49 protein-coding genes and 2 other RNA genes (1 of these 51 running past the window's edge) are annotated in these 57,671 nt (G+C 65.3%); 24 read left to right on the top strand and 27 right to left on the bottom strand.

Translation table 11 applies throughout. The features are described from left to right. The 3 genes from RQH86_RS21880 to RQH86_RS21870 form a co-directional block, all read right to left on the bottom strand. Window positions 1-709, bottom strand: the 5' portion of a protein-coding gene (locus tag RQH86_RS21880; protein WP_055849889.1) for a pseudouridine synthase. The gene continues 14 nt to the left of window position 1, outside the view; only the first 709 of its 723 coding nucleotides appear in the window; the start codon lies at window positions 707-709; its stop codon lies off the left edge, out of view. A 79-nt stretch (window positions 710-788) separates the two neighbouring features. Further along, entirely contained in the window at window positions 789-3,194 is a 2,406-nt protein-coding gene (locus RQH86_RS21875; protein ID WP_115562476.1) for an EAL domain-containing protein, read from the bottom strand. Window positions 3,195-3,458: 264 nt separating this feature from the next. Beyond that, window positions 3,459-5,378, bottom strand: coding sequence for a DEAD/DEAH box helicase (locus tag RQH86_RS21870; RefSeq protein WP_311240141.1), 1,920 nt, complete (start codon window positions 5,376-5,378; stop codon window positions 3,459-3,461). A 177-nt stretch (window positions 5,379-5,555) separates the two neighbouring features. Here RQH86_RS21870 and RQH86_RS21865 point away from each other — a divergent pair, with 177 nt between their 5' ends. The 4 genes from RQH86_RS21865 to RQH86_RS21850 all read left to right on the top strand — a co-directional run bounded on the left by RQH86_RS21865 (window position 5,556) and on the right by RQH86_RS21850 (window position 7,426). Further along, window positions 5,556-6,050 carry a sigma-70 family RNA polymerase sigma factor gene (locus tag RQH86_RS21865; RefSeq protein WP_311240142.1) on the top strand — a complete coding sequence of 165 codons (495 nt, stop codon included), beginning with the start codon at window positions 5,556-5,558 and terminating at the stop codon, window positions 6,048-6,050. 23 nt (window positions 6,051-6,073) lie between these two features. Then, the gene (locus tag RQH86_RS21860) at window positions 6,074-6,721 is read left to right on the top strand and encodes a hypothetical protein (protein WP_311240143.1); all 648 of its coding nucleotides are present in this window, start codon (window positions 6,074-6,076) and stop codon (window positions 6,719-6,721) included. Between the two features lie 151 nt (window positions 6,722-6,872). After that, the gene (locus tag RQH86_RS21855; RefSeq protein WP_311240144.1) at window positions 6,873-7,109 is read left to right on the top strand and encodes an RNA-binding S4 domain-containing protein; all 237 of its coding nucleotides are present in this window, start codon (window positions 6,873-6,875) and stop codon (window positions 7,107-7,109) included. Further along, entirely contained in the window at window positions 7,106-7,426 is a 321-nt protein-coding gene (locus tag RQH86_RS21850) for a hypothetical protein (RefSeq protein ID WP_311240145.1), read from the top strand. The genes RQH86_RS21855 and RQH86_RS21850 overlap by 4 nt, the downstream gene beginning before the upstream one ends. 209 nt (window positions 7,427-7,635) lie before the next feature. Here RQH86_RS21850 and RQH86_RS21845 read toward each other — a convergent pair whose 3' ends face one another. The 4 genes from RQH86_RS21845 to RQH86_RS21830 form a co-directional block, all read right to left on the bottom strand. After that, entirely contained in the window at window positions 7,636-8,037 is a 402-nt protein-coding gene (locus tag RQH86_RS21845) for an MAPEG family protein (protein ID WP_055849874.1), read from the bottom strand. A 25-nt stretch (window positions 8,038-8,062) separates the two neighbouring features. Further along, the gene (locus tag RQH86_RS21840; RefSeq protein ID WP_311240146.1) at window positions 8,063-8,602 is read right to left on the bottom strand and encodes a DUF4019 domain-containing protein; all 540 of its coding nucleotides are present in this window, start codon (window positions 8,600-8,602) and stop codon (window positions 8,063-8,065) included. A gap of 275 nt (window positions 8,603-8,877) precedes the next feature. Further along, complete coding sequence (locus RQH86_RS21835) at window positions 8,878-9,132, bottom strand: hypothetical protein (RefSeq protein ID WP_115513412.1); 255 nt, start codon at window positions 9,130-9,132, stop codon at window positions 8,878-8,880. A gap of 79 nt (window positions 9,133-9,211) precedes the next feature. Beyond that, complete coding sequence (locus RQH86_RS21830; protein WP_311240147.1) at window positions 9,212-10,396, bottom strand: hypothetical protein; 1,185 nt, start codon at window positions 10,394-10,396, stop codon at window positions 9,212-9,214. Between the two features lie 145 nt (window positions 10,397-10,541). Between RQH86_RS21830 and RQH86_RS21825 the strand changes: the two genes are divergently transcribed. The 4 genes from RQH86_RS21825 to RQH86_RS21810 are packed head-to-tail and all read left to right on the top strand — an operon-like array spanning window position 10,542 to window position 15,271. Next, complete coding sequence (locus tag RQH86_RS21825) at window positions 10,542-12,005, top strand: AlkA N-terminal domain-containing protein (RefSeq protein ID WP_311240148.1); 1,464 nt, start codon at window positions 10,542-10,544, stop codon at window positions 12,003-12,005. Beyond that, window positions 12,002-12,547, top strand: a complete 546-nt coding sequence (locus RQH86_RS21820) for a methylated-DNA--[protein]-cysteine S-methyltransferase (RefSeq protein ID WP_055849864.1) — start codon at window positions 12,002-12,004, stop codon at window positions 12,545-12,547. Before RQH86_RS21825 ends, RQH86_RS21820 begins: the two co-directional genes overlap by 4 nt. Window positions 12,548-12,583: 36 nt before the next feature. Further along, complete coding sequence (locus tag RQH86_RS21815; protein WP_311240149.1) at window positions 12,584-13,888, top strand: ectonucleotide pyrophosphatase/phosphodiesterase; 1,305 nt, start codon at window positions 12,584-12,586, stop codon at window positions 13,886-13,888. 45 nt (window positions 13,889-13,933) lie between these two features. After that, window positions 13,934-15,271 (top strand): chloride channel protein, encoded by a 1,338-nt coding sequence (locus RQH86_RS21810; protein WP_311240150.1) that lies wholly within the window; start codon window positions 13,934-13,936, stop codon window positions 15,269-15,271. A 266-nt stretch (window positions 15,272-15,537) separates the two neighbouring features. Here RQH86_RS21810 and RQH86_RS21805 read toward each other — a convergent pair whose 3' ends face one another. Then, the gene (locus RQH86_RS21805) at window positions 15,538-15,720 is read right to left on the bottom strand and encodes a 30S ribosomal protein THX (protein WP_055849858.1); all 183 of its coding nucleotides are present in this window, start codon (window positions 15,718-15,720) and stop codon (window positions 15,538-15,540) included. A gap of 276 nt (window positions 15,721-15,996) precedes the next feature. Then, the gene (locus tag RQH86_RS21800) at window positions 15,997-16,413 is read right to left on the bottom strand and encodes a MerC domain-containing protein (RefSeq protein WP_055849856.1); all 417 of its coding nucleotides are present in this window, start codon (window positions 16,411-16,413) and stop codon (window positions 15,997-15,999) included. Window positions 16,414-16,572: 159 nt separating this feature from the next. Here RQH86_RS21800 and RQH86_RS21795 point away from each other — a divergent pair, with 159 nt between their 5' ends. The 3 genes from RQH86_RS21795 (at window position 16,573) to RQH86_RS21785 (ending at window position 20,743) form a co-directional block, all read left to right on the top strand. Next, complete coding sequence (locus RQH86_RS21795) at window positions 16,573-18,639, top strand: TonB-dependent receptor (protein ID WP_055849854.1); 2,067 nt, start codon at window positions 16,573-16,575, stop codon at window positions 18,637-18,639. Between the two features lie 455 nt (window positions 18,640-19,094). After that, window positions 19,095-19,517 carry a MarR family transcriptional regulator gene (locus tag RQH86_RS21790; RefSeq protein ID WP_311240151.1) on the top strand — a complete coding sequence of 141 codons (423 nt, stop codon included), beginning with the start codon at window positions 19,095-19,097 and terminating at the stop codon, window positions 19,515-19,517. Next, entirely contained in the window at window positions 19,514-20,743 is a 1,230-nt protein-coding gene (locus RQH86_RS21785; protein WP_311240152.1) for an MFS transporter, read from the top strand. Before RQH86_RS21790 ends, RQH86_RS21785 begins: the two co-directional genes overlap by 4 nt. Window positions 20,744-20,847: 104 nt before the next feature. Here the strand turns inward: RQH86_RS21785 and RQH86_RS21780 are convergent. Beyond that, window positions 20,848-20,922, bottom strand: a non-coding RNA gene (locus RQH86_RS21780) — sX9 sRNA. Between the two features lie 289 nt (window positions 20,923-21,211). On the opposite strand from RQH86_RS21780, the gene RQH86_RS21775 reads away from it, so the two are divergent. The 5 genes from RQH86_RS21775 (at window position 21,212) to RQH86_RS21755 (ending at window position 29,365) form a co-directional block, all read left to right on the top strand. Beyond that, window positions 21,212-23,590, top strand: coding sequence for a TonB-dependent receptor (locus RQH86_RS21775; RefSeq protein ID WP_311260638.1), 2,379 nt, complete (start codon window positions 21,212-21,214; stop codon window positions 23,588-23,590). A gap of 889 nt (window positions 23,591-24,479) precedes the next feature. Beyond that, a complete protein-coding gene (locus RQH86_RS21770; protein ID WP_311240409.1) occupies window positions 24,480-26,249 on the top strand; it encodes a S8 family serine peptidase in 1,770 nt (589 codons plus the stop codon). Window position 26,250: 1 nt separating this feature from the next. Continuing rightward, window positions 26,251-26,859, top strand: a complete 609-nt coding sequence (locus RQH86_RS21765) for a hypothetical protein (protein ID WP_311240408.1) — start codon at window positions 26,251-26,253, stop codon at window positions 26,857-26,859. A gap of 153 nt (window positions 26,860-27,012) precedes the next feature. Continuing rightward, window positions 27,013-28,779, top strand: a complete 1,767-nt coding sequence (locus RQH86_RS21760) for a S8 family serine peptidase (RefSeq protein ID WP_311240411.1) — start codon at window positions 27,013-27,015, stop codon at window positions 28,777-28,779. A gap of 1 nt (window position 28,780) precedes the next feature. Then, a complete protein-coding gene (locus RQH86_RS21755) occupies window positions 28,781-29,365 on the top strand; it encodes a hypothetical protein (RefSeq protein ID WP_311240407.1) in 585 nt (194 codons plus the stop codon). 69 nt (window positions 29,366-29,434) lie between these two features. Here the strand turns inward: RQH86_RS21755 and RQH86_RS21750 are convergent, their stop codons facing one another. Both RQH86_RS21750 and RQH86_RS21745 read right to left on the bottom strand, forming a co-directional pair. Continuing rightward, entirely contained in the window at window positions 29,435-30,466 is a 1,032-nt protein-coding gene (locus tag RQH86_RS21750) for an aldo/keto reductase (protein ID WP_311240406.1), read from the bottom strand. A 156-nt stretch (window positions 30,467-30,622) separates the two neighbouring features. Then, window positions 30,623-31,831: an MFS transporter gene (locus RQH86_RS21745; RefSeq protein ID WP_311240405.1), complete on the bottom strand. Its 1,209-nt coding sequence runs from the start codon at window positions 31,829-31,831 to the stop codon at window positions 30,623-30,625. Between the two features lie 98 nt (window positions 31,832-31,929). Between RQH86_RS21745 and RQH86_RS21740 the strand changes: the two genes are divergently transcribed. Further along, window positions 31,930-32,850, top strand: coding sequence for a LysR family transcriptional regulator (locus RQH86_RS21740; RefSeq protein ID WP_311240404.1), 921 nt, complete (start codon window positions 31,930-31,932; stop codon window positions 32,848-32,850). 245 nt (window positions 32,851-33,095) lie between these two features. Here the strand turns inward: RQH86_RS21740 and RQH86_RS21735 are convergent, their stop codons facing one another. After that, window positions 33,096-33,299 (bottom strand): hypothetical protein, encoded by a 204-nt coding sequence (locus RQH86_RS21735; protein WP_115554202.1) that lies wholly within the window; start codon window positions 33,297-33,299, stop codon window positions 33,096-33,098. A 210-nt stretch (window positions 33,300-33,509) separates the two neighbouring features. Between RQH86_RS21735 and RQH86_RS21730 the strand changes: the two genes are divergently transcribed. Beyond that, complete coding sequence (locus RQH86_RS21730) at window positions 33,510-34,421, top strand: AraC family transcriptional regulator (RefSeq protein WP_311240403.1); 912 nt, start codon at window positions 33,510-33,512, stop codon at window positions 34,419-34,421. A 144-nt stretch (window positions 34,422-34,565) separates the two neighbouring features. Here the strand turns inward: RQH86_RS21730 and RQH86_RS21725 are convergent, their stop codons facing one another. After that, window positions 34,566-35,072, bottom strand: a complete 507-nt coding sequence (locus tag RQH86_RS21725; protein WP_161961654.1) for a cupin domain-containing protein — start codon at window positions 35,070-35,072, stop codon at window positions 34,566-34,568. Window positions 35,073-35,412: 340 nt separating this feature from the next. Between RQH86_RS21725 and RQH86_RS21720 the strand changes: the two genes are divergently transcribed. Next, window positions 35,413-36,309: a LysR family transcriptional regulator gene (locus tag RQH86_RS21720; RefSeq protein ID WP_311240402.1), complete on the top strand. Its 897-nt coding sequence runs from the start codon at window positions 35,413-35,415 to the stop codon at window positions 36,307-36,309. Between the two features lie 111 nt (window positions 36,310-36,420). Here the strand turns inward: RQH86_RS21720 and RQH86_RS21715 are convergent, their stop codons facing one another. From RQH86_RS21715 to RQH86_RS21700, 4 genes are all read right to left on the bottom strand, one after another. After that, window positions 36,421-37,404 (bottom strand): aldo/keto reductase, encoded by a 984-nt coding sequence (locus RQH86_RS21715; RefSeq protein ID WP_311240401.1) that lies wholly within the window; start codon window positions 37,402-37,404, stop codon window positions 36,421-36,423. A gap of 261 nt (window positions 37,405-37,665) precedes the next feature. Then, entirely contained in the window at window positions 37,666-39,153 is a 1,488-nt protein-coding gene (locus tag RQH86_RS21710) for an efflux transporter outer membrane subunit (protein ID WP_311240400.1), read from the bottom strand. A 1-nt stretch (window position 39,154) separates the two neighbouring features. After that, a complete protein-coding gene (locus RQH86_RS21705) occupies window positions 39,155-42,301 on the bottom strand; it encodes an efflux RND transporter permease subunit (protein WP_311240399.1) in 3,147 nt (1,048 codons plus the stop codon). Window positions 42,302-42,316: 15 nt separating this feature from the next. Beyond that, window positions 42,317-43,516 (bottom strand): efflux RND transporter periplasmic adaptor subunit, encoded by a 1,200-nt coding sequence (locus RQH86_RS21700; RefSeq protein ID WP_311240398.1) that lies wholly within the window; start codon window positions 43,514-43,516, stop codon window positions 42,317-42,319. A 126-nt stretch (window positions 43,517-43,642) separates the two neighbouring features. On the opposite strand from RQH86_RS21700, the gene RQH86_RS21695 reads away from it, so the two are divergent. Continuing rightward, window positions 43,643-44,263 carry a TetR/AcrR family transcriptional regulator gene (locus tag RQH86_RS21695; RefSeq protein ID WP_055849822.1) on the top strand — a complete coding sequence of 207 codons (621 nt, stop codon included), beginning with the start codon at window positions 43,643-43,645 and terminating at the stop codon, window positions 44,261-44,263. 490 nt (window positions 44,264-44,753) lie between these two features. Here RQH86_RS21695 and RQH86_RS21690 read toward each other — a convergent pair whose 3' ends face one another. From RQH86_RS21690 to creD, 7 genes are all read right to left on the bottom strand, one after another. Beyond that, window positions 44,754-45,272 carry a transcriptional repressor gene (locus RQH86_RS21690; RefSeq protein ID WP_055849820.1) on the bottom strand — a complete coding sequence of 173 codons (519 nt, stop codon included), beginning with the start codon at window positions 45,270-45,272 and terminating at the stop codon, window positions 44,754-44,756. 13 nt (window positions 45,273-45,285) lie between these two features. Then, window positions 45,286-46,689 carry a glutamate--tRNA ligase gene (gene gltX / locus RQH86_RS21685; RefSeq protein ID WP_311240397.1) on the bottom strand — a complete coding sequence of 468 codons (1,404 nt, stop codon included), beginning with the start codon at window positions 46,687-46,689 and terminating at the stop codon, window positions 45,286-45,288. Between the two features lie 242 nt (window positions 46,690-46,931). Continuing rightward, on the bottom strand, window positions 46,932-48,023 hold the full coding sequence (locus RQH86_RS21680; protein ID WP_311240410.1) for a DUF3616 domain-containing protein: 1,092 nt from the start codon (window positions 48,021-48,023) through the stop codon (window positions 46,932-46,934). Window positions 48,024-48,179: 156 nt separating this feature from the next. Further along, window positions 48,180-49,076 (bottom strand): carbon-nitrogen hydrolase family protein, encoded by an 897-nt coding sequence (locus RQH86_RS21675; protein ID WP_115528498.1) that lies wholly within the window; start codon window positions 49,074-49,076, stop codon window positions 48,180-48,182. A 70-nt stretch (window positions 49,077-49,146) separates the two neighbouring features. Next, the gene (locus tag RQH86_RS21670) at window positions 49,147-49,749 is read right to left on the bottom strand and encodes a GNAT family N-acetyltransferase (protein WP_115528499.1); all 603 of its coding nucleotides are present in this window, start codon (window positions 49,747-49,749) and stop codon (window positions 49,147-49,149) included. A gap of 51 nt (window positions 49,750-49,800) precedes the next feature. Then, entirely contained in the window at window positions 49,801-50,223 is a 423-nt protein-coding gene (locus RQH86_RS21665) for a hypothetical protein (RefSeq protein WP_311240667.1), read from the bottom strand. Window positions 50,224-50,230: 7 nt separating this feature from the next. Then, the gene (gene creD, locus RQH86_RS21660; RefSeq protein ID WP_311240666.1) at window positions 50,231-51,550 is read right to left on the bottom strand and encodes a cell envelope integrity protein CreD; all 1,320 of its coding nucleotides are present in this window, start codon (window positions 51,548-51,550) and stop codon (window positions 50,231-50,233) included. Between the two features lie 436 nt (window positions 51,551-51,986). Between creD and RQH86_RS21655 the strand changes: the two genes are divergently transcribed. Further along, on the top strand, window positions 51,987-52,799 hold the full coding sequence (locus tag RQH86_RS21655; RefSeq protein WP_115528502.1) for a C1 family peptidase: 813 nt from the start codon (window positions 51,987-51,989) through the stop codon (window positions 52,797-52,799). 205 nt (window positions 52,800-53,004) lie between these two features. Next, a non-coding RNA gene (locus RQH86_RS21650) (sX9 sRNA) lies at window positions 53,005-53,075 on the top strand. Window positions 53,076-53,079: 4 nt separating this feature from the next. Here RQH86_RS21650 and creC read toward each other — a convergent pair. Together creC and creB are read right to left on the bottom strand one after the other, a co-directional pair. Then, window positions 53,080-54,528, bottom strand: coding sequence for a two-component system sensor histidine kinase CreC (creC, locus tag RQH86_RS21645; protein WP_311240665.1), 1,449 nt, complete (start codon window positions 54,526-54,528; stop codon window positions 53,080-53,082). 49 nt (window positions 54,529-54,577) lie between these two features. Continuing rightward, entirely contained in the window at window positions 54,578-55,282 is a 705-nt protein-coding gene (gene creB / locus RQH86_RS21640) for a two-component system response regulator CreB (RefSeq protein ID WP_311240668.1), read from the bottom strand. Between the two features lie 204 nt (window positions 55,283-55,486). Between creB and rlmJ the strand changes: the two genes are divergently transcribed. Continuing rightward, window positions 55,487-56,395: a 23S rRNA (adenine(2030)-N(6))-methyltransferase RlmJ gene (gene rlmJ, locus RQH86_RS21635; RefSeq protein WP_311240664.1), complete on the top strand. Its 909-nt coding sequence runs from the start codon at window positions 55,487-55,489 to the stop codon at window positions 56,393-56,395. Window positions 56,396-56,790: 395 nt separating this feature from the next. After that, the gene (locus RQH86_RS21630) at window positions 56,791-57,333 is read left to right on the top strand and encodes a GNAT family N-acetyltransferase (protein ID WP_055849802.1); all 543 of its coding nucleotides are present in this window, start codon (window positions 56,791-56,793) and stop codon (window positions 57,331-57,333) included. Window positions 57,334-57,671: the final 338 nt, after the last annotated feature.

Genomic DNA, 57,671 nt, shown 5'->3' with positions numbered 1-57,671 from the left:
GCTGCGGCAGCAGGCCGCGCAGTTCCGCATCGCTCAGGTTGCGCCATTGCCCAGGCTTGAGCGCGGCAAGCTTGATGTTGTCGATGCGCACCCGCCGCAGTTGGGTGACCCGGTAGCCGAATTCGGACGCCATCAGGCGGATCTGCCGGTTCAACCCCTGCTCCAGCACGATGCGGAAGCCGAACTTGGCGATACGCGCGGTGCGGCACGGCAACGTGGTTTCGTTATGGATGCGCACACCGCGTGCCATACCACGCAAGAATTCGTCGGTGACCGCCTTGTTGACCGCCACCAGATACTCTTTTTGGTGGCGGTTTTCCGCACGCAGGATCTCGTTGACGATGTTGCCGTTGCTGGTCATCAAAATCAGCCCTTCGGACTCCTTGTCCAACCGGCCGATCGGGAAGATGCGCTGCTCGTGGCCGACGAATTCGACGATATTGCCCTTGACCGAACTCTCGGTGGTGCAGGTGATGCCCACCGGCTTGTTGAGCGCGATATAGACGTGCTTGCGGCCGCCGGGCTTTTTGGCCTCGCGCGCGCGCAGCGGTTGGCCATCCACCAGCACGGTGTCTTCGTCGCCCACCACCGCGCCGGTGCCGGCCACCACACCGTTGACGGTGACGCGGCGTTCGCCAATCAAGCGGTCGGCCTCGCGGCGCGAGCAGAAGCCGGTGTCGGCGATATGTTTGTTGAGTCGGATTGTCATCGTCCGATTATCGGCGATTTACAGCCGGCAACGCACTTTTGTGCAGTCACAGCGTGGCGCGCGGCTCTGCCGGCTGGCCCTATCCGGTCACGGCCAGCAACGGCTGTGGCGCGATCAGGTCTTCCAGCGGGCATGGACGGTGCAGGCTGAATCCCTGCACCTGGCCTACGCCGGCATCGCGTAAGCCGGGGATATCCGCCTCCGACTCCACCCCTTCGGCCACCACTTCGATGCCCAGTGCCAGGCCGACCTGGGCGATGGAATGCACCGCGGCGCGGTCCACCGCGTCATGCGCGTAATTGCGCACGAAGCCGCAATCGATCTTCAGCACATCCACCGTAAATTGCTTGAGGTAGCCGAACGAGGCCAGGCCGCTGCCGAAATCGTCCAGCGCCACGTGGCAGCCCCGCGCACGCACGCTCTGCACGAAGCGCTGCGCATGTTCCAGATCGCCGATGACCGCGGTTTCGGTGATCTCCATGCACAGCTTGGGCACCAGCGTGGGATAGCGCTCGAACAAGGCGCAGACAAAATCGAGAAAGTCCGGCTGCGCGATCGATTGCGCGGACAGATTGACGTGGCACAGATCCAGCGTCGCCACATGCATCGGGTTGTCGGCCAATTGCGCGCACAAGGTTTCCAGCACATAGGCATCGACCATGCGCCCAAGCCCGTAACGCTCCACCGCAGGCAGAAATTCGCCAGGGCTCAGCACACGCCCATCGCGCGCGCGCATGCGCACCAACACTTCGTACTGCAGGCGACCGGGGTCGCTTAGCACCTGGATTTTTTGTGCGTACAGCAGCAGCCGCTGTTCGGCGATGGCCTGCTGCACGGCGCTGATCCAGCCACCGTCATGCCGACGCCGCGCCAATGCCAGATCGTTCTCGCCAAAACACCGAATCCGGTTGCGCCCTTCTTCCTTGGCCGCGTGACAGGCCAGATCGGCCGCAGTCATCAAGGCATTGACGTCGCTGGCGCCCTTGCGAATTTCCACCACACCAAAGCTGCAACTCGGCGTCAGCGGCCGGCCGCCCTGATGGCTCCATGGCTGCCCGAGCACACCATGCATGCGTTCCAGCAAGGCCTGCGCCTGCACCAGATCGGTATTGGCCAGCAGAATCGCGAACTCGTCGCCACCCAGCCGCCCCAGCCAGTCGCCCGGACGCAGCTGCATGGTGATCACGTCGGCGAAGTGGCACAGGAACTTGTCGCCGACCGCATGCCCGAAGGTGTCGTTGACCAGCTTGAAATGGTCCAGATCCACGAAGCACAACGCATGGCACAGCTGCGGCGATTGCGGCGGCTCGATCAGACGCAGCAGTCGGCGCTCGATCTCGCGCCGGTTGATCAGGCCGGTCAAGGCATCGTGACGCGCGTGGAAGGCGACCTCGTCGGCCAGCTCGTGCGCGTGCGAGACATCTTCGATCACCGCCAGCACCAGCGTGGGTTCCTCCGGACCCGGCTCCACCAGCGAGGCGCTCCAGCGGCCCCACATCACTTCGCCATCGGCACGCAGGAAGCGCAGCTCGCCGGACTGCATCAGCCGTGGCCAGTCGATCATGCCGCGGCTGTCCAGCACGATGTCGTCCGGATGCACCACCTCGGCCAGCGTGCGGGCCTGCAGTTCCTCCGGGCGGTAGCGCAGGATATTGGCCATCGAGGCGTTGGCATCCAGCACGTGGCCACGCAGATCGAACTTGACCATGCCCAGTGCGGCTTGTTGAAACGCCGTGCGAAAACGGCCCTCGTGCGACAGCAGATAGTCGCGGATACGGCGCATCGCCAGCACGCAGGTGGTCAGCACCAACAACAAGGTGGCAAGGCTGCAGGCCGCCATCACGTCGTGCAGCAGCCGCGCGCAGCGGATCAGCAGCGCCTGGAATTGCGCCGCATCGCCGCGCATGCGCCCATCGAGCAGATGCAGGTCGTCGCGCAAGGCCTGCAGCGCGCGCGGATCCGGCGTACTGGCGGCCTGCACGGAGGCGGCACGGTCGGCCAGTGCACTCAGCTTCAACAGGTCGGCATCGGTGTGCTTCCACATCGCGATGGCGTCGCTCAGATACGGAAAGACATGGCCGTAGCGGTACAGACGCACCATTTGCGGCATGTCCTCAGGGGCATTGCGGCCGGCCGCCAGTCCGGCATAGACCGCCGTCCAGGCGATCACCGGCTGTTCGACCGCCTCGCGTGCCGCGCGGTCGCCCAGCGGCACTTCCAGCGCGCGGCAGGCGGCCTGCAGATCAGCCGGATCGCCGCTCACCAGATAGCGCTCCAGCCAGTACACCGACTCCTGCTGGGCGTTGGACCAGTGGCTCTGGCCGACGATCCAGGCGGTGGCACCGGACTGGATTTCGATCGCCAGTGCCGAGAGCACGGCCATGCCGACAGCCACGGCAATCAGCAGTGCCAGAGGGAGCGTCAGCCAACCGCGCACCATGTGCATGGTCCGGTCACTGCGTGTGCTGCGTGCTGCCTGCGCCATTGCCGTCCTCGTCCACCGCCGCCCGATGCGATTCAGGCGCCCAGTGGGCGCCTGAAGGCAGTAGCGGCCGTCATGGCCGAGTCTGTATGGCGGCGTCCGTTTGCCGGACGGCCGGCGGAAAAGGTCAGCCTGGCTGACCATCCGCCATCTGCGGTCCCTGTCGGGACACGCTTGCTTGCATTGCCAGGCTATGCCTATAAAGGAATAGCGGCACTGACCCCGGCTGCGTCCGCGCTTCGCCGCGCAGCCGATTGTCAGCGGGGCTTACTCGCCGCGCGGCTTGGGCGGACCCTTACGGTGTGGCGCGCCGGCGCGATCCATCGGACGCCCCGGGCCGTTCGGACGACCGGACGGCTTGCCACCACGCGGGAAACGCGGCTTGGACGGCGACGCCGCCGCCTCGCCTTCTTCCAGCTTGCGCATGTTGAGCTGCTGGCCGGAGACCCAGACCTTCTTCAGGTGCGTCAGCAGCTCGCGCGGCATGTCGGCCGGCAGATCCAGGATCGAGTAATCGTCCTGAATATCGATGCGGCCGATGTAGCGACTTTCCAGACCGGCTTCGTTGGCGATGGCGCCGACGATGTTGGCCGGCTTCACGCCGTGGGTGTGACCCACTTCGATGCGATAGCTCTCCATGCCGAACTCCGGCTCGCCACGCGGGGCCGGGTCACGACGCGGACGCTCGCTGCCGGCATCCTCACTACGCGGCGGACGCGGTGCGCGCTCGCCGTCGTTGGCACGCGGGCCACGCTCGAACTTCGGCTCGAAACGCGGACGCTCGCCGCGGTCGCTACGATCTCCACGGTCGGCACGCTCGGTGCGCTGCGGGGTGAACTCTTCGCGCGCGCCACGCACCGGCGGGGTCAGCAGGAACGGCGCATCGCCCTGCAGCAACTTGGCCATCGCCGCGGCGATCTCGATCGCCGGCACGTTGTTTTCGGCCTCGTAGCGCTGCAGCAGATCGCGGTACATGTCGATCTGGCCACTGGCCAGCGTCTCGGTGATGCGCGTCATGAAGCGCGCCACGCGGGTGTCGTTGACGGCATCCACGCTCGGCAGCTGCATTTCTTCGATCGGCTGACGGGTCGCGCGTTCGATCGAGCGCAGCATGCCCTTCTCGCGCGGGGTGACGAACAGGATGGCGTCGCCATTACGGCCGGCACGACCGGTACGGCCGATGCGGTGCACATAGCTTTCGGTGTCGTACGGGATGTCGTAATTGAGAACGTGGCTGACGCGCTCCACGTCCAGGCCGCGGGCGGCAACGTCGGTGGCGACCAGGATGTCCAGCTTGCCGTCCTTGAGCTGGGCAATGGTCTTTTCACGCGCGGCCTGCTGCATGTCGCCGTTGATGGCAGCTGCGGCCAGGCCACGGGCCTGCAGCTTCTGCGCCAGTTCTTCGGTACCGGCCTTGGTGCGCGCGAAGATGATCATGCCGTCGAACTGCTCAACCTCGAGGATGCGGGTCAGCGCGTCCAGCTTGTGCAGCCCGCTCACCCACCAATAACGCTGGCGGATGTTGGCCGAGGTGGTGGTCTTGGCCGCGATGGTGACTTCGGCCGGGTCTTTCAGATAGGTCTGCGCGATGCGACGGATAGCCGGCGGCATGGTGGCCGAGAACAACGCCACCTGGCGCTTTTCCGGCAGCTTCTTCAGCACGGCTTCGACGTCGTCGATAAAGCCCATGCGCAGCATTTCGTCGGCTTCGTCCAGTACCAGCGTCTTGAGCTGGGACAGATCCAGGGTGCCGCGATCCAGGTGATCGATCACCCGGCCCGGGGTACCCACCACCACATGCACGCCGCGCTTGAGCGCGCTCAGCTGCTGGGCATACGGCTGGCCGCCGTAGACCGGCAGTACGCGGAAACCGGGAATGGCTTCGGCATATTTCTGGAAGGCCTCGGCGACCTGGATGGCCAGTTCGCGGGTCGGGGCCAGCACCAGCGCCTGCGGCTTGAGCTGGTTCAGATCGGCGTTGGACAGCACCGGCAGCGCGAACGCGGCGGTCTTGCCGGTACCGGTCTGCGCCTGGCCGAGGACGTCGCGGCCGGCAAGCAGCGCGGGAATGGTGGCAGCCTGGATCGGCGACGGCGACTCGTAGCCAACGTTGGCAACGGCTTTCATCACAGCGTCCGAGAGGCCGAGGTCTGCAAACAGCAGCGGCGCGGAAGATTCTTGGGTCATGGGTAACTCCGGAGGCGCCGCACGGAGCCGGCAGGCGCAAAGCAGGGTATTGTGCGCCCTTACCCCCCTTCGTGTCGAAGGGTCGTGACGTTTTGTTCAGGTTGTGAGGATTCGCCCGACCCGGCGAATCATCCTGGCACGCATTTTCCCGCCTTGCCCGGCACCTGAGCCAAGCCCGTGGATACAGACCTGCAAACCCGCTTCAGCGTCCTGCTTCGGCAACACCGGGGCATCGTTCTGAAGGTGGCCGCCAGCTATTGCCGCAATCGCGACGACCGCGACGAGCTGGCCCAGGAAATCGCGGCCCAGCTGTGGCGCGCATTTCCTGGTTACGACCCCAGCCGGCGTTTTTCGACCTGGATGTATCGCATCGCGCTGAATGTGGCGATCAGCGACCTGCGCGGCCGCAACCGTGCGCCGGATGCGCCGATCGCCCTGGATGCGGTGGCGGACCAACTCGCGGACCCGGCGGCGCGCGACCCCGCACGCGAGCAGCAGGTGGCCGCGTTATACGCCTTCATCGCGCAACTACCCACGCTGGAGCGCGCCTTGCTGCTGCTCTATCTGGACGACCACCGCTACCGCGAGATCGCCGAGGTGCTCGGCATCAGCGAAACCAACGTCGCCACAAAACTCAGCCGCCTGAAGGCGCGCATCCGCAACGAACTTTGACCCAAGACACCACCGGAGCCGCAATGGAACTCGACGACATGCAACACGCCTGGCACGCCCTGGAACACCGATTGGATCGCCAGGCCGCAGACATGCATCGCCTGCTCGGCGCCATCCGCAGCGATACAGCGCATGCCAGCCTGCGCCCGCTGTGGTGGCGCCAGGTGGCACAGCTCGTGTGTGCACTGGCACTGAGCCTTGTGTTTGTTCGTGGCTGGCTGGGAGAACCCCATCAAGTTGCGGCCATCATCGGCGGCGTGCTGCTGCAGCTATGGTGCGTGGCGCTGGCGCTCTCGGCGAGCCGTCAATTGCAGCTGCTGTCGCAACTGGATTTCGCCGGGCCGCTGGTCCAGACGCAACAAGCACTCGCCCAGCTGCGGCGTTGGCGCACGCGCGTCGCGCCGTGGTTGGGCATCGCGTTCTGGGTGCTCTGGGTGGCCGTCGCCGACAGCGCCTGGCGCAGCCTCACTGCCACCACACTGCCGCACGTCTGGCTGCTGCTCAACCTGCTGGTGGGCATGATGGGCGCCTGCGGCACCTGGTACGGCTATCGGCGGCTGCAGCGCGCACAGCACCCCTGGCTGGACCGCATCGACGATGCGCATGCCGGTGGCAGCCTGACCCGCGCGCAGCGCCTGCTGGAGGAGATTGCGCGGTTTCGCCGCGAGTAGGCGGCCACTCTGCCGACGCCGGCATCGCCCGCAAGGTGACAGCGCGCTGCGGCTGCCTGCGCGCAGCCAGGTGTCTGGTGCGGGCTTGCGCATGGTGGTGCCGGCGGCGGCTCCGGGCGGATAATCGGTTTCTTTTTCGACCGAGTGCAGCATGCAATTCCTGGAATTCGACCTGGACGGCGAGTACATCGAACTCAATCAGTTGCTCAAGCTGGCCGGCATTGCCGATAGCGGCGGCCAGGGCAAGGCCATCGTCGCCAGCGGCGCGGTCAGCGTCGATGGCGTGCAGGAGCTGCGCAAGACCGCGAAGATCCGCCCCGGTCAGCTCGTGCAACTGGACGACGTGGAAATTCGCGTCATGGCCATGGACCCCGAGTCCGACGAATGAGGGTGATCGAGATCGGCCAGCGCAATATCGCGCCGTCGGCCGAAGATCCGAAGCACGACGTCTACGTCTTTTCGATCGAACTCGGCGCGGCGCGCCCGTTCTGGCTAGAGCAATCCATCCATGGCGGCCATGCCGACCGTGGCGGTTGCATCATGCTGGCGTTGCACGAGCTGGACGGCTGGCGAGGCGATTGGCGCGTGCATCTGACCCATGCAGGTTGCGCCTGGGCGATCCCGCTATTGGAAGAGGCCATGCGCAGCGGCGATACGCAGGCGGCGATCGATGCGATCGTGGCGCGGGTGCAAATGCAGGGCTGATGCAATCCAGTGCGGCGGAATGCTCGTATCGTCTGCCCGCTTGCACGCCCAGGCCCGTCTAAAAAACGGCGGATGACGCTCTCCACCGATTGCATGCTGCGTACTGGCTACCGCCGATGCACCCAGTCTGGAGCCAACGCGCGACGCCGCGCTTGATCGGGGTCAAGCGCGATGCACGGCACGCGTGCACGCGCCGGAACCGTAATGTCTTACCAACCCAGCAGCGCGCGTACCAGCTTGACGATGCCCCAGAACGACACAACCCAAATCGCGCTGCGCAGATAAGGGATGCCGGCCGCATAAACCGGCACGTACGCCACTCGCGCCCACAGATACAGCTGCACGCCCAAGGCGGTTTCCGCATTGGTGCGACCGGCTACGGTCACCGCCAGCACCGCTGCGGCAAAGATCGGAAAGGTTTCCAGATAGTTGCGAAACGCGCGATCCAGCCGTGCGGCGACGCCGGTCAACGGCTTGGCATCGCCATCGCGCGGACTGGCATTCCATTTGGTGCCGCGCTGCGCGGTCATGCTGACCGATGCAGCCAGCAGCTGTACCAGCCCGAGCACCATGGCCCAGCCCAGCATCTGCAGTTCGATGGTCAGTTGCATGCAAATCTCCTGGTGAGCTGCCGCATCACTTGGCCGCCGTGCGCAGGCTGTAGCCCGCAACGCGCCAGGTCTTGTCTTCGTCCAGACGGAAGGACACCAGCTCGCGCACCGGCTGCGGCGCATTGGCAAACCGGGTCGGGAAGCTGACGTTGACGTACAACCCTTCGGGCACCTGCGCGCCGGGGCCGTACTTCACCCGCGTCACCGAGCCCTGGCCACGCCCGACCATCGCACCCAGACGTGCACGCTCGCCGGCGAGCTGGGCGACGAAGGCATCGCGCTTGACTGCAGTCTTGGCCACGCTGGACGCACCGTCCCACAGCGAAGCGGCCTTGTTGGCATCGACCATCTGTGCCACGCGCAAGGCGGCCTGGGTCATCTCCACGTCCTGCTTGGCGACCTGCGCCTGTTGGGCCGCGCTGGGCGCTGGTACGGGCTGCCCAGCCGCCGGTTTTTGTGTCGCAGGCGCCGGCTGGGCAGTGGCCGCGCGGGACGGCTGCGGTTGTTGAGCAAACGCCAGCGCTGGAGCCAACACCAACGCGACAAGCAAACGAGGACGGAGCATGGGACAGCACCTTGAACGGGTTGGAAAGAGATGGACCGCACACATTGCGGTGGGTAGCGCAGTCTATGGCGGGACCTGCGCAACACAAGCGGCGCACGATCCGGGTGGGAGCGGCTGACTGCATCATCCGGACGGCACTGTCGCGTTGGCGTGTAACAAGCCGCCTGATCCGCCGGTAGAGCGCAGGCGGCAGGCCGGATCTGCGCAGCCAGTGCGAACCGCGCGTTCAACGCAGCCCTAACCCAGACCAGGTTCGTTCGGCCTGGATCGAATCGCTAGAGCTCTCCGCCGGGAGCAGGCGGCACGGCAGCCACGCCGCGTGGGCGCCACAGGCGCCAGCTGATCCAGAACGCGCGTGCGACGGCCGCAACCAGCGCCGCCAGGCTCAGCCACATCCCCAGCGTGGCCGGCCATTGCGCATGCAGTGCGGTGGCGGCAACGCGTAGCAGTTCAGCCACGCCGAAGCCCACCAGCACCAGCAACGCCGATGGCAGATACGCCAGTACAACGCCCTTGGTCTTGCCTCGCATAGTGCCCCCCCCGGCCCGGTTGTTATGGGGCGACGATAGGCAGCGCGCAGTGCGATACGCGTGAAACTTGCCGCCGCCCTCAGCCCTCGGCGTGCGCGGGCGTCGAAGGCTCCGTCTCTGCGGCATCCGGCGCCGCGGCGGCGCTTGGTTCTGCCTGTGGTCGCTCATCCGCTGCGGAACCGGTCTGCGTCTCGGCCGCCGGGGTTGCCGGCAAGGCGGCGGCATCGGTCTCGGCCAACGGGCTTTCTTCCGGGCAGGACGCATCCGGAAAACCGAAGCGCTGCTTCAGGGCCAGGCCGCAGGCGTTGACCGCATCCAGATCTGCGCCCTCGCCTTTGCACTTTTGATCGAACGCCACCAGAAACGCATCCTTGCGGCGCACAAACGCATCGCCGCATTTGCGCATCTGCCGGATGCGCTCCAGGTCGTCCTGCACGGCGTTGGTGCCGTCCAACCCGTACTCGCGCAGTTCTTCCATCGTCAGCAGCCGCAGGCTGCGGTTAGGCACGGTCATCATCAGATCGGCCACCGCCACTGCCACACCGTTGCGCTCCAGATAATCCTTGACGTTGCCGTAGACCTCGCGCAATTCGCGATTGAGCTCTGCCCGCGACGTCGCCTTGGAGCTGATCCGCATCATCCGGTGGATACCGACCTTGCCGGCCACCAGGCGGTTATCGCCGGCCGCCAGCACGAACACGCATGCGCTATGGCACACCGAGCCTTCGCGCACCCAGATGGTCCAGTTGGATTCGCCAATGGTGTCGCCGGCGCGGATCGCTGCCTCCACCTGCCCGCCGCTGGAATCCAGATCCACAATGCGATGCGGCAACCGTAGTTGCTCGGCCACCGCCGCCAGGCGCCAGACCAGCGCAGCGAAGCCGGCATTGATCTTGCCCGCGTAGCGCACCCGCACCAGCCCGGTCTCGCGGCACGGCGCCAGCGCCGCTTCCACACTGGCCCGATCCAGCGCCGGCAGCAGCGTGCCGTCGCCAGCCTCCTTGCTGTAATCGGTGGCGCAACTGATCCACGCCTGGCCCGCTTCAAGCGCCGCGGCCGGCCACCCGGTCTCACCCGCCTGCGCGCGCGGACGTGGCGGCGGCGCCACCGGCTCGGGCGTATCCACCGACACCATGTGGTCGCCATCGCCCGCCTGCCCGGCATTGTTTTGCTGTGCAGCCCCGGCATCGGCAGACGTCGCGCTGCGTTCGCACGCCACCAGCAAGAGCAGACACGCAACGGACAGGCAAAGCGATTTGAGCATGATGGGGATTGTGAGCGCGACGGATTCACCGTCAGTCTATGGCTGAATGGGCCACAGGTTTGACCCGGCCGTGAACGCGCCGCCCTGCAGCAACCCTGTCCGAAAACGGCCAGCCTCGGCCGAAGCCAGGGCATAGACTGGCGCCATGCAGACGTTGACGCCCGATCGAATCCAATGCGACCGCGCCCGGCTGGCGCGCGATGCGCGCTTCGACGGGCTGTTTTTCACGGCGGTGCGCAGCACCGGCATTTACTGCCGGCCGGTGTGTCCGGCGCCGGCGCCCAAGCCAGGCAATGTCAGTTATTACCCGAGCGCGGCGGCGGCCAGTGCGGCGGGCTACCGGCCGTGTCTGCGCTGTCGTCCGGAGTTGTCGCCGCAGGCGCAGCAACATCTGGGCGAAGAAAGCGTGCAGCGTGCGCTGGCGATGATTGCCGAAGGCGTGCTGCAGGAGCAGCCGGTGCAGACGCTGGCCGATGCGGTGGGCGTGAGTGCGCGGCAGCTGCAACGGCAGTTCGTGCAGCAGCTTGGCGCCACACCGATCCAGGTGCACGGCACGCGCCGGCTGCTGTTGGCAAAGCAGTTGCTCACCGAAACCGCCTTACCGGTCACCGAGGTCGCACTCGCTGCCGGCTTCAACAGCCTGCGGCGTTTCAACGCGGCCTTTCTGCAGGGCTGCGGCATGCCGCCGTCGGCGCTACGCAAGCAGCGCAGCGAAGTACCAGGCGGCCAATTGCGTCTGCGTTTGGGGTATCGCCCGCCGCTGGATTGGGCCGCGATGCTGGGCTTTTTGCAGCGCCGCGCGATTCCGGGAATCGAGCAGGTCGATGCCAGCGGCTACCGGCGCGTGATCGGCACGCCTGGAAACGCCAGCTTGATCGAGGTTGTCGCCGCGCCGCAGCGGGCGGAACTGCTGCTGCGCATCGATGCCACCGACCCGCGCCAGATTCCGCAGATCGTGCGTCGCGTGCGTCGCGTGTTCGATCTGGATGCGGACCTGCAGGCCGTCCATGCCACGCTTGAATCCGAACCGCTGTTGGCCGAGGCGATCCAGCGCCGTCCCGGCCTGCGCGTGCCGGGGGGCTGGGATGGCTTTGAAGTCGCCGTGCGCGCGGTGTTGGGCCAGCAGATCAGCGTGGCCGGTGCCGCAACGCTGGCGGCGCGGCTGGTCGACCGCCACGGCGGCCATCATGCCGACATGCCGCCCGGTCTGGACCGCAGTTTTCCCACGCCCGAACAACTGGCAGACGCGCCACTGGAACAGCTCGGGCTGCCACGTGCACGCGCGGCCACGTTGCGCGCACTGGCATTGGCATGCGCACAAGGCCGGCTGCATTTCGGCGCCGGCCAGCGCCTGCCGGACTTCGTTGCCGCCTGCACCGCGCTGCCCGGGATCGGCCCGTGGACCGCGCATTACATCGCGATGCGCGCGCTCTCGCATCCGGATGCGTTTCCGGCCGGCGACCTGATCCTGCAGCAGGTCCTCGGCGCGCCGGAACGTTTAAGCGAACGGGCCACCGAGGCACGTTCGCAGGCATGGCGCCCATGGCGCGCGTATGCCGTGTTGCACCTGTGGCATCTCGCCGTCGATCGCAAGGACACCCGCCCATGACCACTCTGTACTACGACACCTTTCCCTCGCCGATCGGCGCGCTCACCGTGGCCGCCGATTCCACCGCCGTGCACCATATCCTGTTCGCACAGAACCGCTACGACGCGCCCGGACGTGCGCGCTGGACGCATGCCCCCGATACCGCACTGGTGCGCGAAGCGCGCGAGCAACTGCTGGATTATCTGCATGGCGGGCGACGCAGTTTCGACCTGCCGCTGGCACCGGCCGGCACGCCATTTCAGCTGCAGGTCTGGCACACGTTGGCGCAAATTCCGTTCGGCCAGACCTGGAGTTACGCACAGCTCGCGCAGGCGGTAGGCCGCCCCGCCGCCAGCCGCGCGGTGGGTGCCGCCAACGGCCGCAATCCGTTGCCGATCGTGCTGCCCTGCCATCGCGTGATCGGCGCCAACGGCACGTTGACCGGCTTTGGCGGCGGCCTGCCGACCAAGCAGGCGTTATTGCAACTGGAAGGCTGGTCGCCGCGCCAGATCGCGCGTGCTGACGATCTGTTCGGCGACCAGCGCGCAACCCAGGCACCCTGACTTCGCGAGGTCATCGCTGCGCCGTAAACTGGCGACATGATCGATCGACGTCTTGTAGTTGCCACGATAGCCACCGCGTTGCTGGCGGCCTGCTCCACCCAGCACGGCGTGCGCAGCGCCTCGACGCCGCCCACCGCATCGTCGCCAACACCGGCGGCCGTGGCACCCGACGACGCGCCGCATACCTTGCTGCTGATCTCCATCGACGGCCTGCGCGCAGACATGCTCGATCGCGGCATCACGCCGACGCTGTCCCAACTTGCGCGCGATGGCGTGCGTGCGCGTTGGATGACGCCGTCGTATCCGTCGCTGACCTTTCCCAACCACTACACCTTGGTCACCGGTCTGCGCCCGGACCACCACGGCATCGTGCACAACAGCATGCGCGACCCCGCGTTGGGCAGCTTCTGGCTGAGCAAGCAGGACGCGGTGGGCGACGCGCGTTGGTGGGGTGGCCAGCCGCTATGGGTGGGCGCAGAACAAGCAGGCCTGCATGCGGCGACCTGGTCGTGGCCGGGCAGCGAGGCAGCTATCCAGGGCGTGCGCCCCACGCAATGGCGTCACTACGAAGAAGGTGTCGGCCTGGACGCCCGTGTGGACGAAACACTGGGCTGGCTCGCGCGCTCCGGTGCGCAGCACAATCGTCTGGTTACGCTGTACTTCGAGCACGTGGATGAAGCCGGCCACGATCACGGCCCGGAATCGCGCGAATACGCCGACAGCGTGGGCGCAGTCGACGCCGCCATCGGCCGGCTGCTGGCCGGCATGCAGCGCGACGGCACCCGTGCGCGCACCAACATCGTCGTGGTGTCCGACCACGGCATGGCCGAAGTGGCGCCGGGGCATGCGATCAGCGTGGAAGCGATCGCGCCGCCCGCGATTGCCACCGCGGTCACCGATGGCCAGGTGATCGGTTTCGATCCACAGCCCGGGCAACAGGCCAGCGCCGAGGCCATGCTGCTCGGCACGCATGCGCAGTACGACTGCTGGCGTAAAACCGAGCTACCGGCGCGCTGGCATTACGGCACGCATCCGCGCATTCCGCCGATCGTGTGCCAGATGCACGAAGGCTGGGATGCACTGTTCCCCGACAAGTTGGCCAAGCGCGCGCAACAAGGCATGCGCGGCTCGCACGGGTTCGATCCTGCACTGCCCTCGATGCGTGCGGTGTTCGTGGCGCAAGGCCCGGATCTGGCGCAGGGCAAGACTTTGCCGGGGTTCGACAACGTCGATGTGTATACCTTGATGACGCGCCTGCTCGGCATCACCGCAGCGCCCAACGACGGTAACCCGGCCACCCTGCTTCCGGCCTTGCGCGTGCCGCCGGACGCTGCGCACTGAGCACTGCGCACACCCGCGGCGGCGAGCGGATGCGACAATAGGGCGATGTCTGCTTCTGATCCCTCGCCGCGCCGCTTGCGGCCGCTGTTATCCAGCGAAGGCTGGCGTCGTCGCGCTGCACTCTGGGGTGGCGCCATTGCGGTGGCCCTGGTCGCCATCGTGTTCGCCAAGGCCAGCGATGCTGCCTTCCACTTGTTTCAACGCATTACCGCGCATTCGATCTGGTGGGCGCTGCTGCTGACGCCGGGCATCTTCGCCCTGCTCGCCTGGCTCACCTCCGGGGCGATGCGCCCCACCCGCGGCAGCGGCATTCCGCAGGTCATCGCCGCGCTGGAGCATCCGGACCCGGCGTTTCGCGACACCAACCTGTCGTTGCGTGTGTCGCTGGGCAAACTTGCGTTGACCACCCTGTCGCTGCTCGGCGGCGCATCGGTCGGACGCGAAGGCCCCACCGTGCATGTCGGCGCCAGCCTGATGCACGTATTCGGGCGCTGGTTCGGCTTTCACGATCCGCGCGAGCTCTCGCATTTTCTGCTTGCCGGCGGCGCGGCCGGTATTGCCGCAGCCTTCAATACGCCGCTCGCTGGCGTGGTCTTTGCGATCGAAGAATTGAGCGGGCGCTTCGAGCACCGCTTCTCCGGCACCTTGCTCACTGCGGTGATCGTCGGCGGCGTGGTGTCGCTGGGATTGCTGGGCAACTACACCTACTTCGGCAAAGTGGCGGTGGCCTTGCCGCTGGGCCAGGCATGGCTGGCGATCGCGCTGTGCGGCAGCGTGGCCGGGCTGCTCGGCGGGATCTTCGCGCGTCTGGTACTGGCCAGTGTCAGCGGTAAACCACGCTGGCTGGGCGCACTGCGCCAGCGGCACCCGGTGCTGCTGGCCGCGTTATGCGGCGTGGCGCTGGTCGGGCTGGCGCTGGTGTTCGGGCAAGGCGCCTTCGGCACCGGTTACGAGCAGGCGCGCAGCCTGGTGCAGGGGCATGCCGTGGTCGGTCATGAGTTTGGGTTGATGAAGCTCATCGCCAACCTGGTCTCGTACCTGGCCGGCATCCCGGGCGGCCTGTTCTCGCCCGCCCTCGCCGTCGGTGCCGGCATCGGCCACAACCTGTCGGTGCTGATGCCGAGCGTGGACCCGCGTACCTTCGTGCTGCTAGGCATGTGCGCCTACCTGACCGGCGTCACGCAGGCACCGCTGACCTCGGCAGTGATTTCGCTGGAGCTCACCGACACCAGCCAGATGCTGCTGCCAATCCTGGCTACCGTGTTGATTGCACGCGCGGTGTCCGGGCTGGTGTGCAAGACGCCGATCTATCGCGGACTGGCCGAGCAGTTGCTGACGCCAGCGGCGAAGAACCCAGCGCCGGCTGCGGACACAGCGCACTAGGGACGCGGCGTTATCGATGCGCGCAGGGCTTTATCGGACTGCATCAAGAACGGCGCCGATTGATGACATGGCGCGAGCCATTGTTCGGATGCGTGGCGCGTCATCGCACCGGATGCCGACGCTGAAGACGCGCTACCGCAGCCACTGCTCAGACCCGCATCAGCACGGGTAACCCGGCAAGCATTCGATCAGCGTTTCCCACTGAGACCGGACATAAAAAAACGCGGCGCAAGCGCCGCGTTTTTAGATCGCAAAGCGGGCTGGGGTCAGCTGGCCTTGGCGACGGTCTTCTTGGCAACAGCCTTCTTGGCCGGCGCCTTGACCACGCCCTTCTTGGCAACCGGGGAAGCTGCACCCACGACAACCTTGCTCACCGCGTGCGAACGCGAATTGCCGTAGCTGGCGTTGTAGCGCTTGCCCTTGGCGGTCTTACGGTCACCCTTACCCATTTCGTCGACTCCTGAATGTGAATACAAATTCCCGTGCTGGCACGGGTTTGGCGAGGTTTGCACCGGCGGTGCCCTCGCGCAAGGCCGATAAGCCTATCACGTCGGCCCGGGGCCGCGCAGCCCGGACGGCCTGCAGGCCTGTGAGCCAGCCGGTCGTGAAGCGGATACATCGGCAGGCGCCTGGCTGTCACCTCACGGCAGCGGCCTGGCAACAGCGTCAAAACGATCGTCCGCACCACCGACTGCAACCATCGCGCAGTCGCGCGTCAGCGCATATCAGTGCGCACAGCTCGCGTCATGGACATGCGCATGCCCGTGATTCAGCCGCAGATTGACCAGGTGGGCAATGCCGACCAAAGCGCCGCCCAGCGTCATCACCACTGCGTGTGGCACCACCGAATGGTGCAGCGGGTCGTACAACAGACCCACCCAAAGCAGCGCCAGGCCAGGCAGCAGCAGCGCCAGCGCATGCAGCGCCTTGTGGCGGCGATACCCCAGGACCAGGCTGAAAAGACCCAGCAAGGTCACGAACACCACGATCGCCAGTTCGACGCCATCGCCCAGCCAGAACGACAACCCGAGCGACGGCGCCAGGGCCAGCACCAGCGGCAGTACCGCGCAGTGCACGGCGCACAGCAGCGACCCGGTCGCACCGAAGCGGTCTAGCAGATGGCGAAGTGTGGGCAGAGGCATGACTTCCAGCAGGTGCTCGCGGCGACGTGGAATAATATAACATCTTCCTTGTTCCAGGCCCGCACCACTGCATCGCGCAGAGCGGGGCTTGCCGTCGGCGCAGCAGGCAAACTGCGCCATCCTATTGATATATAGTAACAATTAGAGAGTCCGATCCACATGGCCCCCACGCTCATCCCCTCGCTGCGCCGCTCCGCTCTATCACTGGCACTGACCAGTCTGTTGACTCCTGCCCTGGCCATGGCCGAAGACGCACCGGACGTTGCCGACCCGCAGACGCCGCCGACATCGGACACCCGGCATGACGCCACCCATTCCAGCGGCCGGCACATCAAGGACCTGGACAAGGTGGTGGTCACCGCCAGCCCGCTGCGCGATGCGGCCGGCGAGCTGAGCCGCCCGGTCGAGGTGCTGGCAGGCGAGCGTCTGGATGAGGTGCGCAGTTCGAGCCTGGGCGAGACCGTGTCCAGCCTGCCGGGCGTGCAGAGCTCCAACTTCGGTCCCGGCGTCGGCCGGCCGATCATTCGCGGCCTGGACGGCCCGCGCGTGGCGGTGCTGCGCGATGGCCTGTCCACCCAGGACGTGTCCACCGTCAGCCAGGACCATTCGCCGGCCATCGAGCCGTTTCTGGCCAACCAGATCGAAGTGTTGAAGGGACCGTCCACGCTGCTGTACGGCTCCGGCGCGATCGGCGGCGTGGTCAACGTGGTCGATGGCCGCATTGCCGAAACGCCGGTGGACGGTTTCAGCGGCCGCGCCGAAGTACGCTTCGATGGCGGCGACAAGGACGGCAACACCGACATGTTCCGTGTCGATGCCGGCAACGGCAGCGGCCTGTCGATCCACGCCGATGGCGTGTACCGCAACCAGAACGATTACGACACCCCGCAAGGCCGCCAGCGCAATAGCTGGATCGACTCGAAGGTGGGCTCGATCGGCGCCTCGCTCTCAGGCGATTGGGGCTTTGTCGGCCTGTCGGCCTCGCGCTTCCGCGACAACTATGGCAACCCCGGTGAGCCGGGCGACCCGTCCCTCGGCGAGCGTGGCGTGTCGTTGAAGCTGCAGCAGGACCGCTACGACCTCAAGGGCGGGTTAACCGATCCGTGGGGCGAAGGCAGCGCGCTGCGTTACAGCTTCGGCCATACCGACTACGCACACACCGAGTTCGAAGGCACCGAAGTCGGCACCGTGTTCACCAAGCGCGCCAACGAAGGCCGCGTGGAAGCCTCGTTCACCTTTGGTGGCGGCTGGCAGACCGCGTTCGGCCTGCAAGGCAGCGATACCACCTTCCAGGCAGTGGGTGAAGAATCCTTCGTCCCCAAGACCGATACCCGTTCGCTCGGCGCATTCGCCGTGGCGCGCAACAGCTGGGAGCGTGTCACCGCTGAAGTCGGTGCGCGCGTGGACAAGGTCAAGTATCAGACCGACATCGGCGTGGACCGCGATTTCACCCCAACCAGCTTCTCGGCCAGCGGCGGTTTCCGCTTCAACGAGCAGTGGCGCCTGACCGCCAACCTGGATCACGCCGAGCGCGCACCGGCCGAAGAAGAACTGTTCGCCAACGGCCCGCATATCGCCACGCTCGCTTTCGAGATCGGCGATGCGAATCTGAAGACCGAAAAGGCCAACCAGGCCGAGCTGGGGCTCAACTTCCAGAACGAATGGGTGGATGCCAAGGTGGCGGCGTATTACAACCGCTACAACGACTTCGTCTACATCGTCGACACCGGCAATCAGTGGTTCAACGCAGAAGACAACGACTTCCTGCCGATCCGCCAGTGGACGCAGGCCGATGCGATCTTCCACGGCTTCGAAGGCGAAGCGACGTTCCACCTGGCCAACAACGACACCGGCGCGTGGGACCTGCGCGTGTTCGGCGATACCGTGCGTGCACGCCTGAAGGACGGCGACAATCTGCCGCGCATCGCGCCGGGCCGCTTCGGTGCGCAAATGCGCTGGAATGCCGATGCATGGCGCGCCTCGATTGGCGCCACCCGCACCATGAAGCAGGACAAGGTGGCGGTGAACGAAACCCCGACCGATGGCTACACCTTCGTGGATGCGCATCTGGCGTATCACGTGGACCGCGGCAGCAATGCGTGGGAAGTGTTTCTGGACGGCAACAACCTGACCAATCAGGACGCACGCGTGCACACCTCCTTCCTCAAGGACGATGTGATGTTGCCTGGCCGCAGCGCCTCGTTCGGCGTGCGGATGTTCTTCTGACAGCGGTCTCTCTCCCCCGCTGAGTAGAAGCGAGGCCGCCTTCGGGCGGCCTTTTTTGTTTGGGGTTGTCGATCGGTTGCCGATCGGTTCGCCGCGCTGGGATGTAGTGCTTGTCGCAACCCGAATCGCACGGACGGACCGGCACAGGGACAACGCCGACGCGTTGTGCAGCCTTCATTGCACAGCGGTAGTCCCTGTGTAACAGCGCTGGCTGTTTCGCAACACCGGTGGCTCTTGTCCGCGGAACTAGATATGGCAGTGCACGCTCTACTGCGCGATAACCGGTCACGGTCATGCGTGGTCGCGCCCGGGTGCGCTCCTACGTGGTTGGTTGATTGGTTGGGGACTACGGCGTTTATGGAAAAGCGCCGTTGCTTGGGAAGCTGTAGTAACTCTGGCCACTTGTAGATAAGTGCATATACACGCAATATGGGCGCATCCTGCGGAGCGCGTTCATGTCCAGCACTTCCAACTGCACCTGCTTTCATTTGCGTCGGGCGGCGCGTCGGATGTCGCAGCTGTACGACCATGCGCTGGCACCGGTGGGGCTGAGCCTCAACGCGTATTCGATCCTGCGCCGGCTCAATACGGCGCAGTCGCTGGGCACACTGGCACAGGCCTTGGGCATGGACCGCACCACCCTCACCCGCAACCTCAAGCCCTTGCTTGCCGCTGGATGGATCACCACTCAGCGCGGCGAGGATGCCAGGCAAACGTGGCTGATCCTGAGCCGCAGCGGCCGTGGATTGCTGCGGCGCGCACAACCGCACTGGCTCGCCGCACAGCAGCGCATCGAGACGCTGTTCGGTGCAGCGCCCACCGCGCAGCTGCATGCCACGCTGGACCGCCTGGATGCCGTGCTGGACACCGCCGCATGAGTGCGTCGGCGACCGCGCGCGCCAGTGCGCAATGGGGCCTGCTGCTGACCGCCTCGGCGATGCTGATGCTGACCATGGGCGCGCGCCAGACCACCGGGCTGTTCGTCGAGCCGATCCATCGGCAGACCGGCATCGGTATCGCCTCGATCAGCTTCGCGCTGGCGATCGGGCAATTGGTCTGGGGCGCGGTGCAACCGGTGTTCGGTGCAATCGCCGATCAGCGCGGACCGCTGCCGGTACTGCTGTTCGGCGGCGTGTTGCTGTCGTTGGGATTGGCGCTGACGCCGTGGCTGGCCAGCGAATGGGGCTTGATCGTGTCGCTGGGCGTGTTGGCGGCAGCTGGTGCCGGCGCTGGCAGTTTTTCAGTGTTGATCGGCGCCACCGCCAGCCGTATCGCACCGGAACGGCGTTCGTTTGCGGCCGGATTGATCAATGCCGGCGGCTCGCTGGGCCAGTTCGTCTTCGCCCCGTTGGTGCAGGTGATGATCGGCGCGGCCGGCTGGGCCAAGGCGATGCTCGGCTTGGCACTGGTGTCGCTGCTGACCTTGCCGCTGGCCTGGCCGTTGCGCCGCGTGCCATCCGCAGCGGACAGCGCATCTGTGCGTGCCGCCGATGACATCGGCCTGCGCGCGCAACTGCGGCTGGCGGTACGCGACCGCAGTTATTGGTGCCTGCATCTGGGCTTTTTCACCTGCGGGGTGCATATCGCCTTCCTGGTCACGCATCTGCCCGGCGAGGTGGCGCTGTGCGGGTTGCCGGCCAGCGTGTCGGCAGTGTCGATCGCGCTGATCGGCCTGTTCAATGTGGCCGGCAGTCTGGTCGCCGGCAAGCTGGGCGAACGCGTGCGCATGAAGTGGTTGCTGTGCGCGATGTATGCCAGCCGCGCGGCACTGATCGGCGTGTACCTGCTCGCACCGCCTACACCGTTGACGTTCTATCTGTTTGCGGCCGCACTGGGCTTCACCTGGCTGGCCACGGTGCCGCCGACTGCGGGATTGATCGGCAAGCTGTTCGGCCCGCGCTATATGGGCACACTGTTCGGCCTGACCTTGCTCTCGCACCAGCTCGGCGGTTTCTTCGGCGCCTGGCTGGGCGGAGTGGTGCTGGAACACAGCGGCGACTACAGCTGGATGTGGTACGGCGACATGGTGCTTGCGGTTGCGGCCGCGCTGATCAACCTGCCGATTCGCGAAGCGGCGCCGCTGCGCACTGTTGCCGCGACATAAGACGCGCGTAGAACAACGCAATCATCTTCGCCACGCTGCGCGCAGCAGCGCTCGCACGTGGTTGCCACTGCATGCGTTCGAGTCAACATGCGCGCCAAGAGAGCCACTACCAAAACGTAGCGAGCCGTCGTCAGTTTGGTGCGGCGACGCGGAGGAATCGGGATGTATGCGTTGCACACGACGCAGCGGGCATCAGCTGCGTCCGCCTGGCAGCTGTACACCCGTTTCCCGAGCTGCCCTAGAGCCGCTCGATCCATGCGTACGCTCGCGCATCACGCACACCTCGATCGCTGCATGCGTTGACGCGGCGCACAACAGCTTTTATGCGCGACTCCGTTAGAACAGCAACACGCGCTGTGCAGGCTTGTTGCACCATCGATGCATTCCTGTGCGGCAAGTCACTTTTTCAGGCAGCACGCCGTTCACTGCGACGGGATCTGCCGGTTGCTGCGACAGAAGGAAATCATCATGACTTCATCCATGCCCCGCTATGCGTTATCGCTGACCATCGCCACCTTGCTTGCGCCGATGGCGCACGCGCAGACCGCACCGCAAGAGACAACCAAGCAGGACGCCACCACGCTGGATGCGGTGATCGTCAGCGGTACCGCGCGCTTCAAGGGACTGGCCAAGCGCGATGCCAGCTTTTCGATCACCACCGCCAGCCCCGAACAGATCCAGCAAGCAGTGCCGCAGAGCACTGCCGACCTGTTGAAGATCGTACCGGGCGTGTGGGCCGAACCCAGCGGCGGCGGCACCGGCGCCAACATCTTCGTGCGCGGCATGCCTTCCGAAGGCGACGCGCCGTTTGTGACCATGCAGCTGGATGGCTCACCGCTGTTTCCGCCGCCAACCCTGTCGTTTCTGGAAAATTCCACGCTGTTCCGCGTCGACGACACCGTCGAGCGCATGGAAGTGCTACGTGGCGGCTCTAGCCCGATCTTTTCCAACGGCCAGCCCGGGCTGACGGTCAATTTCATCCAGAAAAAAGGCCAGGACGAGCCGGAGGGCAGCGTGCGACTGACCGGCGGCAACAATGATTTGCGCCGCATCGATGTGTTCAACAGCGGGCCGATGGGCAATGGCTGGTACTACAGCGTGGGCGGCTTCTTTCGCGAAACCGATGGCGTGCGCGACCCGCAGTTTTCTGCAGACAAGGGTGGCCAGTTCAGCGCCACCTTGAGCAAGCGTTGGGACAGCGGCGAGCTGTCGTTCTATGCGCGGCATACCGACGACAACAATGCCTTCTACACCGCGATTCCGCTGCTGTCGCGCAATAACGGCAACGACCTGTCCAGCTTCCCCGGCTTGAATGCGCAGACCGGCACCTTGCTCGGTCGCGATTTCCGCAACGTGGATCTGCTGGTCGGGCCGAACGGTGAGACCGTGCAACGCGACCTGGCCGATGGGCGCGGTGTCAACATCGATGTATTCGGCGGCGAACTGAATTGGGAAATCGGCGACTGGACCATTGCCGACCGCTTCAACGTGATGAGCGGCAGCGCACCCACCTATGCATTATTCACCGGCGATGCGCCGCTGCGGTTGAGCGATTTCATTGCCGGCTACGGCAGCAGCGGTAGCGCGACGTATACCAATGGCGGCAGCGCAGTCGACCCGAATCAACAGGTGCTCGAAGCCGGCTGGTGGTCGGTGGACAAGCGCCTGAATTCCTTCACCAACGATCTGCGCTTGAGCCGTGAGCTGTTTGCCGGCAATACCTTGACCGTGGGCGCGTACTACGCCAAGTATTCCTCGGCCGATACCTGGTACCTGGGCAACACCATGTTGCTCACCGCACAGAACAACGCACGTCGCATCGACGTGGCATTGGACGATGGACGCCAGGCCACGCGTCAGGGCTTCACCAGCACCGCGTTCTTGAATCTGCGCGCCAACTACGACGGCGAAAACATCGCCGCCTTCGTGGCCGACGAGTGGGAACTCAACGACCGGCTGCGATTGGACCTGGGCGCACGCTACGAGCGCCAGAGCGTGACCGGCAATGTGCACGACACCAGCACGGTGGACCTGGATGGCAACCCCGCCACCTTGTACGACAACGCCACCTCGCTGGCCTTGGCGACCACACGCCGCATCGATCAGGACGACGAGGCGTTCTCGTGGACGGCCGGCTTGAACTTCAAACTCAATGACAGCAACAGCCTGTTCGCACGCGTCAACTCGGGTGTGAAGTTTCCCGGCTTCGATAACCTGCGCGATGGTCAGAACCGCGTCCAGGAAGTGGACCAGTACGAGCTTGGCCTTAAATCCGGTGCCAGCGCCTACGATCTGTATCTCACCGCGTTCTACAACACGTTCACGAATTCGCCGTTCCAGGCATTCCTGGCCAATGGCGATAACTTCACCGCCGTTGGCGATTCGCGCGCGCGCGGCCTGGAGGTGGAAGGCGCGATCCGCCCGTTCGGCGGCTTTGAGCTGGCCGGCACCGGGGTATGGCTGGATGCGAAATACCGCAACTATCGCGAGTTCACCGGCAACCAGGTAATGCGCCAACCCAAGCGGCAGTTCCGGCTCACGCCGAGTTATTACTGGATGCTGCCGTTCGGCGATCTGAAGGTATTTGCCACGTACTCCTACATCGGCGATCGCTTTGCCGACCTGGCCAACAGCCAACGCCTGCCCTCCTACGACATGGTCGATATCGGCGCCAATCTGCATGTGGGCGAGCATTGGGAAGTGACCGCCAGCGGCAGCAACGTTACCGATACGCTGGGGCTCACCGAAGGCAACGTGCGCGTGCCGGGTGCGGCGACCGGCGGTGTGTTCATGGGCCGGCCGATTGCCGGGCGGCAGTACCAGATGTCGGTGGCGTATCGCTGGTAGCTGACAGGTTCAAGACATCGCGGCATCAAGGCGTCGATCCCGGGCCACGCGCGGGATCGACGCCTTTTCTATTGCGACAGCCCATGCTGTCACCGGGCCGGCACGTCCCTACGCTGCATTGAACGATGCGGGTGACATGGATGTCGGCCCAGGCGCCGTTGGCCGCGCGCCCTCATAAAGCATCTCAGTCCTGAATCGTATGGCATCGCATCACTGCGACAGATGCGCATGAACGTCGCAATCTGCGCAGTGCGCCGACCCGGATGCGAAGCGGACCCACGCATCGCGATGCGTTGTGCCTATGGGCACGCAATACATTTCACACTATTGCGGCCAATTCCGCGGCCGAAAACTTCGCTTTGCGCGCGTGAATACGCATGCCTGGCATAAATTGCGCAACCAGTCACGCGACTGTCTTCTGGCGCTCAGCTTGCGAGCGCGGAGTGGGCCATCTTTAATCGAATCGCTGCCACTGCATTCGCATTGCCAGCGTCGGCTGCGCGGACGCGCACAGGGGAGCCGACTGATGACCCGGTCGCATCCATCCAGCGTTTCGGATCGATGCGTTTCACTGGCTCTTTCGGGATACATGGACATGGACTCTGTTGCTGCTTCTTCGCGTTGTTCTCCTGCACGTCTCATCCGATCCCACCTGACACTGACTGCGTGCTGGCACGGCCAAGCGCATCTGTTCGGCGCTGCCTGATCGGTTTTGCTCGCCGCGGCCGCTGCCGCGTGGATTCACTTAGACGTCCCCTGATGCTTCTGATTCGGGCTCGATAGGCACCGCCCGAATCTGTTGAAGCCGTTGCACTGGCCGATTGTCTGATCGGCCAGAGGGGAACTGTGTCGCGTCGATCGTGCCTACCCTTGACTGGACTAAAACGGAATGAACTCTTATCGCAGGCGCCCTCTCGCGCTGTTGATCGGTGCCTTACTGATCACAGGCCCGTCACTCCCCGCACTGGCCGATACGCCAGTGACCGCGGCCACCATCACTGCCAGCTCCAAGAGCAACGATCCACTGCTGCGCTACCAATGGCACATTTCCAATCAGGGACAGGCCGTGATCGCCGACAGCCGCCCGGTGCCCGGCGTCGATATGGATGTGGACATCCTGCATTCGCTGAACATCCGCGGCCGTGGCGTACGCGTCGGTGTGGTGGATGACGGACTGGAATTGGCGCATGAAGACATGTCCGAAAACATTCTGCCCAACGGGTCCTACAACTTTGGCGACGGCTCGCACGACCCCACGCCGATCGATCCGGGTAGCGGCCACGGTACCTCCGTGGCCGGCATCATCGGCGCGGTCGGCTGGAACGGCCGCGGCGGGCGCGGGGTGGCGCCGGACGTGCTGCTGGCAGGATTCGACTTCCTGGCACGCGATTCGTCAAGAAACTACGCAGCCGTCCTTTACGCATGGGGTGAGGGACCGGAGGGGCGCAATATCGATGTATTCAACAACAGCTGGGGAACGAATGCATCGTTCTACCTCGATTTTACTCGGGCAGAGCAACGCTCCTGGGAAACATTGATGCGCTCGACCCGCAGCGGTCTTGGCGGCATCTACGTCAAGTCGTCAGGCAACAACTTCCAAGATTTCCTGATCGACGATGCGGAAGGCAATACCATCGATCTGTGCCCTGACACGACACGCGCATTGAATGTCGGTTGTACGCTGAACAACATCGAGGCGATCAACAGTCTGGTTGGCACCATCGTGGTCGGCAGCGTTAACGCGAAGGGAGTGCGTTCGTCGTACTCCACGCCCGGCTCAGCGCTCTGGATCTCCGGAATTGGCGGCGAATACGGATATCAGCGCAAGTTCGCTCCAGACATCGACCTTCGGACTATTTACGACCCGGCGATTGTCACCACCGACCTGAGCGGTTGCTCTGCAGGTTCCAACTTCGACGGCCTCACACCCATCAATGCCTTGGACACCAGTGCCTCCAAGATCGAGGGATCGTGCAACTACAACGCCATCATGAACGGTACTTCCGCAGCGGCTCCTACCGTTTCCGGCGTCGCGGCGCTGATATTGAGTGCCAACCCCAGACTGAGCGCACGCGATGTCAAGTACATCCTGGCCACCACTGCACGCCAGATCGACCCCTGGCAGCCGCGTGCGGTCTACCAGGGCAGCGTGATCGACCCGGGCTGGATCACCAATGCCGCCGGACACCGCTTCAGCAATTGGTACGGGTTCGGCTTGGCCGATGGCGCGGCAGCCGTCTACAAGGCGAGCTACTTCACGCCACTGCCACCCATGCGCGATACGCAATGGGTCGCGTCCACCAATCCGCCCAGCCAAATCGGCGGGCCGGCACGGCCGGGCACGCTGCGCATCCGCATCACCCAGGCGATGAAGATCGAAGCAGTGCAGTTGTCGTTGCGGTCTGCGCATCTGACGCCGAGCAATCTGCGCGTGGTGCTCATCTCGCCCAGCGGCACCCGCAGCGTGGTGGCCACGCCGTTCTCGGTCCTGGACCCCGCGGCCTATGCCAAGACCGGCTTCTACATCGACCTCACCTCCAGCAATGCGTTTCTGGACGAGTCCTCGCTCGGCACCTGGACACTGGAAGTCACCGACATGAGCGAACCCACCAAGACCGCCGCGCTCAAGTCCTTCAACCTTCGCATCGTGGGGCACTGACATGAAGATCGCGCTTATTGTTTCCTTGTTGATGGGCTGCAGCGTTGCAAGCGGCGTTGCGCATGCAGCGCAATCGACCGATCCACAGGCCCTGCTGGCGGCGGCTACCGGTACACGCTTCCGCTCCGGAACCGACACGTTCCGCATGTTGACTGCCACGGTCATCGAGCAGAAGACATCCGCTGTCGGTGCCAAGCGGAGAGTGGGGCCTGGCAGCGTTGCGCCTGCGGGATCTGCCGCGCCGCCGGGCAGCAAGGTGATCGCACGCATCGGCAGCTTCCTGGTGGTGCTTGATCCGCCTGCCGGCGCGGCGCGCAATCAACCCGGCGCGTCCACGCACACGCTCGCCGCTGCAGTGAACGAGCGGACCGACCGGGTGGTGCTGGTCAGGCCGCAGGTGCAGCTGACCGGCACCACACCTGCCACAGCGACCACGGCGGCCAGAGGGACCGGCGGCAACATCGTCTACGCCTCCCAGGTGAATGGTGATGCGGTGATCGCCTATGCCTCGATCGAGCAGGCACAACGCGCAGCGACCCAGCTGCAGGCCAGTCGCGGTATTGCGCAGGCATCGCTGGTAGTGACGCAGGCGATCATGCAACCGATGTGAGTTTCCACGGCGCAGGCAGACACCTGCGCCCCTTCTCACCGGCGTGCTGTCACCGGCGCCATCTCCGCAGTTCCCCTTTACTGATGAGACGTCATGATGATTTTTTCTTCGCGGCGCTGTGCGCTGCCGTCTGCGCTGTTGCTGGCACTGTGCCTGTGCAGCGGTGCTGCCACTGCAGATGAGGTTGTCGCGCAGAACGCAGCACAGGCAGCGGCCAGGCCGAAAACGCAAGGCGACGACCCGCTATTCCGCTACCAATGGCATCTGCTCAATCAAGGCCAGCCGGTGTTCGGCGATGGACGCCCGCTGCCCGGCGTGGACCTGGACGTGGAGATCCTGCACACGCAGGGCATCCGCGGTGCGGGCGTCAACGTGGCGGTGATCGATAACGGCCTGGAGATTGCGCACCCGGACCTGGTCGACAACATCCTGCCCAACGGTTCGCACAATTTCTTGAACGGTTCCAACGACCCTACGCCGCGTGCGGATGACATCGATGGCGATCACGGCACCGCAGTGGCAGGCATCATCGCTGCGCGGGGTTGGAACGGCATCGGCGGGCGCGGCGTTGCTCCGGAAGCCAAGCTGGCCGGCTTCAACGCCGGTGACACCACTGATGGCAGTACCCAGTACGTCAACAACCGCTACTCCTGGGGCGACGGGCCCGAAGCGCAGGTCATGGATGTCTTCAACAACAGCTTCGGGGTCTCGGCCGCGGTCTATCAATACAGCGACCTAGACGAACAACGCTCCCTGGAGAAGCTGATGCGGGCCCAGCGCGGCGGCAAAGGCGGCATCTACGTCAAATCGTCGGGCAACTCGTTCAATACGCTGATCGATACGGATGCACAGGGCAAACTGTTCGATCGTTGCAGCGACCAGACCCGGCAGCTTGGCGTTGCCTGCAGCATTGCCAACATCGACAACATCAACAGCCTGACGACCATGATCGTGGTCGGTGCAGTCAATGCCAACGGCGTGCGTGCCAGTTACTCCTCTCCCGGGTCTGCATTGTGGGTGTCCGGGCTCTCTGGCGAGTATGGCTTTCAGCGTCGCTTCGACCCGCATCCGGAGACCTTCAAGGAGCTCTATGGCATCGTCAATGCGCAGGGTCCGCAGCCATTCTTCTCGCCTGCGATCGTCACTACCGATTTGAGCGGCTGCAGCGCCGGCAACAATCGCGACCGCACACGCGCGATGCAGAATGCCTTGGATACCAGCAAGTCCAAGATCGATGCATCGTGCAATTACACCGCACGCATGAACGGCACCTCGGCCTCCGCACCCACCGTCGCAGGCGTTGCCGCCTTGATGCTGAGCGCCAACCCGCAACTGACGCTGCGCGACGTCAAGTACCTCCTGGCGACCACCGCAGTGCAGGTCGATCCACAACAACCCAAGGTGCTCTACAACGGCAGTGTGATCGAGCCTGGCTGGATCACCAACGCGGCCGGCCACCGTTTCAGCAATTGGTACGGATTCGGCTTGGTGGACGCGGCCGCGGCAGTGGAACGTGCCGTGCATTTCACCTCGCTGCCGGCAATGAAAGACACCGAGTGGAAGGTCTACGACGGCAAAAGCAGCACCATCGGCGGTGCTGGCTCACCCGCAAAACTGGCGATCGACATCAGCCAATCCTTCAAGGTGGAAGGCGTGCAGCTGTACTTCCTGGGCACGCACAAGGACCCGCGCAACCTGCGCGTGGTGCTGGTGTCGCCCAGCGGCACCCGCAGCACCGTGATGACGCCATTTTCCACGCTCGACAAGAGCGACGAAGGCGTGGTGGTGTTCCTGACCTCAAGCAATGCCTTCCTGGACGAGCCCTCTGCCGGGCGCTGGACCCTGGAGGTGGCCGACATGCTCGCCGACAACGGCAAGCAACAATTGAAGGAATTCGAAATGCGCGTGGTGGGCCACTGACATGAAGACAGCTCTGATTGCCCTACTCGGTATTGTTGCAGCCAGCGTTTGTGTTCCCGCGTCGGCACAAGTGAACGAGCGCGCACGCCTGCGCGCTGCGGCGACCGGACAAACCATTGTGGTGGGCCATGCCAGTTTCCGCTTGATTCCTGGCGCGGTGGTGCGGGTTGCCGACGCGGCGCGCGCCACTGCAAGCACGCAGCCGCTGCAGAACGCGCAAACCAGCGCGGATACGCCAGTTGCACGCTTCGATCGCTACGCGATCTATCTCGACAGCACGGGTCACGCACGCACCGCAGGTGCACAACAACCGGCAACCATCGCAGCAGCGCTGGAAACGCGGAGCGGCCAGCTGGCATTGCTGGGCGCTTCGATCAAGTTGTTCGACACCACGCCTGCCATCGCGCGGGCCTTGGCAACGCGCACGGGCGGCAAGGTGATCTATGCCTCGGCCATCGATGGCAGCGCGATGATCGGCTACGACTCGGTAGCAGCTGCATTGGACAACTGCGCACAATTGCAGGGCAGCAAGGGCGTGGGTGCGATCAAGCCTGAGGTGATTCCGCGCGCGGCACGGCCGTTGTGATGCGGCTACGGTGATGCACGCCACGCTGTCGCCAGCGGGCGGCAGCGTGGCGCGATGGCGCAACCCGCGTTACACCGGAAGCGGGCTGCGTTCGGCAAAGTGGCCACGCCAGTACGGGTAATACGGATACGGCGGCTCCACCGCACTCACCGCATCCAGGCGCGCACGCTGCTCCGGTGTCAGCGACCAACCGACCGCGCCCAGGTTCTGCCGCAGCTGTGCTTCGTCGCGCGCACCGATCAGCACCGTGCTCACGGTGGGCCGTTGCAGCAGCCAGTTGATGGCGATCTGCGGCACGCTGCGGCCGGTGTCTGCGGCAATGCCGTCGAGCACATCGACGATATCGAACAGGCGTGCATCGTCGATCGCCGGGCCGGTGGTGGCGGTGGCATGCAGGCGGCTGTTGTCCGGCAGCGGTTGACCGCGACGCAGCTTGCCGGTCAGCCGGCCCCAGCCAAGCGGGCTCCACACCACCGCGCCGATGCCCTGGTCGATACCGAGCGGCATCAACTCCCATTCGTAGTCGCGCCCGGCCAGCGAGTAGTAGGTCTGGTTGGCAACAAAGCGGCTCCAGCCCTGTGCGTCGGCCACGGCCAACGATTTCATCAGCTGCCAACCGGCGTAATTGGAAGCGCCCAGATAACGCACCTTGCCTGCGCGCACCAACTCATCGAGCGTGGAGAGTGTTTCTTCCACCGGCGTCATCGCATCGAATGCATGCAGTTGCAGCAGGTCGATATAGTCGGTGCGCAAACGGCGCAGCGACGCATCCACCGCACGCAGCAAACGGAAGCGCGATGCACCGGCATCGTTGGGCCCATCGCCCAGGCGCAGACCGGTCTTGGTCGAGACAATCACCTGATCGCGGCGGCCCTGCAGCGCTTGACCAAGAATCTCTTCAGAGGCGCCGTCGGAATACACATCTGCGGTGTCGAACAGGTTCAGGCCCGCCTCAAGGCACAGATCGATCATGCGCCGCGCCTGCGCCACATCGGTATCGCCCCACGCAGAGAACAGCGGCCCCTTGCCGCCGAAGGTACCGGTGCCCAGACCGAGCACCGGCACCTTGAAGCCGGAACGGCCGAGAAAACGTGTGTCCATTGCAATGCTCCTTGGAACCGAAAGAAAACCCGCGCGCAATGCCGGTCGATCCGACACCACGCGGTGCCAGGCACGACGCTCTGCTCACCGATCACCCGCGCAATGACCGCACGCCTGCCGATAGCGCGGTCTGCGCGCTACGCCTGAAAAATCGAATCAACCCACCTGCGCGCATGCGTCCGGCGCAGCAGCGCGACGGCGTTGCAGCTGCACACTCCACAACGCGATGCCCAGGCCGACGGTGCTCAACAGCGCGGCGACCCACGGGGTAGCGACCAGGCCGGCGTGCGTGGCGATCACCACACCGCCCAGCCAGGCGCCCAGCGCATTGCCAAGGTTGAATGCGGCGATATTGAGACTGGAGGCCAGGTTCTGGCCGGCACCGCGTGCATGTTCGAGCACACGCAATTGCAGCGGCGCCACGGTGGCGAAGGCGGCCACACCCAGCAGCCCGACAACCACCACCATCGCGGTCTTGTTGTGCAGGGCCAGACCCATCGCAGCGAGCACCGCCACCAGCGCGACCAGTGTGCCCAGCAACGCGGCAGTGGCGCGCCGGTCGGCCAGGCGCCCGCCCAGCAGATTGCCCACGATCATGCCGACACCGAAGACCAGCAAGACCGGCGACACCGCCGCCTGCGCGAACCCGGTCACCTGCACCAGCAGCGGCTGGATGTAGGTGAACACCGCGAACACGCCGGCATAGCCCAGCACCGTCATCGCCAGCGCCAGCAACACCTGCCCGCGCCGCAGCACCGCCACTTCCTGTCGCCAGGACACCGGCGCGGCCGCACCTGCGGCGGCCGGCACCCACAGCGCCACCGCAGCCGTGGCCAGCACCCCGATCACCGTCACCGCCCAGAAGGTGGCCCGCCAGCCTAGTTGCAGGCCAAGCCATGCACCGGCCGGCACGCCCAGCAGGGTGGCCACGGTGAGGCCGGCAAACATCAACGAGATGGCCGAGGCACGCCGCTCGGGCGGCACCAGGGAGGTGGCCACCACCGCGCCGACGCCGAAGAACGTGCCATGCGCCAGCGAGGTCAGCACCCGTGCGACCATCAGGCTGGCGTAGTCGGGCGCCAGGGCACAGGCGAGATTGCCCAGGGTGAAGACGACCATCAGGCTCACCAGCACGGCCTTGCGCGGCCAGCGAGCGCTGAGCAACGTGAGCATCGGCGCGCCGATGCTTACGCCCAGCGCATAGCCGCTGATCAACAGGCCGGCCGCGGTGAGCGAAACGTCCAGGTCGGTGGCGACCTGCTGCAACAGGCCCATGATGACGAATTCGGTTGTTCCGATGCCAAAGGCACCGATAGTCAACGCCAGCAGGGCTGGCGGTAGACGGGACGCAACAGCAGAAGACATGACAGAAACCCTGAAGGACTGCGCACAGCCTGCGCCGCGCGATCCTCTTCAAGAAGCCTTGTTATGCTGATTCACTTTCAATGCCACGTTGACAATGCATGGACCGTCTCGGTGATATCGCGCTGTTCCTGCGCGTGCTGGACCTGGGTTCGATCACGGCCGCCGCCCACACCCTGGACCTGTCGGTGGCGGTCGCCAGCCAGCGCCTGAAGCGGCTGGAACGCGACCTCGGCGTACGCCTGCTGCACCGGACCACCCGCCGCCTGCATCCCACACCGGAAGGGCAGCAACTGGCCGCACGCGGCCGGGTGCTGGTAGACGACCTGGAAGCGCTGGCCGACGACCTGCGCGAGAGCGCCCACGATGTCGGCGGTACCTTGCGGGTCACGCTGTCGGCCTCGTTCGGGCGTCAGTACATCTCCCCGCTGCTGCCCGCCTTCCAGGCCCGCCACCCGCGCCTGCGTATCAGTGCGCATCTGAGCGACGATTTGGTAGACCTGGTCCAGCAGGGCTTCGACCTGGCCATTCGCATCGGCGCGCTGGACGACTCCGGCCTGGTGGCCAGGCGCATCGCCGACAACCGCCGCACGTTGGCCGCCTCGCCTGCGTATCTGCAGCGGCACGGCACACCGCGCACTCCCGAAGAATTGATGCAGCATCCCGGCGTACTGCTGATGGGCCGCACTGGCCGCCAGGACCTGTGGACCCTGCAGACACCGGAAGGCGGCGAGGTACGGGTGCGCATGCAGAGCCGCTTCGAGAGCAACTTCGGCGAACTGGTGCGCGATGCGGTGCTCGCCGGGCAAGGCATCGGGATGTATTCGTACTGGCATATCGCCGACGACCTGCGCGCCGGCCGTTTGGTCGAAGTGATGACCGATTACCCGCCTCCCACCTCGCAGATCAGCGCCGTGATGCCCGCACGCCAGCTGCAGCCGCCGCGGGTGCGTGCGTTTGTGGAGTTTCTGCTCGAACACTTCGGCCAGACGCCGCCATGGGAATCGACCTCGGGCGCATGAGCGCCGGCATGACGGCCCGCTAAAGATCGTGTGCGTCGTTGTCCTCCAGCGCGGCGATGATCGCCAAGGTCTGATCCAGCACCCCGCCGCTGCGCGGCCTTTTACCCTTGGCCGCGATGCCGCGCAGCGGCGTGGCGTTAGGCCGCTACGGAGTGTTGCGCGCATGTCGCACGCTACGTTTTCCGCCTGCAGACTTAGGCCAACTGTGTGCGCAACGCGGCCAGGGTGCCGGCGGTGCGAACGCCTTATTTCCCGCGGCGCTGCAGGCGTTTGCCAAGCGCGCGGCGCTGGGCGTCGCTGAGTAGATGTCCGTGCGTGCGCAACAGGCCGATGATCTGCTGGTGCGCCAGCTGCGTGCGCCTGGCAAGCTCGGCAGTTGCCGCCTGCTCGATCGCCTTCCAGTCGGCAGGGGTGGAGGGAGCAGCTAGGGATCGGGGTTTTGCAGGCATGACGATCGGGGCACCGGAGACAGGTCGCAAGAATACGGAATGTGCGTGAGTGATCGATCAGCGGCATCGGCTTGATGGCTGCGCCCGCACCGCCACGCGCAAGCATCCGCGGCATTGTCGAGTCTGCCATTGATGGGCGCACCACGGCGTCCCTTGTAGGATCGCGCTACCGCGGCTGTGCCGCACAGCGCCAGCGCACGAGCGTTCCGCATGCCATCCGCCACCGCCGACCTCACTGACATCCTGCTGCGCCACGCGCCGACCGACGGCATGCACGACACGCCGATCGCCGGGCTGCATGTGATGCGCAGCGCCGTCGCCACCGACGCCATCCCCACTGTCTACACACCGATGCTGTGCCTGGTGGCGCAGGGCCGCAAGCGCGCGATGCTGGGCGCGCAGGCCTATCACTATCATCCGCAGATGTACCTGGTGGCGTCGGTCGATCTGCCCATCGTCGGTTCGGTGATCGAGGCCAGCACCACGCATCCGTACCTGTGCTTCTGCCTGGACCTGGACACCGCCGTGCTCAGCGAGCTGGCCATCCACCACGCAGAACTTGCCGAGCCGCAACGCGACACCGCAAGCGCAGGTCTGCTGCTCAACCGCAGCACACCGCAGCTGTACGACACCGCGGTGCGGCTGGCAGGCCTGCTCGACCGACCGAAAGAGATCGCCGCGCTGGCACCGCTGGTGACGCGCGAACTGCTATACCGCCTGATGGCAGACCCCGCCAATGCGGTAGTGCGCCAGATGGCGATTGCCGATAGCCGCCTCAACCAGATTTCCAAGGCCATCGTGTGGTTGCGCGAGCACTACGCACAGCGTTTCAGCATCGAACAGATCGCCGATCTGTCGGCGATGAGCCGCTCTACCTTCCATGCACATTTCAAGACGGTGACCTCGATGACACCGCTGGAGTACCGCTCGCATCTGCGCGTGCACGAGGCGCGCCGGCTGATGGTGGCCGACGCGCTCACCGCTGCCGACGCGGGGTTTCGGGTCGGCTATGAAAGCGCATCGCAATTCAGCCGCGACTACGCACGCATTCTCGGCGAGCCGCCCGCGCGCGATGCACAACGCTTACGCGCAAGCACGCCCGACGCGACCGAAGCGGCGTGAGACTGCTGGACTGACCTCGCTGCAGCCTTCTGCACGCAGACATCGCGCTGTGCGCGACATCTGCGCCGCCCACGCAGCGATGCTGATGCAATAGATAGGTGCCGTCGAAAACGGTAGACCCAGCACAGCAGCGTGATTACTTACTCAATCGGCCTTGTACTGCGCCTCTGTCACCTGCTCGAGCCAGGTCACCGGCGAACCATCCACAGATTCTGCGATGGCAATGTGCGACATCGCCACCGTCGCGTTTGCGCCGTGCCAATGCTTGACGCCCGGCGGAATCCACACGATGTCGCCGGGGCGGATCTCCTGCGCCGGCTTGCCCCATTCCTGCACCCGCCCAGCACCGGCGGTGACGATGAGCGTCTGCCCCAGCGGATGGGTATGCCACGCAGTGCGCGCGCCCGGCTCGAAGGTCACCGTGGCGCCGCCCACACGTGCCGGCGCATCGGCCTGAAACGGCGCATCGATACGCACCTTGCCGGTGAAGTAATCGGCCGGGCCCACGGCCGACGCCGCGCCGCCGGCACGGCTTACCTTGATCGGTGCCTGCGTCTGCCCCGCATGCTCCTCGCCACCCTGCCCCTCACCACCCGGAGCGGTGGTAGCAGCCATCATCGACAACGACATTGCAGTTGCGAACAGATTCATTGCAGTACTCCTTGAACGTAGTGAAACAACGTAGCGGTCGCTTGCCAGTCGACGCGCAGGGCGCCACTCAGATCGAAGCGAACCAGCAGCTGCTGCGCGATCGAGCAGCAACCGCATCGGTAGGGCAGTCGGCAGCAGAGCATCGCCCTGCCCCGCATCCGGTTGCCTGCACTGTAGCGCGCATGCGCGCCTGCACTCCCCCTGCAAATCTGCATGCAGCTAGAAACGCAGCGCATCAATGCGCCTGCGCTGCGGGCCGCCACGACATTGAGGCCATCACACGCCATCGCGCATGATGCTGGCCGCATGAATCGCATGCCTGGAGCGGGCACTGGCAGCAATGGCTCGGGAAAACCTCAACGACCTGCAGGTCTTCGTCACCGTGGCGCGCGAAGGCAGCTTCACCCGCGCTGCCGCGCAACTGGGCGTCTCGCAATCGGCGTTGAGCCATACCGTGCGTGCCCTGGAAACGCGCTTGGGCATCCGCTTGCTGACCCGCACCACGCGTAGCGTCTCAATGACCGAAGCCGGTGCGCGCCTGTTCGAAACGGTGGCACCGCGGCTGCAGGAAATCGACGACGAGCTGTCTGCGCTGACCGACTTCCGCGACAAGCCGGCCGGCACCATCCGCATCACCAGCGCCGGCCACGCCGCCGATGCCTACGTGTGGCCGGCACTTTCGAAAGTGCTGCCCGACTACCCGGACCTCAGGATCGAAGTCACCGTGGATTACGGTCTGGCCGATATCGTGGCCGAGCGCTACGACATCGGCATCCGCTTGGGCGATCAGGTGGCCAAGGACATGATTGCAGTGCCGATCAGCCCGCCGCAGCGCATGGCGGTGGTCGCGGTGCCGGGCTACTTCGTGCATCACACCATCCCGGCCGTTCCGGCCGATCTGGCGCAGCACAACTGCATCGGCCTGCGCCTGCCCACACACGGTGGGTTGCTGGCCTGGGAGTTCGACAACGCCGGGCGCGAGGTCAAGGTGCGCGTGGACGGGCAATGGACTTTCAACAGCAGCAGTGCGATGTTGCGCGCCGCATTGGCCGGCGCGGGTATCGCGTATCTGCCGGAATCCATGGTGCTGGAGCACATCGCCGCCGGCCAGCTGCGCCGCGTGCTGGAGGACTGGTGCGAGCCATTCGAGGGCTATTACGCGTACTACCCCAGCCGTCGCCAATCCTCGGCAGCATTGCGCGTGGTGATCGATGCGCTACGGCAGGGGCTGACCTAGTCGCTCGCGCGTTGGTAGCAGCGTGCTGCGCGCGCTAACGTCTGGTCGGTCATGGGCCATCGCGCGCGCTCCTACGACAGCGCCGCGCTGCGGTCGATTGGAGCGCCGGGGTTAGTTACCGACCAGCTTCTGGCGCTCCGGGCTATAGCGCTCGCCGACAATCGCCACCGCATCCAGCGCTTGCTGGATGCGCGCAAGATCCTCGCTGCTCAAGGTCAATGCAGCGCCACCCAGATTTTCGTCCAGGCGATGCAGCTTGGTGGTTCCGGGGATCGGCACGATCCACTGCTTGCGCGACAGCAACCACGCCAGCGCAACCTGCGCCAGCGTGGCGCCCTTGTCGGCAGCGATCGCCTGGATGCGTTCGACCAGCGCCTGATTGGCCCGACGCGCCTCGGCAGCGAACCGAGGCACCTGATTGCGGAGATCGTCCGCGGAAAATTGGGTGTCGGCCCGGATGGCGCCGGTCAAAAAACCCTTGCCGAGCGGGCTGAACGGCACGAAGCCGATCCCGAGTTCTTCCAGCGTCGGTAACACACTGGTCTCCGGCTCGCGCCACCACAACGAGTATTCGCTCTGCACTGCCGTCACCGGCTGTACTGCATGCGCACGGCGGATGGTGTCGGCACCGGCTTCGGACAGGCCGAAATGCTTCACCTTGCCTTCGGCGATCAAGTCCTTGACCGTGCCGGCCACCTCCTCGATCGGCACCGCCGGGTCCACCCGATGCTGATAGAACAGGTCGATGCGGTCGGTCTTCAGACGGGTCAGGCTAGCCTCGGCCACCGCACGGATCCGTTCGGGACGACTGTCGAGCCCAGCATCGGCATGTCCGTCCTTGAAGCCGAACTTGGTTGCAATCACCAACTGGTCGCGGTGCGAAGCCAGCGCGTCGCCCAGCAACGCCTCGTTGGCGAAGGGCCCATATGCCTCGGCCGTATCGAAGAAGGTGACGCCGCGCTCCACTGCCGCATGCAGCAAGGCCACGGCCTGTGCACGGGCAGTCGCCGGCCCGTAGCCATAGCTCAGACCCATGCAACCCAAGCCCAGCGCCGATACCTGCAAGCCGCTGTTTCCCAACTGTCGTATTTGCACCCGTTTACTCCCGCAGCAACCGCCGCATCGAATGAGTCGGCTACGGACGGCAACGCCGCTGCAGCACCAATGCGCCACGATAGTCCTGTACCGCCGGCGCATTGCACAACAGGCCGCGCTAACGCTTATGAGCGCGCCTCATCAACGCGCAGCACGCCCGCATCGCATGGGTGGATCTGCGCACGCGCCGCCGCCAGGATCGCGCCACGTTTGCCAGATAGCGAGCGCGCACGTGGCGGCGTATCACCTGCCAGACTTGCGTCACCCACGGGGCTGCGCTGTCGCGACGCTGGCCATCTCCGGTTCTGCGGTCTGTAACCAGCCGCCGCCCATCGCCTTGTAGAACGTCACCAAGTTGGTGAAGCGCGACAACTGCGTGCCGATCAAGGTCTGCTGGGCGCTGTACAGCGAGCGCTGCGCATCCAGCGCCTGCAGATAGCTGTCGATACCGCGCTCGAAACGCGCCTGCGACAACCGATAGCTATCAGCAGTTGCGTCGACCAATGCATGCTGGGCCTGTAATTGCCTGCCCAGCGTGTCGCGTTGCGCAAGCGCGTCGGACACTTCGCGGAACGCGCTCTGGATGGATTTTTCGTAACGGGCCACTTCGATATCGCGATTGGCCTTGGCCATGTCCAGGTTGGCGCGATTGCGCCCGGCGTTGAAGATCGGCAAGGTCAGCGACGGCACGAAGCTCCAGGCGCGGGTGCCCGAATCGAACAGGTTCGACAGGCTGCTGCTGGATGAGCCCAACGAGCCGGTGAGGCTGATGCTGGGGAAGAACGCCGCACGCGCTGCACCGATGTTGGCATTGGCCGCACGCAGGTTGCGCTCGGCCTCCAGGATGTCCGGGCGACGTTGCAGCAACTGCGAGGACACCCCTGCCGGCACGCTGGCCAGCACGTTGCCGTCCACACTGGCACCATCGGGTAACGCGCGCGGCAACAAGGATTCCGGCAACTGCGTGCCGACCAGCAGCACCAGGGCATTGCGATCCTGCGCCACCTGCGCGGTATAGCGCTCCACATCCACGCGTGCGGTTTCCACCGTGGTTTGCGCCTGACGCAAGGTGAGCTGCGAGGCCACACCCAGCTCAAAACTGCGTTGCTGCAGGCGATAGCTATCGCTTTGGCTGCTCAAGGTGGACTGCGCCAGCTGCAGCGATGCCTGATCGGCGGCCAGGGTCAGATAGGCGGTGGCGACTTCGGCGACCAGGCTGATATGCGTGCTGCGGCGCGCTTCGGCGGTGGACAGAAATTGTTGCAGCGCCTGCTCCTTGAGGCTGCGCACGCGCCCGAACAGATCCAGTTCGTACGCGCTGATGCCGACATTGCCGCTGTAGGTGCGGAACACCGCCGGCTGCCCGGGGATGGCCAGCTCCGCCGGCGTGCGCGCATTGTTGGAGGTACCGGTGCCATCGATGGCCGGTACCAATGCAGCGCGCTGCACCCGGTATTGCGCACGCGCCACTTCGATATTGAGTGCGGCCACGCGCAGGTCGCGGTTGTTTTGCAGCGCCAGCGCGATGACCTGCTGTAACGCGGGGTCGGTGAAGACCTCGCGCCAGCCGATATCGGCCACGTTGCGCGCCTGTTCGGTTGCAGCGGCATCGGGCGTTGTGTTGGAACCGGCACCGGCGAAGTGGTCCGGCACCGGCGCGTCTGGGCGGGAGTAGCGCGGCATCATGGTGCAACCAGACAGCACGCTGGCCACCGCGATCGCGGCAAGTGTCATGCGAATCGGTGTCATGTCAGTGTCCTGTCGGTTGCGGAGTAGCGGGCGTGGCAGGTTGCGCGCGGCGCTTGAATAACCCGCTGACCAGCACGAAGAACAGTGGTACGAAAAAGATCGCCAGCACCGTGCCGGACAACATGCCGCCGATCACCGCCGTGCCCAGCGCATGCTGCGCGCCGGCACCGGCACCGCTGCCGAGCACCAACGGCACCACGCCCAGAATGAAGGCCAGCGATGTCATCAGGATCGGCCGCAAACGCATGCGCGCCGCTTCCAGCGCCGACTCGATCAGGCTCTTGCCGCTCTCGTGCAGCTCCTTGGCAAACTCCACGATCAGGATCGCGTTTTTCGATGCCAGGCCAATGGTGGTCAACAACCCCACCTGGAAGTACACGTCATTCATTTTCCAGGTGAGTATCGCGCCCAGCAGCGTGCCGAACACGCCCAGCGGCACCACCAGAATCACCGAGAACGGAATCGCCCAGCTTTCGTACAACGCGGCCAGACACAGGAACACGATCAGGATCGACAGGCCGTACAACAGGCCGGTCTGGCCGGTGGAGGATTTTTCCTGCCGCGACAATCCGGTCCACTCAAAGCCGATGCCCGGCGGCAATTTGGCCGCCGCCGCTTCCACGATCTGCATCGCTTCGCCACTGGACGCCGCGCCGGGCAGCGCCATGCCCAGGATCTCCACCGAGGGCACGCTGTTGTAACGCTCCAGCCGCGGCGAGCCCGATTGCCAGCTGGCGGTTGCGAAGGCATTGAACGGCACCATGGTGCCGGCGCTGTTGCGCACGAACCAGCGGTCGACGTCCTGCGGGTTCATGCGGTAAGGCGCGTCGGCCTGCAGCATCACCTTCTTGACGCGTCCCTTGTCGATGAAGTCGTTGACGTACACGCTGCCCCACGCACTGGCGAAGGTGTTGTTGATGTCGGCGATCGACACCCCCATCGCCTGCGCACGGTGCGGGTCGATCTCCAGCTTGAACTCGGGCGTGTCTTCCTGCCCGTTCGGGCGCACCGCCACCAGGCGCTTGTCCTGCGACAGCTCGGCCAGCAACTGATTGCGCGCTTGCATCAAGGCGTCATGGCCCAGATTTGCGCGGTCCTGCAGCATCAGATCGAAGCCGGTGGCATTGCCCAACTCCGATACCGCCGGCGGCGCAAACGCAAACACCCTGGCATCGCGGATGCTGGCGAAGAAAGCGCCAGCCTTGCCGGCCACGTCGGTGACGCTCTGGCCCTTGCCGGTACGCTCGTCCCACGGACGCAGTTTGATGAAGGCAAACCCCACGTTCTGCCCGGTGCCGGCAAAGCTGAAGCCGGACACCGCAAACACGCCTGACACCGAATCCTTCTGATCGACCAGGAAGTGATGCTCCACCTGTTTGAGCACCTCGTTGGTCCGCGTATCGGTAGCACCGGGCGGCAACTGCACCAGCACGAACAACGTGCCCTGGTCCTCGTCCGGCAAAAAGCCCACCGGCAACTTCATGAAACCGAACACCACCAGCGCCAGCAACACTGCATAGGCCAGCATGTAACGCCAGCCCTTGCCCAGCATGTGCCGCACCACGCCCTGATAGCGGTGATTGCCGCGATCGAATACGCGGTTGAACCAGCCGAAGAAACCGGTAGTGGCCATGCCATGACCTTTGTGCACCGGCTTGAGCAAGGTGGCGCACAAGGCCGGGGTCAGGATCATCGCCACCAGCACCGACAAGGTCATCGCCGAGACAATCGTGATCGAGAACTGGCGGTAGATCACCCCGGTGGAACCGCCGAAGAACGCCATCGGCACGAACACCGCCGCCAGCACCAGCGCAACACCGACCAGCGCACCGGAAATCTGGTCCATCGATTTGCGTGTGGCGTCCTTGGGCGACAACTGCTCCTCACCCATCACGCGCTCGACGTTTTCCACCACCACGATGGCATCGTCCACCAGCAGGCCGATCGCCAGCACCATCGCGAACATGGTCAGCGTATTGATGGTGAAACCGAAGACGGCGAGCACGCCGAAGGTACCCAGCAACACCACCGGCACCGCAATGGTCGGAATCAAGGTGGCACGGAAGTTCTGCAAGAACAGATACATCACCAGGAACACCAGCACTACCGCTTCGATCAAGGTGCGCACCACCTGCTCGATGGAGATGCGCACGAACGGCGTGGTGTCGTACGGCTTTTGCACCTTCATGCCCGGCGGGAAGAATTTCTCCTGTTCTTCCAGGCTTTTGTCGATGGCGCGCACCGTATCCAATGCATTCGCACCGGTGGCCAGCTTGATCGCCAGACCCGCGGCCGGCTTGCCGTTATAACGGCCTACCGTGTTGTAGCTTTCGCTACCCAGTTCGATACGTGCCACATCGCGCAGCCGCACCTGCGCGCCATCAGCCTGCGTGCGCAGCAAGATGTTTTCGAATTGCTCGGCGGTCTTGAGCCGGGTCTGCGCAGTGATGGTCGCATTGAGTTGCTGGTTAGCCACCGCCGGCAACGCGCCGAGCTGGCCGGCCGACACCTGTGCGTTCTGCGCCTGGATGGCAGTGCGCACATCCACCGGGGTGAGATTGAAATTACTCAGCTTGTCCGGGTCCAACCAGACGCGCATGGCGTATTGCGAACCGAACAACGTGGTGTCGCCCACGCCTTCGACGCGGCTGATGGTTTCCTGCACGTTGGCTGCCACGTAGTCGGACAGGTCCGAGTCGCTCATGCTGCCGTCTTCGGAGGTAAAGGCCAGCACGTTGAGGAAATTGGTGGCCGACTTGGTCACCGTCACACCCTGCTGTTGCACTTCCTGCGGCAGCAACGGCGTGGCCAGCGACAACTTGTTTTGCACCTGCACCTGCGCAGTGTCCGGGTCGGTGCCGTTGTCGAAGGTCAACGTAATGGTCACCGCACCGCTGGATTCGCTGGTGGAGGCCATGTAGCTGAGATGGTCCAGCCCCTTCATCTTCTGCTCGATGACCTGGGTGACGGTGTCTTCCAGCGTCTGCGCCGAGGCGCCCGGATAATTGGCGGTAATGGCGACGGCGGGCGGCGCGATGCTGGGGTATTGCGCGATCGGCAAGGTGGCGATGGACAGGATGCCGGCCAGCATCACGATGATGGCCAACACCCACGCGAAAATCGGACGGTCGATGAAAAAGCGTGCCATGTCGTGTGATCCGCCTTAATTTGCCGCACGCGGCGTGCTGGGCGCAGATGGCGCGCCCGCAGCGTCGCTGCGCTTTGGTTGCCATGGCACGGTCTTGACCTGGATGCCGTCGCGCGCACGCGAAGCGCCTTCGACCACCACCTGTTCGCCGGGCTTCAGGCCGCTGCGCACCAGCCACTGGTCGCCGACTTCGCGGTCGGTGTCCAGCACGCGTAACTGCAACTTGTGGTCGGCGCCGACCACGAAGACGGTCGGCTTGCCGGCACCATTGCGCGAGACCGCCTGCTGCGGCACCAGCACGCCCTGTTGCTTGACGCCTTCCTGCAGCACTGCGCGCACGTACATGCCCGGCAGCAGATCCGCGTTGGGGTTGGGGAACACCGCGCGCAGGGTGATCGAGCCGGTGTTCTGGTCCACGGTGACATCGGAGAACGCCAGCTGGCCCTGTAACGGATAGCGGCTGCCGTCTTCCAGCAGCAGCGACACCTTGGCCGCGCCTTCGCCGGCCTTTTCCAGGTCGCCGCGCGCCATCGCCTGCTTCAGCCGCAACACCGCCACGCTGGGCTGGGTGACGTCGATATAAATCGGGTCCAGCTGCTGGATGGTGGTCAGCGCGGTGGCCTGGTTGGCGGTCACCAACGCACCCGGCGTAACGCTGGAGCGGCCGATGCGGCCGGAGATCGGGGCGTCCAGACGGGCGAACGCCAGGTTGATACGCGCGGTTTCCACGCTGGCCTTGCCGGCGGCCACGTCGGCCTCGGCCTGGCCCAGCGCCGCGTCGGTGTCGTCGCCTTCCTGCTGGCTGATCGCCTTGATCTGCGCCAGCTCGGTGTAGCGCTCGGCCTTGAGCCTGGCGGTGCGCAGATTGGCCTGCGCCCTGGCCAGGGTGGCCTGGGCGCTGGCGTAGCTGGCGCGGTAGGTCGCCGGATCGATCTGGTACAGCGTCTGCCCGGCCTTGACGTCGCCGCCTTCGGTGAACTGGCGCGACTGCACGATGCCGCCTACCTGCGGCCGGATTTCGGCGATCAGGTACGGCACGGTGCGCCCCGGCAGCGCGGTGGTCAGTGGTACCGGCTGCTGCTTGACGGTCAGCACCGCCATCTCGGGAATGCCCTCTTCTGGCGGTGGTCCGCCCGGCGGGCTGCCGCAGGCGCTGAGCAGGACGGTGGCGGCAACAGCAAACAACGGCAGGCGGTAAGAGGCTTGAGAACGCACGAGAAGGTCTCCGAAGACGCGCGATTAAAAATATAAACGGTACGGTTCGGTATCCTAATAAGCTCAACCGTGGGCGTCAAGCATTTCTGCCCAGTTGGTATACTTATGAATTAGCAGGAGGACGGGATGCGGGTCAGAACCGAAGCAAAGCGCGACGCCATCATTCAGGCTGCCAGCGAGGTATTCCTCGAACTGGGCTTCGAAGGGGCGTCGATGTCGCAGATCGCGGCCCGGGTCGGCGGCTCCAAGCGCACGCTGTACGGCTATTTCCCGTCCAAGGAAGAGCTGTTCGTTGCGTTTGCCAAAGACATGTCCGACAGCTACATCGACCCCTTGCTGGATGCGCTGTCGCAGAGCAGCGGCCCCATTGCCGTGGCCTTGCAGCGTTTTGGCGAGGACATCCTCACCTTCCTGTGCGCCCCCTCCTCGATCACCATCTGGCAGACCATCATCGGCGTCTCCGGCCGCTCGGAAGTCGGCGCGCTGTTCTTCAATGCCGGTCCGGAAGAAGGCATGCAGCGCGTCGCCGACTTTCTGCAACTGCAGATCGACCGTGGCCTGATGCGGCGTACCGATGCGTCGTTGGCCGCACGCCAACTGGGCGCCCTGTTTGAAGCGGAAACGCTGATGCCCTGCCTGTTCGGCGCGCTGAAAGATCCGTCGCCCGAGTATCTGCGCGACGCCACGCAACGCGCGGTGGAGATGTTTCTGGCGGCGTATGGCTGCGAGGCGGGCAAGACGGCCTAAAGCGCTGCATCCGCGCCGTTGCGGTTTGTGCTGCGCGCACCATCACCTGCGCAGGCGGGCGCATCACGCGTGCATTGGCTTGTGTGGTGGTTCAACACTGAAATGACCGCGCCGTCAGCGCGATCAGGCATGGAACCGGCGCAACGAACGCGCTGTTTCAACCCGGCCTGGAGGCGCTGCGTGAACTCCATGCGCCGTAGCGGGATTGAAATGTCGGTGACGTGGCGCGCAGGTCAGGCATCGGAAAAGCCAGCACTCACTGACCGATGATCGATGACCCGCTGGCTTGAACGCGGCGGGCCATCAACGCATTGCTGTACCACGCAACGACATGCATGGTGCCGCCACTTGGCGGCATCGGAACCGGTGATCTGCCGCATTCAACCATCTGCGCGCTGCTGCCCCCTCACTGCATCCCTACGCACACTGCAGCCATGGCATCGCGCCGCAGGCGTGCCGAAGCCGCGCGTTGCGCGAGCTGGCGGGGGGCTTACTCCGCCACCGCGCACTTGGCGCACAGGCCATGCACTTCCAGCGTCTGCGCCTGCGGCTGGAATCCCAGCGCCTTGGCGCGGGCTTCCAGTTGCGCCACCACCTCGCGGTCTTCCAGTTCCACGGCGCTATGGCAGCGGTCGCAGATCAAAAACGGCACCGAATGCTGGGCGCTATTGGGGTGGTGGCAGGCGACGAAGGCGTTGACCGATTCGAGCTTGTGCACAAAGCCATTGGCCATCAAAAAATCCAGCGCGCGGTACACCGTAGGCGGGGCATCGGCGCCCACGCCCTTGCCTTCGCGCACCCAGTCCAGCAGTTCGTACGCCTTGACCGGTTTGCCGGCATCGGCGATCAGCCGCAGGACGTTGGCGCGGATCGGCGTCAGCCGCAGGCCGCGCTCGCTGCAGGCGCGCTCCACCGCCCGCACGAAGCTGTTGGCATCGTCCACGTGATGATGCGGGGCCGTGCAGGCATGGTCCTGGTCGTGCGTTTGGGTGTGCGTGTGCTTGGTCATACAGGCTCCGGCGTCAGGCCGCTCCAATCTTGATGAGTGCCGCATCGATGCGTTTCAAGGCACCCTCGCGACCGGCCAGGTACACCGTCTGCGAAATGTCCGGGCTGACCTGGGTGCCGGTGATGGCCACCCGCAGCGGCTGGGCGACCTTGCCCATGCCCAGTTCCAGCGCTGCGGCGGCCTCGTGCAGCGCCGCCGACACGCTCTCCACGCTCCACTCGCTCAGCGCTGCCAGCATCTCGCGCGCCTTGCCCAGCGGCACTTCCGCACCGAGCTTCAGGTGCTTGATCACCGCCGCTTCGTCGTAGGTTTCCAGCGGCTGGTACCAGACCACGGCTTTTTCGGCCATTTCCTTCAGCGTCTGCACGCGCTCGCGCAGCGCCACCACCACATCGGCAGCGGCCGGGCCGGCGCCGATGTCCAGACCAAGCTTGGCGAGCTGATACTCCAGCTGCGGCGCGATGCTGGCCGGGTCGTCGGTCTTCAGATAATGCTGGTTGACCCAACCGAGCTTGGCCATGTCCAGGCGGGCAGCCTTGGAGTTGACGTCCTTGACGTCGAACAGGTCCAGCAGTTCCTGCTGGCTGAACAACTCCTGGTCGCCATGCGACCAGCCCAGACGGGCCAGGTAATTGATCAGCGCATGCGGCAGGTAGCCGGCGTCCTTGTACTGCATGACATCGGCCGCGCCGGTGCGCTTGGACAGCTTGGCGCCCTGCTCGTCCAGGATCATCGGCATGTGCGCGAACTTGGGCACCGGCGCGCCGAGTGCTTCATAGATGTTGATCTGGCGCGGAGTGTTGTTGATGTGGTCGTCGCCACGGATCACCTCGGTGATACCCATGTCCCAATCGTCCACCACCACCGCAAAGTTGTAGGTGGGGAAGCCGTCCGGGCGGAAGATCACCATGTCGTCGAGCTCGCTGTTGGCGATCTCGATGCGGCCCTTGATCAGGTCGTCGAACACCACCGTGCCGCCGACCGGGTTCTTGAAGCGGATCACCCGGTTGGGGTCGTCGCGGTACGGCAGCTGCTGCTCGCGCGCGGCGCCGTTGTAGCGCGGCTTTTCCTGCTTGGCCATCGCGGCCTCGCGCATGGCGTCGAGCTCTTCGCGGGTTTCGTAGGCGTAATAGGCCTTGCCCTGCGCCAGCAGTTGCTCGGCCACCTCTTGATAACGGGCAATGCGCTGGGTCTGGTAGATCGGGCCTTCGTCGTAGCCCAGGCCCAACCAGTCCATCGCCTCCAGGATGGCGTCGATAGCCGCCTGGGTACTGCGTTCGCGGTCGGTGTCTTCGATGCGCAGCACGAACTCGCCGCCGCGGTGGCGCGCCTCCAACCAGCAATACAGGGCGGTGCGGGCGCCGCCGATGTGCAGGTAACCGGTGGGGCTGGGAGCAAAGCGGGTGCGGCAGGTCATGGAACGCTCGGCGAAACGGGAGTGCGCCGATTTTACCTTGCGCAGCGTGGCCCTGCCCGGCCAGGTGCGGCGGCGGTGATGTCGGGGGCCGCAGCGGCGCCGCGTCGCGCATCGACGGCGGTGCCGGCACGCCCGTGCCCTTGCCGCGCAACGCCTTCAGCCGCTCGCGTCTGCGCAGCGATGAAGCCTTGAAGATCGACCGCCGGCTGCGCACTGCACGCTGCGGCCGGCGTCGGCCTGACTCAGCGATTGCGCAACAAGTCGCCGTACACCACGCATTCGCCATCGCTACGCGCCGGGCCGGGCGCGTCGTACAGCACCAGCCAGCTGGGAACCTTGCCGGCCAGCTGCGGCGGCAGGTTGCAGATGGCTTCGGCGCGGTCGCTGTCCTTGCCATGCGGCAGCACCGCCGATTCCAGCAAGGCATGCTGAAAGCGCACCGGCTCGCGGTTGGCGGCCAGCACGGTGCGTGCGTCCGGCCATTTGAACAGGCGGATCTCGCCGTTCAACACCATCGTGGGGCCGGCCAGCAGATACAGATCGTCGCCGGAATAATGCAGATCGCGGATGCCCAGCCCGCCTAGTTGCAGGAAGTGCTTGCGCAGCAGCGTGCCGTCGTCGTCCAGCGGCGCCAGGCGCAGATGGTCGCCATGCGCTTCCACTTGGATTTCCAGCAGCGCCGACCAGCCGCGCAGCACCGGCCCGCGCAGGCCAAGCAGCAGGCGCTTGCCGTCGGCCACGATGCCTTCGATATCGAAGCCATTGTCCTTGCCGGGAATCTTCAAAAACGCGCCAAAATGCGCGTCGTCGGCCAGCAGCTCGGTGAGCTGGTTGTGCTTGGCGTCGCCCTTGAGCCGCAGCGCGCGGCGGCCATCGGCAGCCTCGCGCACCAGCCGTGGCGTGCCATCGGCATCGGACTCGATCGGCAGACAGGCCAGCAGGCGGCGGTTGGCGTCGAGCTTGAGTTTGGTCAGGCGCCTGGCGTTGTCGGCATCGTCGCGGCCGGGCTTGGCGTTCTTGCGCTTCAAGCCATGCGAGCCGATCACCCAGAGATAGCCGTCCGACAGGCCCATGCCTTCCAGATCGGCTTCTTCTGCGTCCTCCCCCGGAAGATCCAGCAGCTCGGCCAGTGGGAAACTCTGGCCCTCGCCGAAGCGCAGCGTCTCGCGCTGGGTGGGCTGCAGCTTGCGCAGGCGATCCACCGCGCAGGCTTCGTCGCCGGCCACCCACAGCCAGTCGTCGGTAAACGCCGCGCCGGACAGATTGCTGTGCACCAGCGCGCCGGGTGCGAACTCCAGCCGGACGCTGTGCGGAATCAGGGTTTTCTTGGCCATGGGAACCTGGTGGGTGGTGTTACGAAGTTGGGCGATTGAAGGCCTGCGCACGTAGCTGCGCGGGCGCTGCATGCGGCGGCAGGTGCTGAGCGCACCTGCCGCGTTTGCAACCTCCGCGCCTGCGCACGATGCGAGCAGGGGATCAATCGTTCTTGGTCAATCGAACGCGGCCAGCTTGGCACGCGCCACTTCCGGCGCCAACTGCCCCGACCAATCGCGGTCGTTGGCCACCTGCGCGTGGGCGCGGCTGGCTTCGAACGCATCGAAGTCCAGCGCGGCATACGCCCAGACGGTGTCTGTGTCGGTTTGCGCCAGCACGCCGTCGGCGGGAAAGCCCACATCCATCGGTGCAAACACCGCCGCCTCGCCGGTGTTGATGTCCAGCGCGGGGCTCCAGGGCGCCTCACCGGCGGTGACCGATTGCGCGACGAACAGGCGGTTTTCCAGTGCGCGCGCCAGACACCCGACCCGCACGCGGGTGGCGCCGGCGGCAGTGTCGGTACAACTTGGCACGATCAACAGCCGCGCGCCGGCTTCGTACTGCGCGCGCACCGGCAACGGAAATTCGCTGTCGTAGCAGATCGCAATCGCCGCGCGCACGCCGTCCAGTTCGAACACCTTCAATGCATCGCCCGGTTCGATCAGCCCGGTGGCTTTTTCGAACCCGGTCAGTTGCAGCTTGTCCTGCCAACCGTGGCCGCCGTCGGGCGTGAACCAGTCGCTGCGATTGCGATAGCGGCACTGGCCCAGATCCAGCAGAAAACTCCCGGCAATCAGATGCAACCGGTGCTGCCGCGCCAACCCGGCAAACAGCTCCAGCCACGCCGTTCGCAGCGCCTGGATGGCCGCCAACGATTCGGGCAGGCCGGCCGAAACATGCGTGCCGAACGTGGCAGCCAGCTCCAACGACAGATATTCCGGCAGCACCGCCACCCGCGCGCCGGCAGCCGCAGCCTCGCCGATCAGTGCCGACATGCGCGCGGCGAAGGCAGCGAAATCCACGGGTTTGCCGATCGGATATTTGGCAACGGCAATGGTGAGCGGAGCATTCATCGGCAAGCTTCCTTTAACGGCTCTATAGCGACGTAAAACGTGCGCAGCAACGCAATCGACTGCACCACGCTCAAGGTTTCAGCGCGCGCGTCCACACACTCAAGCTGTGGTCGATCTGCCCATGTTGCAACTCCGCCCACTCCAACCGCACCTGCATGCCCGGCTGCGGGGCGTAACCGCGCTTGCTCCAGAACACATCGTTGGGGCGATAGTCGGCAGGTTTGCGCGGGTCGTCCGCTGCACGTTCCACCGAGCAGAACGCGGCGAGCGTAAAGCGGCCCAATGCGCGGGCATGCGCCTCGCGCCTGTCGAAGAAGGCATGGCCGATGCCCTGCCCGCGATACGCCGGCAACAACACCGATTCGCCGAAATAAAACACGCTGGCCGGGTCGATGCCGGCGGCGATGAATGGCGCGTGGAAAGCGGCGCTGTCGTCGAGCAACGGCAGGCCGGTGGAGGCGCCGATGACCGCATCGCCATCGCGCGCCAGGACAAACACGCTATCGGGCGAGGCAGCATAGGCGGTCAGATAGTCGCGTTCGTAGCCGGCATCGCCGTCGTACAGATACGGCCATGCGCGGAACACCGCGATGCGCAACTGCGCTACCGCATCCAGATACGGCAACACCGCGTTGCCGTGGACTGTTTCAACGATCAGGGAGGTGCCGGTCATACGGCCATGGTAAGCGAGCCTGGCCGCGTTGCGCTGCTGCACTGCCCCGTCTCAACGCAGCCAGCCGTCATGGCGTTGGGCCGCGTTGCCGGGCTGTTGCCACATCAACCACACCGCCGCTTCTTCCTGGGCCACCAGCACCCCAAGCAGCGCATCGGTGCTGCGCGCCCAATAACTACCGTTACTCAAGCGCTGCCACGGCCCGTAGCCGCGCACACGTGCGTCCGGTGCCGGCGCCTGCTGTTGCCGCGACGCCTGCAAGAAACTGCATCCATCCACACGCAAGGCCTGCGCCGTGCGCGCATGCAGGCGCAGACCGATCACCCCACGGCGACCCTCGCACGCCAGCGGCAACGCAGACAGCGGCGAGCCTTCCCATTGCGACAGTGGCGCTGCGGGAAGCAGCGCCACCGTGTCGATTCCGGCGGGCAGCAAACGCTGCGCCCGCCGGTACACCTGTGCATGCACACGCATGTCGACCTCAGCGCAGGCTGTTGCCAAGCTCATACCAATCGACCTTACGCGTCACCCACATGATGCTGGCCAGGATGCCGAACAGCAGCAGCGACCCCATCAGCAGCGAGTTGTCTTCCGAGACCAGCAGGCTGTAGAGCACGCCATACAACGCCGTCAGCATCACCGAGAACCCGGCAGCGCGTACCCAGCTCCGCAACACGCCGGACAGATAGAAGAACTGCAGGCCGATACACGCCGCCGCCGACACCAGGTACGCCTGCCAGAACGCGATGTGCTCGGAAAGGCTCAACAGCAACAGGAAGAAGATCGCCAGCGCCAGGCCCACCAGCAGGTATTGCAACGGATGGATCGGCAAGCGCTTGATCAGCTCGAACAACACGAACGCCACAAAGGTCAGCACCACGAACAGGATTCCGTATTTGCTGGCGCGATCGGCCTGGGTGTACACATCCACCGGGTCGACCAGGCGCACTTCCAGCGTATCCAGCGACGACTGCGACGACTGCAACTGCGTCTGCGCACCGGTTGCCAGCGACGACAGCGACCAGCTCGCATCGAAGCCGCGCTCGCTGATGGTCGGCGCATTCGGCAGAAAGCGCCCACCGAACAACGGATGCGGCCAGGCCGAGCGCAGCGCGATGTCGTTATTGTCGGCAATCGGCGCGATGGTCAGACTGCGCGTGCCATCCAGCACGAATGCCATATCCACCGCATTGCCATCGACCAGCTTGCCGGCCAGCGGATCGCCCAAGGGCTGCAGATCGGCGTGAATGCCGGCCGAGCGTGATGCCAGGCCGCCAGCGCCGCTTTCCAGCGTCAGCGTGCGGCCGTCCACCCGCAGCGTTGGTGTGCCGACCAAGCCACGCACGTCCGAGATGCCTACGGCCAGATGCGGCTGGCCATAGCTGCGCCCGGCCACGGCCGGATACTCGAGCGGGTCGAATTCTGCCTTGAGCTTGGCCTTCCACGAATACACCTGCACGCGGAACAGGCCGATCTTGCGCTCGGACGGCATCAACTCGCCGCTCAGGTTGAGCGTGCGCGGGGTCTGCAGCAGCTGCCCATCGCGCTTGCGCCAGACCTTGTGCGACTTGCCCTCCTCGTCCGGCTCGGTCACCTGCACATCTTCGGTGTATGGCAGCACCCGCACCGGTGCGATGAACTGCTGCTCGCCGGCCTTGCTCTGCGCCACCCGCTCCACCGCCTGGTCGCGGTACTGCGCACGGTCCTGCACGGTGCCGCGAATCAGCAACAAGGGAATCAGCAACAACAGGATCAGCCCGCCGATGGTGGCGAACCGCAACAACAGTTTCAGGGATTTCATCGGCCATCCTCGTTCTGGGAGGTGGTCAGGGTGCAAGGCGACGGTGTCCAGGGTTTGAGGCGAATTTGAAGCGAATGTGAAGTGCCGCTCCTGCACGCGCGCCGGCCGACACTGTGACCCAGTCAGGAAATCGCGTTGTCACGCTTTAAAAGTGCAACGCAGGCCCAGTGCACGCTTCCGTTTCAGTGATGACACTTCGCATCACCGCCGCGTTCTTTCGCGCCAGGCGCAAGGATAAGCACGCAGCTACGCACTTCAGGGCCATCCCTTCTTTTCCTGAGTTATTCCGCTTACGGCTTTCTGGTTTTGTCGGTCTTCGGCGTCTCTTTCTTTGCGTGCACCGCATCGGTGTCGTCCCACCCGTGTGCCCGCTTGCCGGCCGTGGTTCCAACAGTGCGCACGACTGCATTCCTCTACTCCCTGGAGTCTGTCTTCCATGAACAAGCAATGTTCACTTGCGCTTTGCGTGCTCGCCGCCCTGAGCCTGTCCTCCGCCGCAGCGCAGGCGGCAACGCACGGAATGGGTTTGAAGCCATCGTCGTTGATGCAGCCGGTCACCCCGCTATTCGGAACCGCGAGCGCGGCCAAATCCCTTCCCGCCTCGGTGGATCTGACCGCCTGGGCGATCACGCCGGGCGATCAGGGCCAGGTGGGATCGTGTGCGTCGTGGGCTACCGCGCACACCTTGACCGGCTGGTACGCCAATGCAAGCAAACAGGCGCAAACCCGCTTTGCCCCGATGTATCTCTATAGCCAGGTCAACGGCGGCGTCGATGACGGCTCCACGCTGGAAGCCCCGCTGGAAGTTGCGCTGGCGCAAGGCATCGCTACCGAGCAGCATTATTCGTGGGGCAACTACAACTGGAAGAACCCACCCACCGCCGCCGACCACGCCAACGCCGCCAAAAACCCCACGCCCTACCGGAAATACACTGTGCTGTATGCGGGCAACGGCGATGGCGGGCGCGCCCTGATCGAACAGATCAAACTGGCGCTGGCCTCCTCCACGCCGGTCGCCATCGGCTTCTATGTGCGGCAGGGTTTTGAGGACCTCACCCCCAAGAATCAGGTCGACTACGACATCAAGACCCCGATCCTGGGCGGGCATGCGGTGATCGCGCTGGGTTACGACAGCGAAGGGCTGATCGTCGAAAACAGCTGGGGCACCGAGTGGGGCAACAAAGGCTTTGGCAAGCTGTCCTGGTCGGTGGTGGCCAAGGACGTCACCGGCGCCGACGTGGTGCACTAGCGCACCGCGGATGCGCACTGCGATGTGCGGCTGATACGGATACGGCATGTGCGCTGGTGCATGCCGTATTCCGTGTTCCGCATGCCACATTTCGTGCGGCGATGGTGCGTTCTCGGCGTCCTACTGCTGCACAAGCTCTACTTAACACCAAGATCGGCCAACAACATGCCTGCGCTCACCGCCAGGCGGGCGTGGCCGATGCGGCATGGCCCTCTCTCCGGATCTGAGCGCGCCGTCCACACTCACCTGACAACTGCTCGCGACGTCGTGTCAGCCGCGCTTAGCCGATCGGCAGCCGCAAGGTCGCAATCGCACCGCCACCGTCGCGATTACCCAGCGCCACGTCGCCACCGTGCAGGCGTGCCACCTCGCGCACGAACGGCAAGCCGAGGCCGGAGCTGCGTTGCCCGGTCTGCGGCCGCGCCAACGAGTAAAAGCGCTCGAAAACGCGTTCGATGGCGTAGTCCGGCACCCCACTGCCCCGGTCCTCGACCGACAGCTGCCAGTGCCCTGCATGTACGTGCGCACGCAACTGCACACTGCTGCCCTGCGGCGAAAACGCAATCGCATTTTCCAGCAGATTGATCAGCGCCTGACGCAACAAAAATCCATCGCCAGACACGTGCTGCTCGCCGCTCGAATCGGGCGGCGCGGCACTCTCCAGCCGCACACCCGCTGTGGCGGCGCGCGGCGCAACCGCCTCCGACGCCGCTTGCAGCACGCTGCTCACAGCGATGCGCGCGCGCGTCTGCAGCCGACCGTGTTGTTCCACCTCAGCCAGCGCGAGCAGCTTGTCGATGGTCTCGGTGAGCCGTTGTTCCTGCGCGCGGATGCTGGCGACAAAATGCTGGCGATCGGCTTCCGGCAACGGCTCGGTCAACAACTCCGATGCGCCACGGATCGCCGCCAACGGGCTTTTCATTTCATGCGTCAGCGACTGCACGTAATGCTCGACGTAGGCCTTGCCTTCCAGCTTGCGGCGCATGGTTTCCAACGCCTGGCCGAGGTCGCCGATTTCATCGCCGCGCGGTTTGGGTGGCGGCACCGGGATGCCGGCGCTCACGGCCTGCGCATAGCGGTTGAGCCGGCCGATGCCGCGCATCAGCCACCAGGTCATCAGGATGCCGATCAACGCGGAAATACCGATCAACCAGGCCCCGCGCTGCAGGATGTTGCGTTGGCTGGCTTCGATAAACGGGTCGATACTGCGATTGGGCTGGGCCAGGGTGAGCACGCCGATCAACTTGCCAGGTTGGTCGGGCGCGTAGATCGGTGCGGACACATGCATGACGGTGGCTTTAGGGTCGCCATCGAGTTCCGGGCTGGAACGCGCGCCGTATTCGCCACGCAAGGTGCGGTAGACATCGTTCCAACGCGAGTTGTCGCGGCCCACATCGCGGCCCAGCGAATCGAATACCACCACCCCGCGCGCATCGGTCACGGTGACGCGGTAATCCACATTGTTCTTGCGGAAGCGCCACACCCAGGCTTTGGGGTCGCGCTGCTGCGCCTGCGCCAGGTTGCGCGCAAAGCGGCCGTCGACGATGTGCCCGGCGGCCAGGTCGCTGCTGGCCATTTCTGCCAGCACGTTGGCCGCATCCACCAACGTGGATTCCATCGCCTGACGCACACCGGGTTTGACCTCGTTGACGAACACCCGCATCACGAAGAACGCGGCCAGACCCACGATCAGGAAGAAGCCCAGAAACAGCTTGAGACCGAGCCGCATGTCAGCACCCCACTCGGTTCAACGCACCACACCCATGCCCGTCCATCGACTACAGCTCCAGGGCGTAGCCAAGGCCACGATGGGTGCGGATCGGGTCGGCCGGCACGCCGGCCAGGCGCAGCTTGCCGCGTAGCGTCTTGATATGGGTGTCGACGGTGCGATCGGCGCTGTCGGCGCTGGCGTCCCAGCAGCGATCCATCAACTGCGCACGGCTCAGGATCGCACCGGGGCGTTGCAGTAACGCGGCCAGCAACGCGTATTCGTAACGGGTCAGCGGCAACAAGGCATCGCCGTAGCGGATGCGGCTACCGTCGCGGTCGATCGCGAACGCGCCATGCGGCTGCCAACCCGGTTCGGCCACTGCTGCCACGCTTCGGCGGCGCAGACGTGCGCGCACCCGCGCCACCAGCTCGCGCGGGGAGAACGGCTTGGCCATGTAATCGTCGGCGCCCAGCTCCAGCCCGAGCACGCGGTCGATCTCGTCGTTGCGCGCGGTCAGGAAGATCACCGGCACCTCGCTGAAACTGCGCAGGCTGCGGCACACCTCGAAGCCGTTGATGTCCGGCAGGCCCACGTCCAGCACCACCACATCGGCCGGGTCGGCACGCAGCCGCGCCAGCGCGTCGCGGCCCAGCAGGCAATGCTCGGCCGCATAGCCTTCGCTACGCAGCGCGTAAAGCACGGTATCGGCGATGGCGGCTTCGTCTTCGACAACGAGCACGCGGGCGGGAGAGTCGGACATGGCGCGCAGCATAGCCGCATGCCGGCGCGGCCCATAGCGCGCACGCTGCCAGGCCGCGGCACGCAGGCAAGCGTCGGCAAAAGACGTTGGCAACAGATGGCCGGGGTAGCTGCGCGCTCCCGGCGCCACGCCCTCAAGCCCATACCGCTGGTGCATCCCGCCACGCCGCGCACCCGCGCGCAGCGCAAAGGGCCGCGCACGCTCTACACTTCCCCGATGAACTATCGCCACGCCTTCCATGCCGGCAACCATGCCGACGTGCTCAAGCACATCGCCTTGCTGGCGCTGATCGACACCCTCAAGCGCAAGGACACCCCGTTCTTCGTGCTCGACACCCACGCCGGGCGCGGCCGCTACCAGCTCGGTGGCGAAGAAAGCCGCAAGACCAACGAAGCCGATGCCGGCGTGATGCGGCTGATGGCCGAGTCCACCTTGCCGGAGGTGGTCGAGCGCTATCTGCGTGCGGTGCAGGCCGACAACCAGACCGTCGCCCGCCCCGCCGTACCTGGGCAAAAGCCGGCCCGCCCCACCGCCGGCATCCAGCTCAACCATTACCCCGGCTCGCCGCTGCTGGCCGCGCAGGCCCTGCGCGAGCAGGACCGCATGGCGTTCTGCGAATTGCAGCCGGACGAGGCGGAGGCGCTCAAGACCCTGTTCGTCAAGGACAGCCGCGTGCGCGTGCATGCCGGCGACGGCTATGCGGCCATCCGCGCATTTTTGCCGCCGCGCGCCGGCGACACCAAGATCGGCCGCGGGCTGGTGCTGATCGACCCGCCGTACGAGTCGCAGGACGCCGAATACCAGCAGATCATCCATAGCGTGCGCGAGACGTTGGCGCGCTGGCCGCAGGCGATCTGCATGGTGTGGTACCCGATCAAGCTGCGTCGCAGCCTGCAGCCGTTCATGCGCAAAGCGGCCACGTTGCCGGCCAAGTCGGTGCTGGTGGCCGAGTTGCAGGTGCGCCCGGACGACTCGCCGCTGCGCCTGACCGGCAGCGGGCTGTTGATCGTCAACGCGCCCTGGCAATTCGACAAGGTGCTGGCACCGGCATTGCCGGTGCTCAAGAAGCATCTTGGCGAACTTGGCGCTTCCACGCGGCTGGAATGGCTGCGCCAGGACGCCTGATACACCCGTAATCCGTGCAGCATTCGCCTGGCCGCTGTGCGGCGATTGCACACCTCGCACGGTGTGCCTTGCAGCGGCGTCAGTGCGCATCGGCTGCTGGCTGACGGCCGCAGCAGCCTGGCATTGGCATGAGGCACGGCCTTGGCGCGACCGCCGGGCCTGGTCTCAAACAGGCGTGATCGATCCAGCAGGCCGCCATCCAGCCCTCGCCAACAGGCGGCAACTGCGGGGGTGATCGCGCGCGGGCAAGCTCACGACCGGCTCACGGCTCCGCTCGTTACAGTTGTCTGGGAAGCACTGCCACCCCTTGATGGCCCTCAGCGGCGCACCGGATTCATTCATGGTTGCGCGCCGGGCTGGTGCCAGAATCTTCCGATCTTTAAGGAACACCGGTCATGGCCATTCGCAATCGCATGCCTCCCTGGCATGAAAACTTCAGCCTGCCCAATGGCCGCACCCTGTTGCTCCGCCCGATCCGTCCCGAGGACGGCCCGCCGCTGCAAGGGGCATTCAGCCTGCTGGGACCGGAGGAAATCCGCGCGCGCTTCGTACGCTCCTCCGCCGAAATCACCCCGGAGATGGTGCAGCGCCTGACCCATCCCAACCCCAAGACCGAGATCGTGCTGGTCGCCGCCGAGCAGTTGCCCCCGGGCGAAGCCCTGGTCGGTGCGGTGGCGCGCGCAGCATTGGTGCCGGGCACCCGCCAGGCCGAATACACCATCCTGGTCAGCAGCTTCGTCGCCGGCCAGGGCCTGGGCCGGCAATTGATGCGCAAGCTGGTGAAGTGGGCGCGCCGCAAGTATCTGGATTGCCTGTTCGGCGACGTACTGCAGAGCAACGTCCCGATGCTGCAGCTGGCCGAATCGCTGGGCTTCAAGCCGCAGGCGCATCCGGATTCGCCGGAACTGGTGCGGATGGTGCTGGAGCTGGATGCCTGAGGGGCTGGGATTGGGGAGTTGGGATTGGGGATTCGCTAAAGACCGTTGTGGTGCTTGCTGGTTGCAGGGTCCTTGCCCGCCTACCAGCGCGGGACACGCCGTGAATCCGTCCCTGGAGGCTCTTACGCGGCATCCATGCCGCGTAAGGTCCCGCGCCCGTAGGCGGGCAAGGACCAGTCGAGATCGTCAGTGTGCATGGTTCAAGCCAGGCGCGGTGAGCGGTCCTATTGACGGCCTACCGAACCAATACAGGGCCCAAGAAACCGCCTGCGGTCTGATGCCCCCCCTCAGACGACCGACCAACGTGCTGGCGCGGTGTCCTTACCGATTGCGGGACC

Source organism: Xanthomonas sp. WCS2018Noco2-27 (assembly GCF_031843525.1).
Taxonomy (GTDB): Bacteria; Pseudomonadota; Gammaproteobacteria; order Xanthomonadales; family Xanthomonadaceae; genus Xanthomonas.
This window is presented reverse-complemented; position numbering and strand designations above follow the sequence as displayed.

Coding starts and splice junctions, on each gene's coding strand:
- gltX (WP_311240397.1), bottom strand. CDS start 46,689: ATGACCTGCCGCACCCGCTTTGCTCCCAGCCCCACCGGTTACCTGCAC.
- RQH86_RS21665 (WP_311240667.1), bottom strand. CDS start 50,223: ATGCGTGTGCATGCACAGGTGTACCGGCGGGCGCAGCGTTTGCTGCCC.
- RQH86_RS21845 (WP_055849874.1), bottom strand. CDS start 8,037: ATGCAACTGACCATCGAACTGCAGATGCTGGGCTGGGCCATGGTGCTC.
- RQH86_RS21830 (WP_311240147.1), bottom strand. CDS start 10,396: ATGCTCAAATCGCTTTGCCTGTCCGTTGCGTGTCTGCTCTTGCTGGTG.
- RQH86_RS21630 (WP_055849802.1), top strand. CDS start 56,791: ATGGCCATTCGCAATCGCATGCCTCCCTGGCATGAAAACTTCAGCCTG.
- RQH86_RS21745 (WP_311240405.1), bottom strand. CDS start 31,831: ATGTCTTCTGCTGTTGCGTCCCGTCTACCGCCAGCCCTGCTGGCGTTG.
- RQH86_RS21655 (WP_115528502.1), top strand. CDS start 51,987: ATGAACAAGCAATGTTCACTTGCGCTTTGCGTGCTCGCCGCCCTGAGC.
- RQH86_RS21725 (WP_161961654.1), bottom strand. CDS start 35,072: ATGAATCTGTTCGCAACTGCAATGTCGTTGTCGATGATGGCTGCTACC.
- creC (WP_311240665.1), bottom strand. CDS start 54,528: ATGCGGCTCGGTCTCAAGCTGTTTCTGGGCTTCTTCCTGATCGTGGGT.
- RQH86_RS21790 (WP_311240151.1), top strand. CDS start 19,095: ATGTCCAGCACTTCCAACTGCACCTGCTTTCATTTGCGTCGGGCGGCG.
- RQH86_RS21680 (WP_311240410.1), bottom strand. CDS start 48,023: ATGGCCAAGAAAACCCTGATTCCGCACAGCGTCCGGCTGGAGTTCGCA.
- creD (WP_311240666.1), bottom strand. CDS start 51,550: ATGAAATCCCTGAAACTGTTGTTGCGGTTCGCCACCATCGGCGGGCTG.
- RQH86_RS21765 (WP_311240408.1), top strand. CDS start 26,251: ATGAAGATCGCGCTTATTGTTTCCTTGTTGATGGGCTGCAGCGTTGCA.
- RQH86_RS21675 (WP_115528498.1), bottom strand. CDS start 49,076: ATGAATGCTCCGCTCACCATTGCCGTTGCCAAATATCCGATCGGCAAA.
- RQH86_RS21805 (WP_055849858.1), bottom strand. CDS start 15,720: ATGGGTAAGGGTGACCGTAAGACCGCCAAGGGCAAGCGCTACAACGCC.
- RQH86_RS21720 (WP_311240402.1), top strand. CDS start 35,413: ATGGCTCGGGAAAACCTCAACGACCTGCAGGTCTTCGTCACCGTGGCG.
- RQH86_RS21860 (WP_311240143.1), top strand. CDS start 6,074: ATGGAACTCGACGACATGCAACACGCCTGGCACGCCCTGGAACACCGA.
- RQH86_RS21825 (WP_311240148.1), top strand. CDS start 10,542: ATGCAGACGTTGACGCCCGATCGAATCCAATGCGACCGCGCCCGGCTG.
- RQH86_RS21785 (WP_311240152.1), top strand. CDS start 19,514: ATGAGTGCGTCGGCGACCGCGCGCGCCAGTGCGCAATGGGGCCTGCTG.
- RQH86_RS21690 (WP_055849820.1), bottom strand. CDS start 45,272: ATGACCAAGCACACGCACACCCAAACGCACGACCAGGACCATGCCTGC.
- RQH86_RS21835 (WP_115513412.1), bottom strand. CDS start 9,132: ATGCGAGGCAAGACCAAGGGCGTTGTACTGGCGTATCTGCCATCGGCG.
- RQH86_RS21740 (WP_311240404.1), top strand. CDS start 31,930: ATGGACCGTCTCGGTGATATCGCGCTGTTCCTGCGCGTGCTGGACCTG.
- RQH86_RS21815 (WP_311240149.1), top strand. CDS start 12,584: ATGATCGATCGACGTCTTGTAGTTGCCACGATAGCCACCGCGTTGCTG.
- RQH86_RS21870 (WP_311240141.1), bottom strand. CDS start 5,378: ATGACCCAAGAATCTTCCGCGCCGCTGCTGTTTGCAGACCTCGGCCTC.
- RQH86_RS21850 (WP_311240145.1), top strand. CDS start 7,106: ATGAGGGTGATCGAGATCGGCCAGCGCAATATCGCGCCGTCGGCCGAA.
- RQH86_RS21840 (WP_311240146.1), bottom strand. CDS start 8,602: ATGCTCCGTCCTCGTTTGCTTGTCGCGTTGGTGTTGGCTCCAGCGCTG.
- RQH86_RS21750 (WP_311240406.1), bottom strand. CDS start 30,466: ATGGACACACGTTTTCTCGGCCGTTCCGGCTTCAAGGTGCCGGTGCTC.
- rlmJ (WP_311240664.1), top strand. CDS start 55,487: ATGAACTATCGCCACGCCTTCCATGCCGGCAACCATGCCGACGTGCTC.
- RQH86_RS21670 (WP_115528499.1), bottom strand. CDS start 49,749: ATGACCGGCACCTCCCTGATCGTTGAAACAGTCCACGGCAACGCGGTG.
- RQH86_RS21735 (WP_115554202.1), bottom strand. CDS start 33,299: ATGCCTGCAAAACCCCGATCCCTAGCTGCTCCCTCCACCCCTGCCGAC.
- RQH86_RS21795 (WP_055849854.1), top strand. CDS start 16,573: ATGGCCCCCACGCTCATCCCCTCGCTGCGCCGCTCCGCTCTATCACTG.
- RQH86_RS21875 (WP_115562476.1), bottom strand. CDS start 3,194: ATGGCGCAGGCAGCACGCAGCACACGCAGTGACCGGACCATGCACATG.
- RQH86_RS21705 (WP_311240399.1), bottom strand. CDS start 42,301: ATGGCACGCTTTTTCATCGACCGTCCGATTTTCGCGTGGGTGTTGGCC.
- RQH86_RS21755 (WP_311240407.1), top strand. CDS start 28,781: ATGAAGACAGCTCTGATTGCCCTACTCGGTATTGTTGCAGCCAGCGTT.
- creB (WP_311240668.1), bottom strand. CDS start 55,282: ATGCTGCGCGCCATGTCCGACTCTCCCGCCCGCGTGCTCGTTGTCGAA.
- RQH86_RS21710 (WP_311240400.1), bottom strand. CDS start 39,153: ATGACACCGATTCGCATGACACTTGCCGCGATCGCGGTGGCCAGCGTG.
- RQH86_RS21820 (WP_055849864.1), top strand. CDS start 12,002: ATGACCACTCTGTACTACGACACCTTTCCCTCGCCGATCGGCGCGCTC.
- RQH86_RS21775 (WP_311260638.1), top strand. CDS start 21,212: ATGACTTCATCCATGCCCCGCTATGCGTTATCGCTGACCATCGCCACC.
- RQH86_RS21810 (WP_311240150.1), top strand. CDS start 13,934: ATGTCTGCTTCTGATCCCTCGCCGCGCCGCTTGCGGCCGCTGTTATCC.
- RQH86_RS21695 (WP_055849822.1), top strand. CDS start 43,643: ATGCGGGTCAGAACCGAAGCAAAGCGCGACGCCATCATTCAGGCTGCC.
- RQH86_RS21730 (WP_311240403.1), top strand. CDS start 33,510: ATGCCATCCGCCACCGCCGACCTCACTGACATCCTGCTGCGCCACGCG.
- RQH86_RS21770 (WP_311240409.1), top strand. CDS start 24,480: ATGAACTCTTATCGCAGGCGCCCTCTCGCGCTGTTGATCGGTGCCTTA.
- RQH86_RS21855 (WP_311240144.1), top strand. CDS start 6,873: ATGCAATTCCTGGAATTCGACCTGGACGGCGAGTACATCGAACTCAAT.
- RQH86_RS21800 (WP_055849856.1), bottom strand. CDS start 16,413: ATGCCTCTGCCCACACTTCGCCATCTGCTAGACCGCTTCGGTGCGACC.